This is a genomic window from Serratia sp. JKS296 (assembly GCF_900215445.1).
Taxonomy (GTDB): Bacteria; Pseudomonadota; Gammaproteobacteria; order Enterobacterales; family Enterobacteriaceae; genus Serratia; species Serratia marcescens.
In genome coordinates this window covers 57,672-98,868 of the sequence record NZ_OCMX01000002.1, presented here as the reverse complement: position 1 = coordinate 98,868, position 41,197 = coordinate 57,672, and the positions used below count along the sequence as shown (strand labels likewise).

46 protein-coding genes and 1 pseudogene are annotated in these 41,197 nt (G+C 56.5%); 44 read left to right on the top strand and 3 right to left on the bottom strand.

Annotated elements, in window-relative coordinates:
* Positions 1 to 139 precede the first annotated feature (139 nt).
* From CRO23_RS24420 to CRO23_RS25010, 9 genes and pseudogenes are all read left to right on the top strand, one after another.
* The gene (locus CRO23_RS24420; protein ID WP_097103323.1) at positions 140 to 367 is read left to right on the top strand and encodes a hypothetical protein; all 228 of its coding nucleotides are present in this window, start codon (positions 140 to 142) and stop codon (positions 365 to 367) included.
* Between the two features lie 625 nt (positions 368 to 992).
* On the top strand, positions 993 to 1,415 hold the full coding sequence (locus CRO23_RS24415) for a hypothetical protein (protein WP_097103321.1): 423 nt from the start codon (positions 993 to 995) through the stop codon (positions 1,413 to 1,415).
* A gap of 59 nt (positions 1,416 to 1,474) precedes the next feature.
* Positions 1,475 to 1,894, top strand: a complete 420-nt coding sequence (locus CRO23_RS24410; protein ID WP_097103320.1) for a protein TraE — start codon at positions 1,475 to 1,477, stop codon at positions 1,892 to 1,894.
* A gap of 36 nt (positions 1,895 to 1,930) precedes the next feature.
* Positions 1,931 to 2,278, top strand: coding sequence for a hypothetical protein (locus CRO23_RS24405; protein WP_097103318.1), 348 nt, complete (start codon positions 1,931 to 1,933; stop codon positions 2,276 to 2,278).
* Between the two features lie 88 nt (positions 2,279 to 2,366).
* Complete coding sequence (locus CRO23_RS24400) at positions 2,367 to 2,630, top strand: hypothetical protein (protein WP_097103316.1); 264 nt, start codon at positions 2,367 to 2,369, stop codon at positions 2,628 to 2,630.
* Positions 2,631 to 2,684: 54 nt separating this feature from the next.
* Complete coding sequence (locus CRO23_RS24395; protein ID WP_097103314.1) at positions 2,685 to 3,482, top strand: N-6 DNA methylase; 798 nt, start codon at positions 2,685 to 2,687, stop codon at positions 3,480 to 3,482.
* Between the two features lie 772 nt (positions 3,483 to 4,254).
* On the top strand, positions 4,255 to 4,626 hold the full coding sequence (locus tag CRO23_RS24390) for a dehydrogenase (protein WP_097103311.1): 372 nt from the start codon (positions 4,255 to 4,257) through the stop codon (positions 4,624 to 4,626).
* Between the two features lie 56 nt (positions 4,627 to 4,682).
* Positions 4,683 to 5,510: pseudogene (locus CRO23_RS24385) on the top strand (DUF932 domain-containing protein).
* Between the two features lie 101 nt (positions 5,511 to 5,611).
* Complete coding sequence (locus CRO23_RS25010) at positions 5,612 to 5,908, top strand: DUF5983 family protein (protein WP_141398638.1); 297 nt, start codon at positions 5,612 to 5,614, stop codon at positions 5,906 to 5,908.
* A 285-nt stretch (positions 5,909 to 6,193) separates the two neighbouring features.
* Here CRO23_RS25010 and CRO23_RS24380 read toward each other — a convergent pair whose 3' ends face one another.
* Entirely contained in the window at positions 6,194 to 6,664 is a 471-nt protein-coding gene (locus tag CRO23_RS24380; RefSeq protein WP_097103309.1) for a transglycosylase SLT domain-containing protein, read from the bottom strand.
* Between the two features lie 418 nt (positions 6,665 to 7,082).
* Here CRO23_RS24380 and traM point away from each other — a divergent pair, with 418 nt between their 5' ends.
* The 3 genes from traM to CRO23_RS24365 all read left to right on the top strand — a co-directional run bounded on the left by traM (position 7,083) and on the right by CRO23_RS24365 (position 8,976).
* Positions 7,083 to 7,484: a conjugal transfer relaxosome DNA-binding protein TraM gene (gene traM / locus CRO23_RS24375; RefSeq protein ID WP_097103307.1), complete on the top strand. Its 402-nt coding sequence runs from the start codon at positions 7,083 to 7,085 to the stop codon at positions 7,482 to 7,484.
* 80 nt (positions 7,485 to 7,564) lie between these two features.
* The gene (locus CRO23_RS24370) at positions 7,565 to 8,227 is read left to right on the top strand and encodes a VUT family protein (protein ID WP_097103305.1); all 663 of its coding nucleotides are present in this window, start codon (positions 7,565 to 7,567) and stop codon (positions 8,225 to 8,227) included.
* Positions 8,228 to 8,244: 17 nt separating this feature from the next.
* Positions 8,245 to 8,976 carry a metallophosphoesterase family protein gene (locus CRO23_RS24365; RefSeq protein WP_097103303.1) on the top strand — a complete coding sequence of 244 codons (732 nt, stop codon included), beginning with the start codon at positions 8,245 to 8,247 and terminating at the stop codon, positions 8,974 to 8,976.
* On the opposite strand, the gene CRO23_RS25005 is transcribed toward CRO23_RS24365, so the two are convergent.
* The gene (locus CRO23_RS25005) at positions 8,969 to 9,457 is read right to left on the bottom strand and encodes a hypothetical protein (protein ID WP_141398637.1); all 489 of its coding nucleotides are present in this window, start codon (positions 9,455 to 9,457) and stop codon (positions 8,969 to 8,971) included. The two genes, CRO23_RS24365 and CRO23_RS25005, sit on opposite strands and share 8 nt — an antisense overlap.
* Positions 9,458 to 9,460: 3 nt before the next feature.
* On the bottom strand, positions 9,461 to 10,114 hold the full coding sequence (locus CRO23_RS24360) for a helix-turn-helix domain-containing protein (protein WP_097103301.1): 654 nt from the start codon (positions 10,112 to 10,114) through the stop codon (positions 9,461 to 9,463).
* Between the two features lie 203 nt (positions 10,115 to 10,317).
* Here CRO23_RS24360 and CRO23_RS24355 point away from each other — a divergent pair, with 203 nt between their 5' ends.
* From CRO23_RS24355 to repA, 32 genes are all read left to right on the top strand, one after another.
* Complete coding sequence (locus tag CRO23_RS24355; protein ID WP_097103299.1) at positions 10,318 to 10,515, top strand: TraY domain-containing protein; 198 nt, start codon at positions 10,318 to 10,320, stop codon at positions 10,513 to 10,515.
* Between the two features lie 126 nt (positions 10,516 to 10,641).
* Entirely contained in the window at positions 10,642 to 11,007 is a 366-nt protein-coding gene (traA, locus tag CRO23_RS24350) for a type IV conjugative transfer system pilin TraA (protein WP_097103297.1), read from the top strand.
* A 9-nt stretch (positions 11,008 to 11,016) separates the two neighbouring features.
* The gene (traL, locus tag CRO23_RS24345; protein ID WP_097103295.1) at positions 11,017 to 11,322 is read left to right on the top strand and encodes a type IV conjugative transfer system protein TraL; all 306 of its coding nucleotides are present in this window, start codon (positions 11,017 to 11,019) and stop codon (positions 11,320 to 11,322) included.
* Positions 11,323 to 11,331: 9 nt separating this feature from the next.
* Complete coding sequence (traE, locus tag CRO23_RS24340) at positions 11,332 to 11,898, top strand: type IV conjugative transfer system protein TraE (RefSeq protein ID WP_097103293.1); 567 nt, start codon at positions 11,332 to 11,334, stop codon at positions 11,896 to 11,898.
* Positions 11,885 to 12,631, top strand: a complete 747-nt coding sequence (gene traK / locus CRO23_RS24335; protein ID WP_097103291.1) for a type-F conjugative transfer system secretin TraK — start codon at positions 11,885 to 11,887, stop codon at positions 12,629 to 12,631. Before traE ends, traK begins: the two co-directional genes overlap by 14 nt.
* Positions 12,618 to 14,009 carry an F-type conjugal transfer pilus assembly protein TraB gene (gene traB, locus CRO23_RS24330; protein ID WP_097103289.1) on the top strand — a complete coding sequence of 464 codons (1,392 nt, stop codon included), beginning with the start codon at positions 12,618 to 12,620 and terminating at the stop codon, positions 14,007 to 14,009. The genes traK and traB overlap by 14 nt, the downstream gene beginning before the upstream one ends.
* Entirely contained in the window at positions 14,006 to 14,599 is a 594-nt protein-coding gene (locus CRO23_RS24325) for a hypothetical protein (RefSeq protein ID WP_141398636.1), read from the top strand. The genes traB and CRO23_RS24325 overlap by 4 nt, the downstream gene beginning before the upstream one ends.
* Positions 14,596 to 14,814, top strand: a complete 219-nt coding sequence (locus tag CRO23_RS24320; RefSeq protein WP_097103285.1) for a hypothetical protein — start codon at positions 14,596 to 14,598, stop codon at positions 14,812 to 14,814. The genes CRO23_RS24325 and CRO23_RS24320 overlap by 4 nt, the downstream gene beginning before the upstream one ends.
* Positions 14,811 to 15,197: a hypothetical protein gene (locus CRO23_RS24315; RefSeq protein ID WP_097103283.1), complete on the top strand. Its 387-nt coding sequence runs from the start codon at positions 14,811 to 14,813 to the stop codon at positions 15,195 to 15,197. Before CRO23_RS24320 ends, CRO23_RS24315 begins: the two co-directional genes overlap by 4 nt.
* A gap of 9 nt (positions 15,198 to 15,206) precedes the next feature.
* Positions 15,207 to 15,761 (top strand): type IV conjugative transfer system lipoprotein TraV, encoded by a 555-nt coding sequence (gene traV / locus CRO23_RS24310; protein WP_441347590.1) that lies wholly within the window; start codon positions 15,207 to 15,209, stop codon positions 15,759 to 15,761.
* Positions 15,762 to 15,773: 12 nt separating this feature from the next.
* Positions 15,774 to 18,404 carry a type IV secretion system protein TraC gene (traC, locus tag CRO23_RS24305; RefSeq protein WP_097103281.1) on the top strand — a complete coding sequence of 877 codons (2,631 nt, stop codon included), beginning with the start codon at positions 15,774 to 15,776 and terminating at the stop codon, positions 18,402 to 18,404.
* On the top strand, positions 18,401 to 18,832 hold the full coding sequence (gene trbI / locus CRO23_RS24300) for a type-F conjugative transfer system protein TrbI (RefSeq protein WP_097103279.1): 432 nt from the start codon (positions 18,401 to 18,403) through the stop codon (positions 18,830 to 18,832). The genes traC and trbI overlap by 4 nt, the downstream gene beginning before the upstream one ends.
* Positions 18,829 to 19,683: a DsbA family protein gene (locus CRO23_RS24295; protein ID WP_080441035.1), complete on the top strand. Its 855-nt coding sequence runs from the start codon at positions 18,829 to 18,831 to the stop codon at positions 19,681 to 19,683. The genes trbI and CRO23_RS24295 overlap by 4 nt, the downstream gene beginning before the upstream one ends.
* Positions 19,676 to 20,101, top strand: coding sequence for an HNH endonuclease (locus tag CRO23_RS24290; RefSeq protein ID WP_097103278.1), 426 nt, complete (start codon positions 19,676 to 19,678; stop codon positions 20,099 to 20,101). Before CRO23_RS24295 ends, CRO23_RS24290 begins: the two co-directional genes overlap by 8 nt.
* Entirely contained in the window at positions 20,094 to 20,747 is a 654-nt protein-coding gene (gene traW, locus CRO23_RS24285; RefSeq protein WP_255253530.1) for a type-F conjugative transfer system protein TraW, read from the top strand. The genes CRO23_RS24290 and traW overlap by 8 nt, the downstream gene beginning before the upstream one ends.
* A gap of 11 nt (positions 20,748 to 20,758) precedes the next feature.
* The gene (locus CRO23_RS24280) at positions 20,759 to 21,136 is read left to right on the top strand and encodes a hypothetical protein (protein ID WP_097103274.1); all 378 of its coding nucleotides are present in this window, start codon (positions 20,759 to 20,761) and stop codon (positions 21,134 to 21,136) included.
* A complete protein-coding gene (traU, locus tag CRO23_RS24275) occupies positions 21,133 to 22,131 on the top strand; it encodes a conjugal transfer pilus assembly protein TraU (protein ID WP_097103272.1) in 999 nt (332 codons plus the stop codon). The genes CRO23_RS24280 and traU overlap by 4 nt, the downstream gene beginning before the upstream one ends.
* 10 nt (positions 22,132 to 22,141) lie before the next feature.
* Entirely contained in the window at positions 22,142 to 22,816 is a 675-nt protein-coding gene (gene trbC / locus CRO23_RS24270; protein WP_226772907.1) for a type-F conjugative transfer system pilin assembly protein TrbC, read from the top strand.
* 169 nt (positions 22,817 to 22,985) lie between these two features.
* The gene (traN, locus tag CRO23_RS24265; protein ID WP_097103270.1) at positions 22,986 to 24,890 is read left to right on the top strand and encodes a type-F conjugative transfer system mating-pair stabilization protein TraN; all 1,905 of its coding nucleotides are present in this window, start codon (positions 22,986 to 22,988) and stop codon (positions 24,888 to 24,890) included.
* A 41-nt stretch (positions 24,891 to 24,931) separates the two neighbouring features.
* Entirely contained in the window at positions 24,932 to 25,681 is a 750-nt protein-coding gene (traF, locus tag CRO23_RS24260) for a type-F conjugative transfer system pilin assembly protein TraF (RefSeq protein ID WP_141398639.1), read from the top strand.
* 10 nt (positions 25,682 to 25,691) lie between these two features.
* Positions 25,692 to 26,006, top strand: a complete 315-nt coding sequence (locus CRO23_RS24255; protein WP_097103267.1) for a hypothetical protein — start codon at positions 25,692 to 25,694, stop codon at positions 26,004 to 26,006.
* A 4-nt stretch (positions 26,007 to 26,010) separates the two neighbouring features.
* On the top strand, positions 26,011 to 26,544 hold the full coding sequence (trbB, locus tag CRO23_RS24250; RefSeq protein ID WP_097103265.1) for a type-F conjugative transfer system pilin assembly thiol-disulfide isomerase TrbB: 534 nt from the start codon (positions 26,011 to 26,013) through the stop codon (positions 26,542 to 26,544).
* Entirely contained in the window at positions 26,541 to 27,911 is a 1,371-nt protein-coding gene (traH, locus tag CRO23_RS24245) for a conjugal transfer pilus assembly protein TraH (protein ID WP_097103264.1), read from the top strand. Before trbB ends, traH begins: the two co-directional genes overlap by 4 nt.
* Positions 27,911 to 30,745 carry a conjugal transfer mating-pair stabilization protein TraG gene (gene traG / locus CRO23_RS24240; RefSeq protein WP_176519344.1) on the top strand — a complete coding sequence of 945 codons (2,835 nt, stop codon included), beginning with the start codon at positions 27,911 to 27,913 and terminating at the stop codon, positions 30,743 to 30,745. Before traH ends, traG begins: the two co-directional genes overlap by 1 nt.
* Positions 30,742 to 31,275, top strand: a complete 534-nt coding sequence (locus CRO23_RS24235) for a hypothetical protein (protein ID WP_097103260.1) — start codon at positions 30,742 to 30,744, stop codon at positions 31,273 to 31,275. Before traG ends, CRO23_RS24235 begins: the two co-directional genes overlap by 4 nt.
* Positions 31,276 to 31,277: 2 nt before the next feature.
* Positions 31,278 to 31,487: a hypothetical protein gene (locus CRO23_RS24230; protein ID WP_055313819.1), complete on the top strand. Its 210-nt coding sequence runs from the start codon at positions 31,278 to 31,280 to the stop codon at positions 31,485 to 31,487.
* Positions 31,477 to 33,678, top strand: a complete 2,202-nt coding sequence (traD, locus tag CRO23_RS24225; RefSeq protein ID WP_097103258.1) for a type IV conjugative transfer system coupling protein TraD — start codon at positions 31,477 to 31,479, stop codon at positions 33,676 to 33,678. The genes CRO23_RS24230 and traD overlap by 11 nt, the downstream gene beginning before the upstream one ends.
* Positions 33,678 to 38,957, top strand: coding sequence for a conjugative transfer relaxase/helicase TraI (gene traI, locus CRO23_RS24220; protein ID WP_097103256.1), 5,280 nt, complete (start codon positions 33,678 to 33,680; stop codon positions 38,955 to 38,957). The genes traD and traI overlap by 1 nt, the downstream gene beginning before the upstream one ends.
* A 78-nt stretch (positions 38,958 to 39,035) precedes the next feature.
* The gene (locus CRO23_RS24215; RefSeq protein ID WP_097103254.1) at positions 39,036 to 39,254 is read left to right on the top strand and encodes a hypothetical protein; all 219 of its coding nucleotides are present in this window, start codon (positions 39,036 to 39,038) and stop codon (positions 39,252 to 39,254) included.
* Complete coding sequence (locus CRO23_RS24210) at positions 39,247 to 39,801, top strand: phospholipase D family nuclease (protein ID WP_097103252.1); 555 nt, start codon at positions 39,247 to 39,249, stop codon at positions 39,799 to 39,801. The genes CRO23_RS24215 and CRO23_RS24210 overlap by 8 nt, the downstream gene beginning before the upstream one ends.
* Positions 39,802 to 39,814: 13 nt before the next feature.
* Entirely contained in the window at positions 39,815 to 40,597 is a 783-nt protein-coding gene (locus tag CRO23_RS24205) for a TraX family protein (protein WP_097103250.1), read from the top strand.
* A 158-nt stretch (positions 40,598 to 40,755) separates the two neighbouring features.
* Positions 40,756 to 41,007, top strand: coding sequence for a replication regulatory protein RepA (repA, locus tag CRO23_RS24200; protein WP_071532852.1), 252 nt, complete (start codon positions 40,756 to 40,758; stop codon positions 41,005 to 41,007).
* Positions 41,008 to 41,197: the final 190 nt, after the last annotated feature.

The following is a 41,197-nucleotide window of genomic DNA, read 5'->3' as shown; positions in this document are numbered from 1 at the left end:
TATCGCGGTGGTTGCCGTCGGCAAACGTGAGCGCGGCGATGTGTACCAGCTGGCCAGTGAACGCCTGAAATGATACAGGGCGCCGGCGGCAAACCTTCGCCAAACATCAAAATCGTTGGGATATAAAGGATTTATTGGAATGATAGTCGCAAAACCTATCTCGAGCAAAGAACCAGACCTGTTGGCAGGAAATGAACAAAAAATACTGGTAATCAATGGTTTATCCGGCGCTGTACTGGCAAGCATCAAGCCTGATAGCACTGGTTGGACGCATGACCAATTACTGGCCATTGATATCGACAGCATGGCGCCAGAAGGATGGGATGCCTATCTGGCTGACAATTGGATCGGCAGTTCAGAAATATAAATTTTCAACAAGTCGATATACGCAGCGTTTAGCTACGCTGCATCTTAAACTGGGCTCAGTCAAAGGAAGGAAATGCCGAGTGTCTTTACAGGAATGAATCGTTCAAATAAAGCCGGTGATCTGCCTATCGCCGGTGCCTATCAAAACACCTTTTTCAAACCTCCTATGAGCTTCCTCCGGTGGCCGGTCGCAAGCGCCCAGCCATCGAGCCCTACTCGACTAGTCGCTCGCGCGCGCGGTCGCCAAGTCTCGCCGAACCCGCGTAGCGGTTTCGGGCCTGCCGGCTAAGGTCTGAAAGCCAACATCAATAACACCAAGGTCAACAGCATGCGCTTGCTGCCGGCGATGCCGGCGCCGCTTTAACTGTTCGTCGCCTGGCGACGAACGCTGAGGACGCCCCGGCGTTTCGCCGTGTCGGGTGTGTTCCTGCTCATCTCACCGGTGGTTATCTCTCATCGGCCCTTACGCGGCCGCTTTTGTAGCACCGTCGCTCGGTTGCCCGCAAGGGTGAAGTGCACGCCGCAAGCGGCGCCCTTGCTGTCACCCGTTCGCCGTCGCTACGTCAGCTTTTCGCCGCGCAAGGTTCCGACGAGAGATAAATCAACCACCCAGGAAGGAAAGCAGCATGAACACACAAAACGTCAACGTCAAAACCGCCACGAAGGAACGCTCTGAAAGATATGGGTGGACGGAAGCCTATGGTTGGGGCTTGTCGCCTGCTGAACGTATTGCTGAGCAACAGGGCTATCTGAACGAGCTGCACCATTTTAACGATCAGTGGAAACCGGAAAGAGCGCAGCGGCTGATGGAGCTGCTGATGACTATCGCCGATAACGTGCTGGACTCGGTGACGAACTGGAACGACGTGGGTGCTTTTGGTGATAAGCCCCGCGTTCCTTACATGATCGTGCGTTGCTGGCTGGACGCGATAGCGTTGGCGCCAAAGATTTGCGGCGAAATGGGCAGTAACGCCGTGGCGTATGTGCTCGAAAATTTGGAGGGGAGATTTGAGTTTGAATGTGCGATGGCCCGGATGGATCGCCCATAACTTTTACCGTCCGGGCGGCGGTGCTGCTGCTCGGTCTATCACTAGAAGGAGATAACACTATGAAAATTCAGAGCATCAACACCGCCGCCAAAGGAGCGTCTGATGATTGGGATGTAAAAGCCTGCCTGTTTGTTACTCAGGAGATCGGTCGCTTTTCTGTCAAATTCTCGGCGCCATGCATCGGGGGCACGGTGAACCTGAATTGCAGCCACATCACGAACGCCTGCAATCCGTTTGATGCCGTGGCGCGATTTGTGCGCGAAACCAGCGCAGAGGGTTGCACGGTGTACGCCGTGGAACAGCTCGAGCCTGTGCACCCCGTTTGTCTGAGCACAACCGGGTATCGCTTTATGCAAAAAGGCTTCATCTGGCTGTGTCTCGATACCGGCGTTTTCGTCGATGTGTCAGAGGATGGCCGGATGCGACGCGGGGACGATGGCCGCACGTTGCCTTACTACGGCACGTTGACCCGCATTTAACTGGTGGAAAACCACCCTAACAGAGGAGAAAAAACGATGTATCAGACCGAAATCAGCACCGAAAACCGCATGGCGTGGGATGCGAGTACCGAGGCCGCGTACTGGCAACGGCGCGAGCAGCAGGCACGCAGCGACGTGGAAGAAATCACGCTGGCGGCGTTTATGGATGCCATCGCGGTGATGTACCCGAAAGACTGGGAGGGTGACGCACATAGCGAAACTTTCAAGCTGGCCGAAATGTACTGCGGGGAGGTGACCACTGTCTACGCCAAGGTCGGGGAGCGTTATTTCCGGTTCCGCGACGTGGTGACGTTACCGCACAGCGCCATTTTGGCGCGGATCAATAAGGAGGTGTTAAGCCGGGAGACGCAAGCCCGTAAATGAAAAAAGCAGCGTTTCCGCTGCTTCCTCATGCCGGTTTACCCCTAGGAAAGTTAGACCGGCGCTCTATCAAACTACATGGAGTCTCACCATGAAATCAACAGACCCAAGCATCATGACAGTAACCGACGAGTATGTAAAGCTCCTGCAGGCAGAGTGCGAGCAGGTGAAGCGCCAATGGCGGATCGCGCGCGGCGATATAGCCGCCGCCGACGTCGATCCGGATCTGCGGTCGTTCGGGCGTCATATCGCCGGGTGTGTTCGCAAGGGCAAATCGGTGCGGGTGCCGTCGATGCGAGGCAGTGAGTGGGGGCACGTTCTGCGTGCGCTGGAGTTAACGCGGGCGATGGCCTGATAACGCGAGCCGCCCCGTTTCGGGGTGGCTATTCACTGACCCGGAGGTTAATTGATGTCACAACTCTCTTTTGATGCCCTGTTTTCGGTGCCTGTCGATGCAGTGCGCCCGGCTGAAAAGAACGTCAGGGCTGATGCGTTAGAACAGCCAAAAACCGCCGACCCTGTACCGGGACGAAAACGGACAATCACCGGCGATGATCCGCGTAAGGCATTTCTGTCCACGTTCCGCGAAACGGCGCGTTATCACCATCGCTATGAAGTGTTCAGCGATTTTGTGAAGTTGGCAGCCTGCGCGTTGGAGAATGCCTGTTTAAAGTCGCCGGATATCGAGGCGGAGTATATGGCCACAATACAGCGCTATGAGAAGGCAGACGCGCAGCGCATGGCGCAGCTGCTTTCGTTGCTGGTCATCGGGCTGGATCAGGGCATGGGGGATTTTCTCGGCTCGCTGTTTATGGAACTCGAACTGGGCAGCGACAGCATCGGCCAGTTTTTCACGCCGTGCCATCTCTCCGAGCTTATGACGGGACTCGTGGCCGGTGATCGGCTAGCGGTGTTGGATAAAGAGCCGTATATCACGCTGTCCGAACCGACCTGCGGCGCGGGCGGGATGGTGATCGCGTTTGCAAAAGTGATGCTGGCGCGGGGGTATAACCCGCAAACGCAGCTGCGCGCCGACTGCGTGGACATCGATCCGGTGGCGGCGCGGATGTGTTACATCCAGCTGTCGCTGTTGGGCATTCCGGCGCGCGTGGTGATCGGCAACAGCCTGACACTGAAGTATCAGCGCGAGATGTATACGCCGTTTTGGTATCGCGTGACGTCTGCGCGCTGGCCAATGTATCGATAACAACCGAGGGAGGAGGGCAGGGCGATCCTGCCCGATAATGCATGGCAGAAAACGACACGCTGCTATTACCGGGCGAATTTACCGATCGGGGCGGGGATACTGGGCGTTTGATGACGACGCCGTGTGCTACCTGGAAACGGAGGAGGGCACGGCACCCTTTTTCCGGTGGCGGTGACGCAGGTCAGCCCCGCGCGGTAAAAGACGAACAGAACGAAAGGCCGGCGCCTTCGGCACCGGCAATTCTTTCTCTTCTCGCACGCTGTCACAAAGACCTGGTGGCGGTTTTTATACCTCTCCCTTGCCGGCTGCCGGTATTTCTGCGGTGAACCGGGTTTCCGCATGATGCCAGGGCGTGCCCTTCGGGCCCGGCTGTCGTGCTGCGCAGGGAGCCGGCACGCCGTCTCCCCCCTGACGGGCTTCCATCCGTCACGCGATGGGCACGCTTGCAGCCGGCGATGCCGGCGCCGCTTTTCACTGTTTCTCGCCCAGGCGAGGAACGCTAAGGGCGCCCCGACTTGTCGCCGTGTCGGCCGTGTTCCTCCTCGCTGAGTTTCCGGTGAGCCATCGGACGGCCGTTCCCCGGCGGAGGGCTGTTCGTAGCACCGTCGCGTCACCCCGCAAGGGGTTAAATGCACTTCACCGAAAACTTTTTCCAGGTAAAAACTTTTCGTCTCGCCCCTTGCGTGTCTCCTTACGCCGTTGCTCCGTCGCCCTTTGCCGCCAGGGAACTCACCGAACGATGGAATAACCACCAGAGAGGAGCAAGAGCAGGATGAACACGCAAAACGTCAACACCGCCACCAGAGAATCTTCCAAACGATGGGCGGGAAAATACCCCGACGCGGAAAGCATCATGATCCGTCAACTGGCATTTATGGAGGAATTACACGGCGTGTATTTGTCCCCTGACGAACTGGCGCAATCGCTGTATGAAATTTTTAACACGATGACAGATCGGGTGGTGTTTAACGGCGTCGATAACTCGCCGTCCGATAAACCGAAAATTGCGTATGCCGTCGCGCAACATTGGATTAAGGCGCAGCGTCTGGCCGGTGCGTATTTTGGCGAGACCGGCGTCGTTGCCTGGGAACATGCGCGTTATCGGCTGCACCTTCAGTTGGCTATCAATCACTCATACCATTAATTCATCGCCGGTCTAAAAAAATTGTCCGGCCTTACTCAAAGAGAAAGGAGAATATCATGCGTCTGACTTCCCGTTTTGGCCGTTATAACGCCATTCGTAAAGATCGCCCGTTAACCAACGAAGAATTAATGAACGTGGTGCCGAGCGTGTTTTCAGAAGATAAACACGATTCACGCAGTGACCGTTATACCTACATCCCCACCATTACGCTGCTGGATAAATTACGCGAGGAAGGCTTTCAGCCGTTTTATGCCTGCCAGACCCGCGTTCGTGATGAAAGCAAACGCGGGCATACCAAACACATGCTGCGGCTGCGTCGGGAAAATATGATTGTCTCCGGCAATAAGGAAGTGCCAGAAATCGTATTGTTGAATAGCCACGACGGGAGCAGCAGTTACCAAATGATCCCCGGAATGTTCCGCTATGTCTGTGCCAATGGAATGGTATTTGGCCAATCGTTCGGTGATGTTCGTGTCCCGCATAAAGGGGACGTGGTCGGGCAGGTGATTGAAGGTGCGTATGAAGTGCTCGGCATATTTGATCGCGTCGATAATGACCTCGATACCATGAAATGCATTTCACTGTCCGATCGCGATCAGGAATTATTTGCACGGGCGGCATTAAGTTATCGCTACGAGTATGAAGATAAATCCCCGATCACGCCGTCGCAAGTTTTGCGTCCGCGTCGGCGAGAAGATTACGGTAATGATTTATGGACGACATTCCAGCGCGTTCAGGAAAACATGATTAAAGGCTGATTACCCGGTAAAAGCGCGGCCGGGAAAAATACCCGTACTCGGGCGGTCAACGGTATCGATGGCGATATTAAATTGAACCGTGCGTTATGGCTGATTGCGGATGAATTCAAAAACCGAATGAAGTAACAGGGTGCCCCGGTAATGACGCCCATCAATACCGGGGCCGAACACTGCTACAGAACGTACAGTTAACACAGCGCGGACAGTATGAAATCACGGGGTGAAAGATGCAAACGGAAAATTTACGGGTATGCAGTACGGCACATTTTACATCGGAAGATAACGCGCTGTTAGCGACAATGGCAGGGCAGGCGGCTTTTCGTTCCTGGGTGGTTAACATCCAGCTCGGTTATATTCTGGTGCTGACGGATTATCGTTGGCGGCTGCGGGTATTAAAGTCGCAAGGGGCATCAAAGGCGCTGAGGCGGTTTCTAATTCACCATGTTAAATATTACCGCACAGGCTACATCCATTTTGATTGTGATGCGCCCATTCTTCCAGGCTACGACGTTTTTGAGTGGTAGCGCGCTGATAAGATGCGTCCCCATCGAGGGGGCGCATCTTATTCTCCCCGCCCGCCCAGCGGGAAATACATTTCCCGTTCCCGCTGCCCCGAAGGGACGCCCAAGTTAGTACCAAAAAACGTGACCGTTTTTCGGTGGTGTCCGTTAACTCTGCGATCCGCTTACCCACATCTACACAATCGACGTTATTTCACCTTGATCCGGTGAAATAACCGCTACCGTTCGTTTCCCATTAAGATGATGGGAAACTTCACTGGCTTTGTCTTATGTGCATATGTGGATAAACTATGGGTTCTGAACGAGGAGGGGTTGCTGCTTGTTGGCTTTTATCGCCCGGTAGGTCTTCTCGATTTTACTCGCATACTTGTAACGTCGCTGCGCCTGCTTTGGTGAATCTTTGAACCCTGCATTATAAGCTCCCACTGCCTGCCAGGTTGCTCCCCATTTCTTAAAGGCAATCGCGAGATAATAAGCACCGGTGTAGATATTCATGCACGGGTCTTGCTTCAGGTGCCGTTCTGACACCCCTATCAAAGAGAGGGAGTTAAAATGCTGGGAGTCAATTTGCATTAACCCTACACCGTACCCTGTTGTCGGGTTTGGGCCGATGGCGACGGGATTAAATCGTGACTCGTTCCATGAAATAGCACGTAGCAGATCCGGGTCGATGCGATAATCCCGACCCGCCATGTCAAAACAATCAGCCATAGCGGCCGTTGAACTGAATAGCATTAATGCTGCGATGAGGTTCTTCATGTTTTCCTTAAAATCCCTAGCCCTGGTGAAAATCTAGCCTTTTCGGGATCTCGAGTCAACAAATTCGCGCTCTTTTGGGTAACCACATCACACCCCACGCAAAATTGTATTTTGAAGAATTTTCTATTTAAAATAGTTGGTTATTAGTTTTAGATATTGTTTTGTTTTTACATGGTGAGAAATTAGAGTTGTAAAGGACTCTAACTAGAGTCGTTATTCGAGTTTATACACAACTCTATATAGAGTTATTAATAAATTTCATATATATAAACAGACTCGACCCTAGAGGCGAGTTGTGCTTTTTTGCTTTTATAGCTATCATTAGACTCGCAAATAGAGTCGGATTTGATTCGTGCATGCCAACTCAAAATACATACAGATTATCTGTCAGCTAATAATATCATGGAGTAAAAATTATATGGCAAGAATTCAAGCATATGTCAGCAAGGAGGCGGTTGAAAAGATTCACGCAATTGTTGAACAGCGCCGTCAAGAAGGGGCTGCTGAAACTGAAGTAAGTACATCTAGTGTTATTTCCATGCTTCTTGAACTCGGTCTCAGAGTCTATGAGGCACAGATGGAAAGAAAAGATGACCCTTTTAATCAGACGGAGTTTAACAAAACACTTTTAGAAAACGTATTGAAAACTCAACTTGCAATGGCAAAGGTTCTTGGTGCAAGTACTCTAGCTCCACACGTTGCAGATAAGCCAAAACTTAATAACTATCAGAAAATCATTTCTGAAATAAAAGACTCGGTTCAAGAAGATTTGCAACGGTTCTTTTTGGTTAGCGATAACTTTGAATATGGTGATGATTGAAAGTAGGTTTTTAGTGTAATTTTAAATATATCTATTATAATCAAAGTGAAAGTGACATTGAATTTATCAAAGGAGTGTGTATGCAAGGAAATCTAAAACTATATGGCTTTTTTATTGGGCTAACTGTTACCATAATGATTACATGTGATACCTTGGTTTACAAGGTTCTCGATGTGTATGGTTTCAAAATAACTGCAAGTGGTATTGTATTTTCGTTGTGTTTTTTAATCTCAACACTCCTAACAGAGGTATATGGCTATAAGTTGTCTGTAAGAGCCATTTGGATAATGGTTATATGTCAAAGCTTATATGTTTTGATTCTTAATGTAGCTGCTATTATACAACCTGAAGAGAATGCTATTGCAAGTGGTTATTATTTTTTATACCACGAGTTCTGGAGGGTTATGATTGGGACTTGGGTGTCTGTACCAGTATCATATTTTGTTAACGGATTTATTATATCGAAAATGAAAATAGTGTTTTCTGGAAAGTACTTTTTTGTGAGATATATCGTAGGTTCTATGACAACACAAGCAGCTTTATTGCTAACGGCTTATCCAATTAGTCTATCCGGTAAGTACACATTCACGGAGTTAGTAAATATTATCAGTACAACATGGTCATATAAAGTCGTTGTCTCAATAATCTTGTTACCCCTTGCTATATATTTGGTCGGTATTGTAAAAAGAATTGAAAAAACCGACCACTATGATTGGGGTACATCTTACAACCCGTTCAAGTAATAGCAGAAGGATTTGCCATGAAGATTATACAAATCACTGATACACATATTTATTCTGAAGAGAATAAGGTTGGGTTAAAACACCTTTCTAACCTGAAATATATTATTAACTTTATTGAGTCAAATCTTGATCAGATTAACGCAGATTTAATCATGGTTACTGGAGATATATCTCATGATGGTGGAGATGCGTCTTACGAGAAGTTTTTTAAAACGATGAGTCATGTTTCTTTACCTGTTTATGTTATACCTGGAAATCATGATAACAAACAGGGGTTGCATTATGTTTCCGAGAAATATGATTGTGGTTTAAATGTTAATTCATTTTGTAATCAGGATTGGCGTATACTGAGTGTCGATTCTGTTGTGGATAATGAGGATTATGGTTTTATAAAAAAGAAAGATTTGGTTGGTTTTGAAAAGGAAGTTTTAGCAAGTAAAAGTAAAAAAATTGCTTTATTCTTACATCATCATCCTATTCAAGTTGGCACCCCGATTGTAGATAATTGTATGTTGATGAACGCATCTGAATTTCTTGATGTTTGCCAGCGTTTGAATGTTTCCTTTATTGGTTCAGGACATGCTCATACACTTTTTCAACGTAAGATTGGAGATACCCTGGTGTCAGTTTCTCCAGCTGCGTGTTCTCAATGGAAGAATGGAACTAAAGAGGTTTCCTTCATTGATAATAGCGCGTTTAGTGTAGTTAACCTTGGTGAACATGTACATGTAACACCTTGGTTTATTTGATTAATGTAAGTTTTGTTTTTTTAGGATTTATTTTTAAGTTTTGATTTTTTGATTGGGCAGAGAGCTCTCTGCCTTCTTTTATTCCTGTATAAAATGCAATTTTTGTTGCATCTAATGAATCAGTTTTATCAACGATACCTCTGTTTCTCACAAACTCTATGCCTGATATTGATATTGAGTTAATCCCATTCCTTAGAGTCCAAGTACAGTTTCTTTTTTCTTCCAAAATTGTATATTTACTTGATTCTATTTTAAGCTTTGATTCGGTTTCTGCTATATGAGCTATGTCTTTCGGATTGACATGCCTTAAAAAATCTCCCTCAACTAGTTGATTCCAACTTTTTTTTACAAACGTATGTGTTCCGAACTCTTTGAACAGCCAATATCCATCCGAAGTCCTTTCAACACTGCGATCTAATGTGTATATATAACAAGGAGTAAATATCCTCTTTATAAACATAGTGATTTTGTATAATTCCATATTTTACTTCATCCTCTTTACTGTTTTTAATAACACCCCGACGATTGTGTAGTCACTATAAGACTTGGCTACGTTGTCTGATTCGAGCGATATGTTTGTAAATTGTAAGTTTCCATCTGAAACGAAAACTCTTCTCAAACATATTGGGTAATTCTTTAATTTAACTAAAACAATATCACCATCGCAATATTGTTCTTTTAAGGATATTACGCAATATGTGCCACGATCTAATTCTGGGGAGAGTGAGTTGTTTGTTATTTCAACAGCGAAAAGCGAATCATCTTCAATATCATCAACTTCTGTTGTGTATGTGCCTGTTGATCTGATCTTATTTGCTAGATATCTCTCAATATCACTATAGGTTATAAGGGGTATTGATTTTACATTTTGACTAACTTCTCCAGTAACTCTCAAGTCATTATCTGTAAGGTCACCTACTTTAACGTTGAAATAATCTCCAATGGAGGTAAGAGTCGATATCGTTGGATTACCAACTCCCTTTCTAAGATTGTTGATGGTTGCTATACCGATCCCTGTCTCGATACTTAGCCGATTGGCGTCAACACCATGCAAACGCATGAGGTAAGTAAGGTTTTCGCCTATCATTTTCAATGACATATGATTTTCTTCTGATGTTTTAATGTGTTTTTGTTGCATTATAATGTTTTCTGCCTATACTTTAATGTGTGTGGAGTGTGATCAAGTAGCGTTGGTCCACTCTCAGTGTAGTACTGACTGTTTTACTGCATCCAGTGTTTGTGACGTTCTTATGACTATTGTTGTAAGTGTAAGATGTAACAGGGATTTTTTGTCTTCTGATGGCTTTTCATCCTCGTTAACTAACATAACTTACGGTTTTTATGGAAAAATCTCAATCGGAACATGAGTACAGTTCTGTTTCTATCACCCTGCAGCTTGGTCCTGAGGTGAATGAACTGCTAACACATGCTGCAAATAGGTCTGGGAGAACAAAACGTCAGGAGGCTCTTTTGAGGCTCACAGACCATCTTCAGCAAGTCCGAGACATCGCTACCCAGGGCAAGAGTTTTAAATTTTAACAAACTAATATCTGAATTTAATAAGGAGGCTAACTACAAATATCAAATCACACTTTAAATAAACCGACCATATCTGGATATTAAAACATATCCATACGTGATTTTTATTTTATAGGAAATTTAATAATGAATGCTTTATTAAGCGCTCAGGGGCCTTCTGTTGCCCAACGTCAGGGGTTTTCACTTCGTAAGCTGTTTTCTCGGCAACGCGTCGTGAATTTCCTCAAACTCGTTCTGCCTTTTGCCGTTCTGACCGCGTTATTCCCGCAGCTGGCGTTGGCTGCCGGGGCTTCCGGTGACTTGCTTAAAACGGGTGACGATACCGTTAAGCAGACCGCCGGCAGCGGCTCCACCATGTACAAGTGGATCATCCTCGGTGAGGTCGTGACCGGGCTATGCCTCTATGTCTTCACGCACAGCTTCAAGTTCCTGTTCGGCTTCATCATCCTGTCCATCATCGGCAACGTCGGCATGAAGGTCGCCGGCTACTGAGGAGGCATTATGTCGGGAGACGATATCAATCTTTACCGTTTCCCGAAAACACTGAACAACCAGGGCCGCTGGTTTGGTTTAACCCCTGACGAATTAATTCCCATTGTGCTTTCTGCCTGCTGGTTCTTTTGGCAGGGCAAACAGATTGCGGGAATTATCGTGGCGACTCTGGTTTATCTGGCAATACGCAAGGTTAAAAAAGGGAAGGGCAGCGTCTGGTTGCGCGATTTGGCGTACTGGTATCTGCCCACCTTTATGTTGCGTGACCTTTATAAAAAAGTGCCGCCTTCGTGTTTTCGGCAATGGATTAAATAGGGTGAGGGAATGAAACATTCAGCCAGACTTAATTCCAATAGGATTATCGCCCTGAGTTTCGTGTCACTCGGTGTGCTGTTATTCCTGAGCATTGTTTCTATCGTCATTCTCTCCGTAACCAATTACAAACTGCAGGGCGATCGTCAGGTCGTCGCCGTTCCTATGCTGTTTAAGGCGCCGTTTGCGATTTCAGAGAACAGTATGGACGCCGGCTATCTCGAGCAGATGGCGCTGAGCTTTGTCTCACTGCGTCTCAACGTCTCCCCTGAGACGGTTGATGCCTCGCATCAATTTCTGCTCACGATGGTCAAACCCGCCGCACAGAAGGAACTCAAGCTGACGATGGCCAAGGAGGCCAACCAAATCAAAAAGAATGACGTTAATGCGGCGTTCTTTAAAACCGGTGTTCGCGTCTATCCCGCAGAAGGCCGGGTCGATATCCGCGGTGAACTCAAAACCTGGTTCGGCGACAGCAAGCCGGACTCGGTGCTCAAGCATTACGCCCTCTATATCGACAGAACTGACGGCGTGACCTGGCTGGCCAAATTTGTCGAGGTATCCGATGAAAACAAATAACCCCGTCCACGGATGGCTGTTTGCCTGTGCGCTGACCGCTGCCGGCACTGCACAGGCCGGCACGGTGCTGGCGCCGGTCACCATTCCTTTGCAGAACGGCAGTCAGGCGGCCGTGGCGCTCAGCAACAGCGAACCCAACCTGTTCAACGTCCCCGGGGACAGCGTGCTGGCAGTATCCGGCGTTGACGAGAACCTGGTGCGGTATGAACCGACCGCCAACGGCGGGCTGGTGCTCAGTACGCTCAACAAAAAGCCCTTCACCTTCGTCATTGAAACTGAGCGCGGGATGAATTTCTCCATTCGCGCAGTCCCACGCGCCGGCAGTGGCCGCACGTTCCAGCTGGTCAGTGGTGATCGTGGCGTGTCCGAGCCGGCCCGGATCTGGGAACAGTCACAGCCGTATGAGTCGATGCTGGTCGACCTCAACCGCTCACTGATGGAAGGGCGGTTGCCGGTAGGTTATGGCCAGGTGCCTGTGACCACCGAGCAGCTGGCAGCGCCTTACGGCCTGCGTGCCGAGGCTGCCCAGGTCTGGAAAGGCCACAACCTCAAGGTGGTGCGCTTTACAGTCAGTAATCCCGGCACGTCCGCGCGCTGGGTGAACGAGCACGATTTCTGGACGGCGGGAGTGCGTGCGGTGATGTTCGACACACCGACCCGCCAGATTGTTGCCGGCGGCCGCGCAGGTGTGTGGATCACCTTCTCCGGGGAGGCAGCCGATGGCCAACATTAATGTCATCGTCAAACGCAAACAGTTCCTGTGGGCTGGCGGCGTTGCGCTGGCGCTTGCCGCGGCCGTTGGCGTGGGCTGGTACGTCTCGCAGGACAGTGAGAGTGAACCGATGCAGGCCAGCGAACCGGCCCCTGACATGACCGGGGTGGTGGACAACACCTTCGGCGAGCGGGCGACCGAGAACGCCATCACGCAAACCCAGGTGGCGCAGGCCGAAATCAACAAGCAGTTCTCGTCACTGCGTCAGGAAATCGACATGCTGAGTAAGGCGCACCAGGAAGACCAGAAGCGCATCAGCACGCTGGAAGACGAAAACCGCAAGCTCAATAACCAGACAGGTGGCGACGGGCCCCCAACACCAGGGAGCACCACGCCCGGCGCCACCGCCATTCCCCCTCTTGCTGCCGGTGTGACGCCGGAAGGCGAGCCGATGCCGTCGGCCTTCCCTCCGGCGCCCGGCGGCCCGGTGCCGCCGCCAACCGCCTTCTATCCGGGGCGCGGCGCGGTTCCGCCGCCGGTCGTGGACTACACGCCTGTTCCGGTGCCGGGTCAGCTGTATCGCAAGGTGCTGCGCCCGAAAGAGGCCGGCAAGCCAAAGAAAAAGTACCCCTACATCCCGACCGGCAGCTTCGCTAAATCCATCCTGATTGAGGGGGCGGATGCCAACGCCTCGGTAACCGGGAATACGGCCACGGTGCCGATGCAGGTGCGGTTGACCGGACGGATCGAAATGCCGAACAGCAAGACCTACGACGCGACCGGCTGCTTTATCAGCATGGAAGCCTACGGGGACGTCTCCAGCGAACGTGCCATCGTGCGTACCCGCAAAATCAGCTGCATCCGGGGCGACGACATTATCGATCAGGACATCGATGGCCACGTTTCCTTTATGGGCAAGAACGGCGTCAAGGGCGAGGTGGTGATGCGCAACGGCAAAATCCTCGGCTTTGCCTGGGGCGCCGGGTTCCTTGATGGGTTAGGTGAAGGTGCCGGCCGGGCGGCGCAGCCGACCGTTGGCCTGGGCGCAACGGCCAGCATGGGCGCCGGCGACATTGCCAAGTCGGCCCTCGGCGGGGGCGCCAGCAAGGCGGCGTCGACCCTCAGCGATTACTACATCAAGCGCGCTGAACAGTATCACCCGGTTATTCCGATCGGCGCCGGCAATGAAGTCACGGTGGTGTTCCAGGAAGGCTTCCAGATGAAAACCATCGAGGAAGTGGCGGCGGAAAAAGAGAGCCGTCAGCAGGCGCAGACCGACGGGGGCGATCAGACCAAGTCCGGGCAGAACCTGAACGGCTTCAACACCGATCAGATGCTGAACCATCTCGGCAAGGTTGATCCGGCTCAGTTCGGTATCGGTAAAGGGAGTGGCCAGTGATGGATATTAAAGAGCAGAAGTCCACGTTGAAGGCGCTATTGCATCTGTCCGAAGTTTATTCGCGGTTTGGAAACATTCCACATTTCAGCGTCGGGGGCTGGTTGGTGATGGGGGCGGTCATCGCGGTGGTGGAGTGGTTTTGGTTTTCATTGGGTGGTGGGTTGCTCTCTGGGACGCTGATATTTGCTCTGATTTTAATTGTGCATTGGGAGCTTACCCGGCTCACCCGCTCCTCTGTCTTGCAGGAAATATCGCGGTTGTTGGCGCGTTATCCAGCCCGGCTGCAATACGAATACCAGTCGTTACTCCAGGATATTGGCGCGGGGACACCAGAACTTCCAGCGGCGATAAGCGGCTTTCACGACAGAGTCCTTATCCAAATATGGGGCTGTAAGTTAAGAAACTGGGCTTATGAGGAATATGCCCTTCTGGGACATGGATGCACGCAGAACTCACATGACGCTGTGGGGCAGTCGAATGTGGCTCATGCCGATGCCGCCAACCCGCTTCTTGAGAATACCCACCACAAGGTGGTGGCGTTCCGCAAACCCGGACCCGTTCAACAGGACGATAAGGAGACAGACCGATGAATAACAACGACAACAACGCTATCCGGCATTTCGATGACTTTCCCTTCCTGGGTGTCGCTTCTGCAGAAATCGGGAACCTCGTCGTCTGTGGCCGAACCGGCGCGGAGAAAACAACGCTGATGCAGTCCATCGTGGATAAATACAGCGCGAATGCCGTGCGGCAGGGCATTTCTATTGCACCGACACAGCCTACTGAGGATGAGGCCAAATCATGACTGAACGAAAAATGACGGGGTTATATGTCTTTTTATTGCTGGCCTGGTGGGGTGGTTGGCTTGCGCTCGATGCGTGGCGCATTGAGAACCTGCTGACCGATGCCGACAAGTGGGCCGGTTTTCGGCGTGACATCCTCTGGTGTGCGGGGGCGGCGGCGCTCTCCTTAATTTTCTTAATGACGGGTCCCAACAAAAAATCCTCTGTTTACGCACTGTCAGTATGCCTGGCACTGATAGTGCCCATCTCGGTCGCAATCGTTGCCGGGAGTTCTTTCATTCACTTGGAGTTTGATGTGCCGACGTTCTTGATGGCGCATACATGCGCCGGATGGGTAATGACTCTGGCTGTACCGTTAGTGACTTTTTTCTCTGTCAGGGTTTAAGGAGACTCAATGAAAACGCACATCATGAAATCACTGCTTTTACTCCCCGTATTATGTGGCGTGCTGCTGCTGGCCGGTTGTGCCGGCGTCAGCAGCGAGTTCGGCTGTAACGCCACCACCTCCGACAGCTGCATGACGATGGAGCAGGCCAACGAGAAAGCCAAGTCACTGGAAGAGGGCAGCGGAGCAAAGCCGGCTGCGGCCGCATTGCCTCGCCTGGCTGACGGCGACTTTGCGGCGATTGGTCGGGATACCGGCCCGGTGCCGGTTGCGGTCGGCCGTTCGTCACGCTTGCTGCCCCGTCAGGGAGCTGTATCCCCGGCGCCAGCGGTGTCTGCGTATCCGGCGATCGCTGCGCCGGCCTCTATCGTGACGACCGTCAGCACCTGCACCTTGCCGCGCTGTGCCGGTGTCGGTAGCACCCGCCCGGCCCGCCAGGCCGAGCAGACCGCGCAGTTGTGGATCGCGCCCTGGATTGACAGCCAGGACGTCTATCACCAGCCGGGCAAGGTGCTGTTCGTGGTTAAACCGGCCGTCTGGGGCAAGCCCCAGTCCGTGTATTGACAGGAGCCCTTCATGAATTTGCTCGACAAGGTCACCCATACGGCCAACAGCCTGCTGTCGGCGCTCAAAATGCCCGATGCGTCCAGTCAGGCCAACCAGCTGCTCGGCGATATGCGTTTCCCGCAGCTGAGCAGCCTGTTGCCTTATCGTGATTATGACGAAAACTCGGGGCTGTTCATCAATGACGGCTCTATCGGTTTCATGCTGGAAGTGCAGCCGCTGACCGGCGCCAGCCCGACCGAGGTGCTGGCGATTGAGAGCCTGCTGCGTACCAAACTGCCGCGCGGCGTACCGCTGTCTATCCACCTGATGTCCAGCAAGCGCGTGGGTGACCACATCGAGTCCGGCCTGCGTGATTTCTCCTGGTCCGGACGGGATGCCGACAAGTTCAATGCCATCACCCGCGCCTTTTACCTGACGGCGGCGGAAGACCGATTTGCGCTGCCCCTGGGGGTTGATATCCCGTTGACCCTGCGTAATTACCGGGTGTTCATCTCGATGTGCATCAAGGCCAGACGCAATAACAAGGCCGCCTTTTTACAGATGGAGAACCTGGTGAAGGTCCTGCGCGCGTCACTGATGGGCGCCAAGATACCGTCCAGGTCGGTTGACGCCGGCGACTTTATCAACGTGGTTGGCGAGATGATCAACCACGACCCCGATCAGTTGTATGACACGAAACGCACGCTCGACCCCTATCAGGATTTGAACTTTCAGTGCATCGACAACGGCTTCGGTATGAACGTTTACCCTGACTGCCTCAAGATAAACTTGCGCAGTGCGGGCCGTGAGAACGAGAGCGTGGCACGGGTGATGAATTTCCAGCTGGAAAAGAACCCAGACATGGCATTTTTGTGGGCCAGTGCCGACAACTACGGCAACCTGCTGAACCCCGAGTTGTCGATCGCGTGCCCGTTCATCATCACGTTGACGATGGTGGTCGAAGAGCAGGAGAAGAACCAGTTCGAGGCCAACCGCAAATACCTCGATCTGGAGAAAAAATCCCGCACATCCTATGCCAAGGTGTTCCCGAACGTGGTGGCGGAAGCCAAAGAGTGGGGGGAGCTGCGCGAGGCGCTGTCGTCCAATCAGACGGCGCTGGCCTCTTACTTCTACAACGTCACGGTATTTTGCGAAGACAACGATAACGTGGCGCTGCGTTGTGAGCAGGATGTCATCAACACCTACCGCAAAAACGGTATCGACCTGATCGCCCCGCGGTTCAAGCAGCACTGGAATTTCCTGGCCTGCCTGCCGTTCATGGCCCATCACGGTGTGCTGGATGACCTGCGCAAACACGGCGCCGTGCACCGGGCCAAGACGCTGAACGTGGTCAATCTGATGCCGGTGGTAGCCGACAACCGTCTGGCACCGTCCGGCCTGCTGGCTCCCACCTACCGCAACCAGCTGGCGTTTATCGATATCTACGCCAAGGGCATGAAAAACCCCAACTACAACATGGCCGTGTGCGGGACGTCCGGCGCCGGTAAAACCGGGCTGATTCAGCCGATGATCCGCAGCGTGATCGATGCCGGTGGCGTGGCCTGGGTGTTTGATATGGGCGCCGGCTACAAATCGCTTTGCGAGAACATGGGCGGCGTCTACATCGATGCCGAGTCGCTCAAGTTCAACCCCTTTGCCAACATCGTCAACATTAATGAAAGCGCGGAACGCCTGCGCGATCAGCTGTCGGTGATGGCCAGCCCGGACGGCAACCTGGATGAAGTCTCCGAGTCCCTGCTGTTGATGGCGGCGAAAGCGGCCTGGCTGTCCAAGGGACGTTCGGCGCGCATCGATGACGTGGTGGATTTCCTGAAAGAAGCCATGGATGCCGAGGAGTACCGCCAGTCACCGCCGATCCGCACGCGTATTCACGAGATGACCATCCTGCTCGACAAATACACCCGTGGGGGCATTCATGGCGAGTTTTTCAACTCGGACGAACCGACGCTGCATGATGACGCCCGTATGGTGGTGCTGGAAATGGGCAGTCTGGAAGACCGGCCCGATCTGCTGGTCGCCGTGATGTTCTCCCTCATCATCTTTATCGAAGGCCGGATGTATCAGACGTCGCGTAAGACCAAAAAGCTCTGCGTCATCGACGAGGGGTGGCGCCTGCTGGACTTTGAGAACAAGAAGGTCGGCAAGTTTATCGAGAAAGGCTACCGCGTGGCCCGTAAACACGGTGGCGCTTACATCACCATCACGCAGAACATCAAGGACTTTGACTCCGAAGAGGCATCGAGCGCGGCGCGGGCTGCCTGGGCCAACTCGGCGTACAAGGTCATCCTGATGCAGGAGGCGATGGCGTTCAAAAACTACAACCAGGAGTACCCGAACAATTTCAGTCCGCTGGAGCAGGACGTTATCAATCGCTTCGACGATGCGGTGGCGCAGGGCTTCAGCTCGTTCCTGTTGATGGTGAACGGGCGCAGCTCCTGGCACCGGTTGTTTGTCGACCCACTCAGCCGCGCCCTGTACTCGTCGCGCGGCGAGGACTTTGAGTTTATCCAGAGTCGGCGCGCGCAGGGAATGTCGGTGCACGATGCCGTTTACGCGCTGGCCTGTCAGGAGTTTGGTGACGAGATGGCCCGACTGGAACAGTGGGTCGAGCGTCAGGCTAACCGGAGGATGGCGGCATGACAGGCACTGAATTGCAGGTGATTGAGCGGGGGAGCGCGGGTGGACAGCGGTCAGACCGCCGGCTGGCGCTGTGGGGCTGCGGCGCGGTGGTACTGGCCGTGCTGCTGAGCAGCCTGGTGGCGCTGTGGCTGGTGCAGCGCCAGCCGGTGATTGTCACGTTCAACATGAAGCAGACCATGGAAGCGTTCTATGAGAGCGCCGGGAAAAAAGCGCTGCCCTCGGAGCAAAGCAAACAACTGGCAGAACGGTTTACCGGTGCGCTGGAGGCCAGTATCACGCACTACCAGCAGCGCAACAACGTGATCATTCTGGTCTCGCCGGCGGTGGTGGGCGGGGCAAAAGACGTGACGCGCGAGTTGCAGCGGGATATTGCTGCCCGCATGCAGCGGGGCAATATCGCCCGTGTAGGTAAGGAGGCAAACCTATGAATAGTTCAGCAATCAGTTTTATGGCGGGCTTTATTCTTTGTTTAATAGTCATGTTCGCTTCGAACCGGTTGATGGAACAAGCGCCAGCCACCATTACGGCGGCTCCAGTGGTGTTTACCCCGGCTCAGCAGGATGCTATCGGGCCACTTGCCCGCGATTATCTGCTGGCACACCCGGACATCCTGCTACAGATGAGCGAGAAACTGGACGCGCAGCAGCAGACCGCGGCCAATCGCACGGTACAAGCCGCGTTGACCACGCAGCCGGAACTGCAGGCAGCGTTATTGCACGATCCGGCGACGCCGGCTGTGCATCCTGACGGGGCTGTGACCGTGGTGCAGTTCTTCGACTATCAGTGCATCTGGTGCGCGCGTATGGCGCCGGTGGTGGCTGAGTTTGTACGGGACAATCCCGATGTGCGTTTCGTGTTCAAGGAATTCCCCATTTTCGGCAGCCGCTGGCCGATGTCGGTGCAGGCGGCGCGTACCGGCCTGACGCTGTGGCAGCTTAAGGGCGGTGACGCCTATCTGGCCTACCACAATGCAGTGTTTGCCTCCGGTGAGAACGAAGGGCGCTTGTCCCAACCCACGCTTAATGCGGCACTCCGGGCTGCCGGCGCGGCATCGATGACCGTGCTGCCCGAGACGGAGAAAACGCTGTTGTCCACGCGCGAGCTGGCCCAGCAGTTGAACATCAGCGGCACCCCCGCCTTTATCGTCATGCCGACCCGTGATGCGCGGGCGGATCAGGTGACGCCGCTGTACGGCGCCGTCGATGTGAAGGCGCTGCAGGCCGCTGTTGCGCAGGCAAAACAAGCGGATATTCCCTCACAGGCGGTGCCGCATGGCTAAATTGACCAAAGCACAACGCGCGGTATTGCGCGAGAAGTTTGGCGGCCGATGCGCCTACTGCGGTTGTGAACTGCCGGAGAAAGGCTGGCATGCCGATCACCTCGAACCGGTGATGCGAGAATCCGAGCAGGACATGGCCGCCGCCGAAAAGGGTCTGTTCAAACTGAAAGCGACCGGCAAGGTTTTGCATGAAAGCCGCGATGCCATCGAGAACCTCAACCCGGCGTGCGCCCCGTGCAACCTGTTCAAAACGACTTTTAGCCTCGAGACGTTCCGCGAGCAGATAGCGGCGCAAGCTGAGCGAGCGCGGGCTTACAGCGTCAATTTCCGCACTGCAGAGCGCTTCGGGTTGATTGAAGTCAAACCCGCGCCCGTCGTGTTTTGGTTCGAACGGTATCGGGAGGCAAAGCGTGGCTAAGCCTTTACGTAAAAGCCTGCTGATAGCGGTGTTCGGACTTTCTCAGCTTACGAGCATGGCGACGGCCAAAGACTTCGGCACCTGGGGCGACCTGTACCCGGTGGCCGAGCCTGACATGCTGCAGACCATTCACGAACGTCTGACCGCGCTGCAGCGCAGCGGCCGTTGGGAGCAGGAGATGACGGCGTTCAAAGCGCGCACCGTGAAGCACAGCCAGCGGCCTGAGCCGGTCGCCGGCATCGGAAAAACCGAGCGCTATGCCGAACGCTTCTTCGACCCGAGCGTGCAGCTCTCTTCTGATCTGAAAGACGACAAGGGGCGCGTGTTTGCTCGCAAGGGCGACGTTATCAACCCGCTGGCCACCGTGCCGTTCGCCCAGACGCTGTATTTCATCGACGGCGACGATCCGCAGCAGGTTGCCTGGATGAAGGCGCAGCAGCCGGAGACCCTGATGGTGAAGATCATTTTGGTCAACGGCGACGTTCCCAAAACCTCTGCCGCGCTCGATAGCCGTATCTACTTCGATCAGGGCGGGGCGCTGTCGCGCCGGTTCGGGCTGACGACGGTGCCGGCGCGCATCACGGCGGCGCCGAGCGGCCTGCGGCTGCGTATCGAATCCATTCCTGCCGCCGGCCACGCGAACTGAAGGGGATAAGCATGTTTGTGACACGTAAACGTTTTATTGCGACCGAGAATCAGCTGCAGAGCTGTCGCCAATTGCTGGCCGCGCGCCACGGCGAGTTGATGGCCATCCGCCAGGCGGCGTCGGCAAAGGGGGGGATCTACAAATGCATTCTTGAGTGCCGTGAGGTCGCCCACGAGCTGCGTGAACAGCTGCCTGCCGAACAGGACGGTCATGGCTCTTATCTGTTCGACAAGCTGGCGCTTATCGATAGCTTGCTGAGCACCCTGGCTGCGTTATTACCGCCACAGGATGAGGCACGTCCCACCGCCCGGATGGTTGCCGCCGGTGATGTGCAAGAGATTTACCGGGGAACGCAGTGGGCGACGCATTGCCAGGAGCGTCGCGTATGACCCGGTGCTGGCTCTCGGCGTTGCTGGTCGTGGCAGGCCTGTTTTCGGCGCCGTCTCAGGCAGCGGATGCGGCCTGTCAGGGGCGCTTTGTCAACCCGATCACCGATATCTGCTGGCGCTGCATCTTCCCGCTCTCGATTGGGAGCATTCCGGTCGGCAAGGGGGATTTGCCGGATACCGGCAATCCGGGCAGCCCTATTCAGTTTTGCCCGGCACCGCCGCCGATTTTTCAGCGTATCGGGATGGCAATGGGGTACTGGGAGCCGATGGCCATGACTGACGTAACCCGCTCGCCGGGCTGCATGGTCAACCTGGGGGGCTTTAGCATCAACCTCGGCAAGATTGGCACCGGCACCGGCAGCAGCAGTGGCAAGGGGGACGTGACCACCGCGTTCTATCACGTCCACTGGTACAAGTACCCGCTGACCTACTGGCTGAACATCATCACTTCCGCGGGCTGCCTGCAGGGCGGGGACATGGACATCGCCTACCTGTCGGAAATCGACCCGACCTGGGTCGACAGCAGCCTGACCACCATTCTCAATCCGGAGGCTGTGGTCTTTGCCAACCCGCTGGCGCAGGGCGCCTGCGCGGCCGACGCCATTGCCAGCGGCTTCCATCTGCCGATCGACGCATTGTTCTGGTGCGCCGGCAGTCAGGGTTCGATGTACCCGTTCAACGGCTGGGTGGCCAAGGAAATCAGCCCGCTGCAGTCGTCGGTGCTGGTCTCGGAAAAGATGGCGTTCAAACTGCACCGCCAGGGGCAAATCATGGAATCCATCGGCAAAGACCGGGCGGTCTGCTTCGAATACCCGTCGCCGATCATGCCGAAAGAGCGCTGGCGTTATCAGATGGTGAACATGTACCCGGACAGCGCCCGCTGTCACCCGATGGGGCGCAGCGTGATGCGCTGGGAGGTGGGCCACAACTCGCCGGCCAGCAAGAAGAACTTCGGCTACGTCATGTGGCGCAAGCGCAACTGCGTCTTTTTATAAGGAGAAAGTCATGACGACATACAGCAAGGCGACAGGGCTGCTGACAGTGCTCCTGATGGGGGCAACCGTACCGATGATCGCTGTCGGGCAAACGGCGGCAGATCCTGTTGCTACCGCACAGCAGCAGGCGACCGTCCAGGTGGACAGCAACCGGGCATGGCTGCGCGAGCAGGAAAAGCGCTCGGCTGACCTGCACCAAAACACCCCGGTGCCGGAGTTCCTGCGTAATCAGCCGCCGCGTTCACTGGCGCAGGACGACCAGTCCTTTATTGACCAGCTGGCAGCGAAACAGCGTCAGGACGCCACCGAACAACCGGCCGAGGGGGCGCTGTACTTCGTGTCCTTCGCTATTCCCGAGGAGGGTATGCGCCGCATGCTGCAGGAGGCGCGTCGCTTCGGCATTCCGGCCACGTTGCGCGGCATGGTGAATGGCGACATGCGCGAAACGGTGCAGCGGGTGCAAAAACTGGTGGAAGCCGGCGGCATCGACGGCGTGCAAATCGACCCGCAGCCCTACACACAGTACGGCGTGACCGCCGTGCCGGCGTTGGTCGTGCGCTGCGCGGCCGGCTTCGATGTGGTGCGCGGCAACCTGCTGATGGCGCAGGCGCTGAAGAAGGTTGCCAAAGACGGCGACTGCGCCGCCGCGGCTCAGGCATTACTGGATAAGGCAGGTGTGAAATGAGCGGCAACGTGAATATGGACATGTTTGGCACGCCCCTACAGAAGTTGTTTTCACTGATGCAACTGACCCTGGTTATCGCGGGGCTCATGGGGCTCGTACTGCTGTTATGGCTGCTATTCAGGGCGTTAATGCCGAAAAAAGGGCAAACAAGACGCGGGAGGAAAGGCAAATGACCCATCTGGTGAAGTCTCTGCCCGGTCTGCTGGCGACACATGCCCTGGTGCTGGGGACGTTTATCTTCGCCACCGGCGATTGCCGGGCGGAAGGTGATGACGTGTTCCAGACCGGCAGCGAGTTTGCCAAACAAGTCGCCGGTCAGGGTACAGGGACGCTGCAGAACACCAACCCGGCGAACGTGTTGCCGAACTACACCGACAACCCGAAAGAAAAAGGCTATTACGGCGGCGTGACGGCCGGGGATGCCAACAATCTCAAGACCGACGGCGGCACCGCATGGGGCCAGACCGAGGTCGGGCAGGCGGTGACCGATTCGGTGCTCAAGAACCCCAAGGAGCCGATTTCTCACGATGCGCCCTTTATTCAGGCTGGCAAGGAGATTGAAGGCAAGGCCGAGAGCATCGTCGGCAAGACCGGCCCGGACTGCAAGGCCGAACAGGTAACCCGCAGTGAGTTCACCCGGCATGTGTGCGAGCGTGATACGGCGGTGATGCGTACCTGCGAACGTGCCACCGACATCGGTGGCCACTATGAGACCCGTTATGAAGACCGTAACGCGCACATCGACAAATCGATGACCCGTTGGTGGAAAGAGGGCAACCGCATTCACGGCACCTTTACGGCGCCGTTTACCGGCAAGCTCACTACGGGTTCGATATACCTCGAGCTGCAGGACGATCTGCACAGCTATGGCGTGCCGCTGGCCTTTTCACTGCTGGGGAATGAGGTGCGCTATGGCCGTCAGGACTGGGGCAGTCGGCTGCTGAACGTCGGTAACGTCACGCTCACGCAGGGTCAGCAGGTCGATATATTCCTCACGATGGACCCCGGTGGCCACTTGGATACCTTTCTGGATGCGATGGTCAGGCAGCTGAGCGGCGGCGGGGGCGGCTCGCCGATGGTGTTCTACGTGAAGTTCGACGGCAGTTCGTCGGTGCAGGTTTGGGTGCCGACCACGTCGACGCCGGCAGACTGTCCACTGGCACAGGAAGCCGGGGCGGTGAAGGTCAATACCGTCTGCAGTGAGCCGGGCGGCGAGCGAACCGTTACGGTCAACGGCCAGACCTATCCGGTGTGGGCCAGCTGCTGGCGCTTTACCGATACCTATCGGTTGCAGGAGGCCGGCCAGGGCAGCTGCGACGCCTATGCCAACAATCCGGCCTGTACCCTCGCCACGCACGGCTGCGCCTTCTCTGATGAGTATGGCCAGTGCCTGCACGAGAACGTGACCTACTCCTGCGAAACCCGCACCACCGGTAACGTGATGCTGTGCGGTGGCCAGATGTACTGCCTCGACGGGGAGTGCGACAAAGCGCAGAAGGGCACCCAGGGCAACGACTTTGCGCACGCCGTTTCCGAGCTGGCCGCGGTGGCGGCCGCCGGCAAGGACGTTGCGGTGCTGAACGGTATCGATGTGCGCGCCTTCACCGGTAAGGGGCAGTCCTGCCGCAAGGCATTTGCCGGTTTCAGCGACTGCTGCAAGGACTCCGGGTGGGGTAACAGCGTCGGGTTGGCGCACTGCGACAGCGAAGAGAAGGCGCTGGGCAAGGCGAAAGAAAACAAATTGACCGTCAGCGTCGGCGAATATTGCAGCAAGAAAGTGCTGGGCGTCTGCCTGCAGAAGAAGCGCAGCTACTGCCAGTTTGACAGCAAGCTGGCACAGATTGTTCAACAGCAGGGGCGCGCGTGGCAGCTGGGTATCGGTTTTGGCGGCGCCAAATCACCGGACTGCCGGGGCATTACCGTAGACGAACTGCAGCGCATCAACTTCGACCAGTTGGACTTTGCCAATTTCTATGAAGACCTGATGAAGAACCAGAAAGTGCCGGAAGACGCGGCACTGCTGGAAAAGGTTAAGCAGCAAATCGCACAACGTATGCAGGAGGCAGCCAAGTGAAAACGCGCGGGACTTCAAATGTCAATTTGGCGGCACGCGGGTTGGCCAACCGCAGGGCGGCAGCGCTGTTGGGCCTGAGCCTGCTGGGCGCGGCGTTCACCGCGCAGGCCGGCGGCTGGCAGTGGTATGAGCGGGAGGCCAAACCTGCTGCTGACGACATGCCACCGCCGCAGACGGTATCGGTCGCACCGGCCGGCGCACTGGAAAAGCTGCAGCTGCTGCAGCAATCGCTCAAGGAGAAGCTGGCGGACGCGATCCTGTACCCCAGCACAGAGAACTTTGTGAAGTTCTTCCAGATGCAGAACTACTTTACCCAGCAAGCGGGGCTGTTCGAGCGCTCCGCGCAGCGGGCGTTTCTGGCGCACCCGGAGCTGGACTACAACCTGAAGCACAGCCACTACAACGGCACGGTGAAAAGCCAGCTGGCGGCCGACTTTGCCGCGCAGCGCGAGGCCATCGGCCAGTTGGCGCAGCGTTATGGCGTGATGCTGTTTTATCGCGGCGCCGAGCCGATCGACGGCCAACTGGTCAGTGTGGTGAAGGGCTTTCGTGACAGCTACGGGCTGTCGGTGGTGCCGGTGACCGTCGACGGGGTGGTTAACCCTGCGATGCCGGAGAGCCGGCGTGATGCGGGGCAGGCGCAGCGGTTGGGTGTCAGTCACTTCCCGGCACTGATGCTGGTTGATCCGCGCAGCGGGGCGGTCAAGCCGCTGGCCTACGGCTTTATCAGTCAGGACGACCTGGCGCGGCAATTCCGCGATGTGTTAACCGATTTCAAACCGAACTATTAAAGGAACGTGAATGCGTAAATTCAAATTTCCCCAGGTTGACGTTGCCGGCATGTGGATGGTCGGGCTGGGTTTGTGGTGCAACATGATAGCGGGCTGCGTCTGGTCTTTGCCTGATTTTGCCTGGGGGCTGGCCAAGCTGTTAGCCGTCAGCCTGATAGTTATCGGCGGCTATCGCATTCTGGATGCTATTGCGACCCGCGTGGCGGATGAAAGGCTGGCACCTGAGAAGGCGGCCTATCGTGCGCAGCATGGTGATACTGAAAGCACCGATGCGTGGCGGGCGGATGAACCTGTTCACGAGAAGCCCCATGCGCCAACGCACTGAGCGAATGATGATGACATTACTGGCGCTGCTCGGCCTGGGCATGTCGACGGCCAACGCGAGCACGCGCGATGAGATTGCTCAGCTGCAGCATTCAGCGCAGCAGCGGGCACAGGCGGGAACGGCGACCGATAGCCGCGCCGCCGCCCCTCAACCGGCACGGTGGCTGACACTCAGCAACGGGGCGCGCGTCAACCTCAATGACTGGACGGTGGTGCTGTTCATGCAGGGACACTGCGGTTATTGCCAGAAGTTCGATCCGCTTATCAAGGCAATGTCTGCACAGCACGGCTTCCCGCTGTTTGTCTACACCTTCGACGGCCAGGGCGACCAGACGTTTCCCGAAGCCATTCCGGCGCCGCCGGACGTGATGCGCACCTTCTTCCCCGGCCTGCCGGTGGCCTCGCCGACGACGTTTTTGGTGAATGTGCATACGCTGGCGACGTACCCCCTTATCCAGGGGGCGGCGGATGAAGCCGGCTTTATGGCGCGGCTCGATACGGTGTTGCAAGACGCAACGATGCGGGGAGGTGCACGATGACACGCAGGCTGACACAGTTGTGCTGTGGCGTGGTGATCGGGTTGTTTGTCGGCGCCGCCTCGGCCGACATGAACAGCGACATGAACCACTTTTTCGACAAGCTGGGGTTTGAATCCAACACTACCATGCCGGGCGTCTGGCAGGGGCAGGCCGCCGGTTATGCCTCCGGCGGCTCCATCTATGCGCGCACCGGGGTGCGCCAGGTACAGCTGGTGTCGATGACGTTGCCGGATATCAATGCCGGCTGCGGCGGTATCGATGCCTACCTGGGATCGTTCAGCTTTATCAATGGCGAACAGCTGCAGCGCTTTACCAAACAGATCATGTCGAACGCCGCCGGCTACTTCTTTGACCTTGCGCTGCAGACTACGGTGCCGGAGCTGAAGGATGCCAAGGACTTCATCCAGAAGATGGCCAGCGACATCAACAGCATGAACATGAGCAGCTGTCAGGCCGCTCAGGGTATTGTCGGCGGGCTGTTCCCGCGCACCCAGGTCTCGCAGCAGAAGGTCTGTCAGGATATCGCCGGGCAGTCGAACATCTTCGCCGACTGGGCGGCATCCCGTCAGGGTTGTACGGTGGGCGGGCAGGGCGAATCGGTGCGCGACCGTGCCGGGGAGAAGGACAAGGAACGCGTCTCCAAAAACATCAACATCATGTGGGATGCGCTTTCCAAAAATCAGATGTTCAGCGGCAACAAGGAGCTGAAAGAGTTTGTGATGACGCTGACCGGCTCACTGGTTTTTGGCGCCAACGGCGAAATTACCCCACTGGCGCCGAAAACCACCGACCAGAGCATTATCCGGGCGCTGATGGAAGGCGGCACGGCGCGCATCTATCACTGCAATGACAGCGACAAGTGCTTGAAAGTGGTGGCCGACAGCAGCGTCACCATTAGCCCGGAACGGGCACTTAAGGGTCAAATTCTCGACATGCTGACCAGCATCAAGAGCAAGGCGCGGGACGATGTGCCGCTGACCGAAAAGGAAAAGGGGCTGATTTCCGGCACGCATGTGCCGTTGCTGACCTACCTGGTCGACCCGCAGATGCTGGGTGTCGATAACTCGCTGGTCTACAGTCTGGCGGATTACGTCGGCTACGACATCATGCTGCAGTACCTGCAAGAGCTGATGAGCGGCGCCCGCGCCATGCTGGCGGTGGGCAACTACCCGGAGGCGACGATGGAGCAAATCAACAGCAACTTCACTCAGGCCAACCAGCTGCTGGCCTCGCTGCAGTCCCGGGTGCAGGTGCAGACCGATGCGCTGCTGGTTGTTGACCAGCAGATGCGTTACATGCGCCAGCAGGTGTCGGCACGCATGCTGACGCGTTATCAGGACAATTATCGCTTCGGGGGAGGTCAATAATGGCAGCAGAAATCTACGTTATCGGCGGCGGTGACTGGATGCGCGAGACCCTCAATGCGGTTGCGGCGTTCCTGCATTCCGACAGCTGGTACTACATACGTCATGTGGGCACACTGGCCGGCCTCTATGTCCTGATGGTGCAGTGGATACGCACGCACGACATCATGCATATCCTGACCTGGATTTTTGTGTTGATAGGCGTTGCCATAGTAGTGAGCAGTGGACCGCGGGTGCAGGTCGTCGATATCACCAACCCGCGGGACGTCTATGTCGTCGATAATGTGCCGCTGGGCATCACCCTGCCGGCATCGCTGTTTACCCAGTTCGGCATGCTAATGGTGCGAGGCTATGAGGTGGTATTCAGTCAGCCGGATGTGGCGACCTACAGTCAAACCGGCATGCTGTTCGGCTCTTCTTTAATGGCGCGCAGCACCGACTTTACCGCGCAAAACCCGGAGCTGACCGACCTGTTTGCCGATTATGTGCAGAACTGCGTGATTGGCGACATCCTGCTAAACCGCAAATACAGCCTGAACGAGCTGATGAACTCGGCTGATCCGTACACGCTCATCTTCAGTAAACCGAGCCCGCTGCGCGGCCTGTTCGGCAAGGGCGGCAAGTTCATGACCTGCGAGCAGGCGGCTGCGCCGCTCAAGAACATGCTGGGTCTGGAAGGGCAGACCGGCAGCCCGACCTGGCATTACTATGCCCGTCAGCTGTTCGGCGGAAAACCGGATGCCGACCTGCTGTTCGGCCAACTGCTCGGCAACAGCTACCAATATTTTTACCAGAACAAGAACTCGGCCTCCGACATCATCAAGCAAAATGTGGTGATGAACGGCCTGCGCAGCGGAATACTCAGCTACGCCTCGCGCAGTAACGACACCGCCGGCATGCTCAATATCGCTACCACCTCGGCGCTGGAGAAACAGCGGCTGTCGCAGGCCACCATGGGCCAGGTGGCGATGCGCATGTTGCCGACCCTGCATGTGGTGATGATGGGGATCATGATGGGCGTATTCCCAATGATCATCCTTGTGGGGCTGGTTAATCAGGGCTGGCAGGTATTCAAGGGCTACGTGTTCGCTTGGCTGTGGCTGATGAGTTGGCCGCTGCTGTACGCCATCCTCAACAGTGCCATGACCTTCTACGCCCGCAAGATGGGCAGCCCGGTGGTGCTGGCCAACCTGTCGGTGGTACAGCTGAACTACTCAGACATCGCCACCACGGCGGGGTATATCTCGATGTTTATCCCGTTCATCTCCTGGTATATCGCCATTGGTCTGGGCAACGCACTGAACAGCATCGGCCACTCGTTCAACAACGCGGCGGCCGGCGCCAGCAGTGCGGCAGCGAGCACCACGACGGACGCCAACTACAGCTTCAACAACATGCAGTCGGATAACGTCACCGGCAGCACCTGGGATACCAACAGCGTGGTGCGCACCGGGCAGATGACCAAACAGCTGGGCACCGGCGGCAGCCAGACCCGGACCGCCGATGGCAGCCAGGTGTTCGATGCTACCGGCTCGACGTCGCGCATTCCGGTAGATATTGGCGTGACGCGCCAAATCTCGACGGCGCAGCAGCAGATGGCGCGTGAAGCGGAGAGCCAGGCAGAAACGGCGATGCACGGCTTTAACAGTAATATCAGCAGCGCCTGGACGCAGCTGTCGCAGTTCACTGGCCAACGTGGCAGTAGCGATACGATGACCAGCGGTGCCGATACGGCGCAGAACAGCCAGTCCAGCATCGCCGCGCACAAGATGGCCAGCGCGGTGGACAGCTATGCCAAAGCCAACAATATCAGCCATGAACAGGCGACGCAGGAATTGGCTGCCAAATCTGTCGATGCTACTGCAGGTTTTGAATCAAGGATTGGCACTCGAGGTTCTGCCGGCGTGAGAGTCTTTGGTAATGGTGCAACGATAGAAGGTTATGCTGGATTAAACGCAGGTATCAGGGGTTCTGACACCGATTCACATTCAGCCAGTAGCGGCACGCGTGGCAGCCAGGATGCACGTCACGATCAGAGCGCTCAGGCTGCTGCTGACTTTAAGGAGGGGATGGATTATCTGACCAGTCAGCGCACCAGCCAGTCCGGGGGCCATACCGACAACAACGCGGACTCGCGTGTCGATCAGCTGTCGGCATCATTGTCCGGGGCCAAGAGCAGTTACGAGCAGTACAGCAGCGCGCACACCCGCAGCCATGAACTGTCCGAGCAAGCTTCCCGTACTGAAAGTCTCAGCGCCGATATGCGTGAGAACCTGAGTCAGCAGTTTGCGCAGTATGTGATGCAGCGGTCACCTGATGAGGCCGGAAATATTTTGACTGGGCATTCATCTGAGGCAGTGTCTGCGCGTCAGCAACTGGCCCGCGAGTTTGTACGTGACCAGGTGGCGCCGCAGGTGGACGCACAATATCAGGTCAATCGCGAGGGGCTGGGGGCGACGATGGGTTCTACAGGGGGCGGTGGTAGTGCCGGCGACATCACCAGCGACCATCAACGCCATCAAAGTGCGGTAGACGAGCGAACCGCAGCGGCTGGGATCAAAAGTGATGTAGGCGATCAGGTTAAGGGGATGATTGAAAATAATCATACCCAGCAGCGGGAGACGCAAGGCCAGATCACGTCGCAACAGCAGCAGATCAGTAATCAAAGGGGGGCGCTTGAGACAAATCATACTTCTGCTCGTGATACACAGAACAAAGCATATGCAGATGAGAAACAACTCCAAGGTGCTGCGCCTGGGGCTAAATCGCAAGATGAATTAACGAAGCGCGCAATCGATATGCAAGAAAAATTTAATAAAGAACGGGGTGGAAAATGACTATTACACACAAAACAGTGAAAGAAGAAACTGAGATTTTGAAATCAATTGTAGACAGCGGTGATATAAGAATCCCCGATTTTTGGGCCTGTGCTTGGCCAGGATTCGCTTTTGTACTGTGGTTAGCTGTTTGGCCGGCGTTCACTTTTGGCTTTTTCACTACACCAAGTGAAGGTACTTTAATAGCAATGGGGTTTGGGGTATTTTTTGGATTTATTATCAGTATCGCTATTTTTAATGTTCGCAGCCTTTATTTGTCGTTGCCAGAGTCATTTCGAAAAAGTTCGAAGATAGTTGCAATGATCAACAATAAAATTGTGATATATCTTTCTGTTTTTATTGTAATAAATGTGCTGGCCGGACTGGTGTCAGAAAATAGCAAGGCGGGTGCTTTGCAATACCTTTTTCCCACGGTTTTTTCTTTTTGTATATTGGCTTTTATCTTTTCTGCCGACATCGGCCGCTACCGTCTATCCGCCTTTACTTCGGTGCTGGAACTCCTTAAATCCCGTAAGCAGGGAGGGGAGTAACGGTGGCTAAAGCGCACAACAAGAACCATGCCACCACCCTGCGGCTGGATGACGGCGCATTGGGGCGTCTGCAGCGCATGGTGGCTGAGAATCCCTTCTACAACCCCTCGCATGTGATGCGTGGCGCCCTGCTGGCACTCAGTCGGTTGACCTACAGCGAGCGGGAAGCCTGCATTCTGGACGCGGCGAAGGGAGGCGTTGATGAGCTTTAACGCTAAGGACATGACGCAGGGCGGGCAGATCGCCTTTATGCGTCTGCGGATGTTTGCCCAGATTGGTAACCTGATCTTCTACGGCCTGTTTATCGCCTTTCTTATCGTGGCGGTCAACGTCCTACTGTGGCGCATTTCGATGCAGAACCTCACCAACGGCCTGATTTACTGGTGGGTACGAATGCTCGACAGCTGGCCCAGCATTACGCCTTCCGAGTCGGTTTATCACCTCGACTACTACGGCAAGCAGCTGGTCTACACCGCCAGTCAGGTCTTGGCCGACCGCTATGTCGTCTATTGCGGGCAACTGGTCTGGCGTGAGGCCGTGTTTGCCGCCGGCGTGGGCGTGGCGGCTTGTGTGGTGGGCGGTATCGTCACCATTTGGGTGTTGGGACGCCAGGGTAAGCAGCAAAGCCAGGACGAAGTCACCGGGGGCCGCACGCTGACCGACAAGCCTGCCGACGTCGCCAAAATGCTCCGGCGCGACAACCGGGCGTCGGATATCCACATCGACGCGTTACCGTTGGTCAAAGACTCAGAAATCAAGAACATCCTGCTGCAGGGCAGCGTGGGGACAGGTAAATCGGTCACCATGCGCAAGCTGATGGACTATGCGCGGGCGCGCGGCGACATGGTGGTGGTGTACGACAAATCCTGTGACTTCATCAAGGACTACTATGATCCCAAAATCGACAAGGTGCTCAACCCGCTCGATGGTCGCTGCGTGTCCTGGGATCTGTGGTCGGAGTGCCTGACGCTGCAGGACTTTGAGAACGTAGCCGATATTCTTATTCCGATGAGCGGCAGCGAAGATCCGTTCTGGCAGGGGTCGGCACGCACTATCTTTGCGGAAGCGGCCAACCGCATGCGTAACGATCCGGATCGCAGCTACGCCAAGCTGCTCAATACGCTGCTGTCTATCGACCTGCCGCGACTGCGCGCCTATCTGGAAGGCACGCCGGCATCGAACCTGGTGGATGGCAAAATCGAGAAGACCGCCATCTCCATCCGTTCGGTGCTGACCAACTATGCCAAATCGATCCGCTACCTGCAGGGCATCGAGTCGCTGGGCGACACGTTCACTATCCGCGACTGGATGCGCGGCGTGCAGGACGGCGGCAAAAACGGCTGGCTGTTCCTGACCTCCAACGATGACAGCCACAAATCCCTCAAGCCGCTGATCTCCATGTGGCTGTCGGTGGCGTCGCACAGTTTGCTCTCGATGGGCGTCAACCTTAATCGCCGGGTGTGGATTTTTGCCGACGAACTGCCGACGCTGCACAAGCTGCCGGATCTGGTCTCTCTTATCCCGGTGACACGCAAGTTCGGCGGGTGTTTCGTGCTGGGTATCCAGTCGTATGCCCAGCTGCAGGACATTTATGGCGTCAAGTCGGCCGCTTCCCTGATTCAGGTTCTCAACACCCGATTCTTCTTCCGCTCTCCCGATAAGGAAACCGCAGAGTTCGCCGCCGGTGAAATCGGCGAGAAGGAGCAGAAAAAAGCCTCCGAACAATACTCCTACGGCGCTGACCCGGTCAGAGACGGGGTGTCGTTGGGTAAGGACAAAGAGCGCGAAGGGTTGGTGAGCTACAGCGATATTCAGTCATTGCCCGATCTGTGTTGTTACATCACGCTGCCGGGACCTTATCCGGCGATAAAAATGAAGCTCAAGTTCCAAAAGCGCAACCAGAAGGCCCCACCATTTATCGAGCGTAAGCTCGACCTAGAGGCAGATAACCGTCTGGAGACAGCGCTGGATGGACGTGAACTGGTGCTCGGCAATGTTAGTGCACTCTTCGCGCCGCTGGAAGAGAGCCATCAGATCGTGACAGCACCGGAGACCGCCAGGATAACGGACAAAGGCGATAAGAAGCCTGTAACCGGGCAAGCTGACAGCGACAAACCGGCGATATCGACTGCGGCCAACACGACGGGTGCCGCCACTTCAGGCGGCGGTACAGAACAGGAACTCAAGCCCAGGGTGGAAGAGGCCGAGCAGTTGCCGCCGGGGATCAGTGGCGACGGCGAAGTGGTGGACATCGCACAGTATGAAGCCTGGCAGGCGCAGCAGCAGGCCATGGGGCAGCAAGCCATGCAGCGCCGGGAAGAGACCAATATCAATATCGACAGGCACCGCCGCGAGCTGGCTGAAGTTCATCATGGGGACAGCGAACCGGGAGATGAATTCTGATGATGAGCATTGGCCAGGTCGGCCCCGCCGGTAAAGCCGGCGACTACTACACCCATCAGGACAACTACTACGTGCTGGGCAGCATGGACGAACGCTGGGTGGGCCAGGGCGCGGAAGCCCTGGGCCTGTCTGGCAAGGTGGACGTTAAAGATTTCGTAGCCGTGCTGGAAGGCAAGTTGCCGGACGGCAGCGACCTGACCCGCATGGTCGGTGGCGAGAATAAACACCGCCCCGGCTATGATCTGACGTTCTCGGCGCCCAAAAGCGTTTCCATCATGGCGATGTTGGGCGGCGATAAACGCCTTATTGCCGCGCATAACCACGCGGTAGAAGTCGCGGTGCGGGAGGTCGAGAAACTGGCCTCAACCCGCAGCATGACCGAGGGTGTCTCCGAGACCAGGCTGACCGGCAACCTGGTGGTGGCGCTGTTTAACCACGATACCTCACGCGACCTTGACCCACAGATGCACACCCATGCAGTGGTGGCCAACGTCACGCAGCATGACGGGAAATGGCAGACGCTGTCCTCCGATACGGTCGGCAAGACCGGGTTTATCGAGAGCGTGTATGCCAATCAGGTGGCTTTCGGGCAGATATACCGCCATGTGCTGCGTCAGGATACGGAAGCCATGGGGTATCAAACCGAGAACGTCGGCCCGCACGGCATGTGGGAGTTTAAAGGTATGGAGAACGTGATTGACGTGTTTTCCAAACGCAACCACGCCATCGACGCCGCCGCCGGCCCTGATGCTTCGCTCAAGTCACGGGATATGGCAACCCTCGATACCCGCAAGGCCAAGGTCGCCAGCGACCCGGCCGCCTTGGCGGTCGAATGGCTTCAGGAAATGAAGTCCGCCGGCTTTGATGCCAAAGCCTATCTGGCCGAGGCGCAGTCTCGCACGATGATGACGCCGTCCCCGACGCCGCTGGAAGCGGGGGGGGACGCGCTTGTCGACCAGGCGGTGGGACAAGCCATCTCGGCGCTGTCTGACCGGCAGGTCAACTTCACGCACAACCAGGTGGCCAACAAGGCCATCAGCTATCTCTCCGGGGAGCCGGGCATGCTGGACGCGGTACGCGACGGCATCGACCGCGCCATCGAGCGCGAGCAGCTTATTCCGCTCGACAAGGAGAAAGGCGTATTTACCTCCGATATTCATCTGCTCGATGAGCTGAGCGTGGCGCAGCTCAGCCGCACGCACCTTGACGAGAGTGCGGTGGTGATAGGCGCGCCAAAGTCTGACCCGCGCACCGGCAGCATGCCAACCTACAGCGATGCCGTGCAGCAGCTGGCGCAGCATGCGCCGGCGATGGCGGTGTTGTCAGGCATTGGGGGCGTATCGGTAAATCGTTCCCGCGTGGCGGAAGTGGTGGAGCTGGCACGCGAGCAGGGCCGCGACGCCACCGTGTTGACCGTTGACCGGCAGTCACAGCAGTATCTGCAGCAAAGCGTCCATCTTGATGAAGGCCGCGTGGTGACGCGCGCCGCGCTCGGCAGCGAGGCGCTGTTTGCGCCGAACAGCACGCTGGTCGTTGATCAGGCGGAAAAACTGACGCTCAAGGAGACCGTGGCGCTGCTGGATGGCGCGGTGCGTAACAACGTCCAGCTGGTGCTGATGGATACCGAAAAGCGCAAGGGGACGGGCAATGCCCTTGCCGTCATGAAAGAGGCCGGTGTACCGCGCTATCAGTTCAGTGGCCGTCAGGCGGTGCCGGCGGAGGTGGTGAGCGAGCCGGACAAGGCGCAACGCTTCGGCCAGCTGGCCAAAGGCGTGGCGCAGGCATTGGTTGAAGACCGGCCGGCGGTCGCGCAGGTAAACGGCCCGGCCGACCAGCGGATGTTGACGGCCATGATACGCGACGAGCTGAAAGATACCGGGCTGCTGGGACGGGAAGAGACCACCGTGACGACGCTGACACCGGTATGGCTGGACAGCAAAAATCGGGGCGCCATCGATACCTACCGGGAAGGCATGGTGATGGAACGCTGGGATGCGGAGAGCCGGAAGCGCGAGCGGTTCGTTATCGACCGGGTCGGTTCGCAAACGCGCAACCTGGTGTTGCGTAACGCCGAGGGTGAAAAACAGCGGCTTGCCGTCAAAGAGGTGGACAAGGACTGGTCGTTGTTCCGGGCCGGTACGATGGGTGTTGCCGCCGGCGAACGCCTGCGGGTGCTGGGTCAGGAAGGACGGGGCAAGGATGCGCTGAAGGCAGGCACGGCGCTGACGGTTGTTCGTGCCGGCGCCAGCGAGCTGCAGGTGCGCGTGGCCGGCGAGCCGGATGCGACGCAGAAGCCGGCGGACCGAGCGCTTGCGGTCGGCAGCGATGTTTTCAGCGCCGTCAAGGTGGCGCCGGCGTATGTGGAAAGCCTCGGCGCCTCGGTGAGCAGTACGGCGGCGGTCTATGCCGCAGTGAAGAAAAACGAGCTCAACAGCGCCACGCTGGGTGGCATTGCGCGCAGCGGCGGGCACATCACCCTGTATTCAGCGCTCGATGCGCGCAAGACGCAGGAGAAAGTCGCTCAGCACCCGGCGTACCGTCTGGCGGGCGAACAGGTCAAACAACTGGCCGGTGAGGAGGGGCTTGATGCCGCGATCTCCGGGCAAAAATCGGGGCTGTTTACTCCGGCGCAGCAGGCCATTCATCTGGCCATTCCGACGCTGGAAGGGGATAGCGTCGCGTTTGGTCAGGCCAAACTGCTCGCCGGCAGTCTCGATTTTGCGGCCAAAGGCGTGTCGATGGAGGCCATCCAGACGGAAATCGAGGCGCAGGTTAAACGTGGGGAGCTGCTGAAAGTGGATGTCGCGCCCGGCGTCGGGGCGGATTTGCTGGTCTCGCGAGCCAGCTTCGAGGCGGAGAAAAGCATTATTCGTCTGATCGCTGACGGCAAAGACAGTATGCCGGCGCTGATGAGTGGAACGGCGAGAAATCAACTGGCATCAATTCAAAGCTCGCTTACACAGGGGCAGAAAGAGAGTGTTGACCTCATTCTCGGTACGACCGACCGGTTTGTGGCCATCCAGGGCTATTCCGGTGTGGGGAAAACCACTCAGTTCAAGGCGGTGCTCGCCGGGATAGAGCAGCTGCCTGAAAGCGAGCGGCCCCGCGTGGTCGGGCTGGCGCCGACGCACCGCGCAGTGGGTGAAATGCAGGCGGCCGGCGTCGATGCCCAAACCCTGGCATCGTTCCTGCACGATGAGGGGCTGAAGGTTGCTAGCGGAGAGAAACCGGACTACCGAAACACGCTGTTTGTGGTGGATGAGAGTTCGATGGTGGGCAACAGCGACATGGCGCGCGCCTACGCGTTGATTGCCGAGAGCAACGGCCGTGCGGTGATGAGCGGTGACGAAGCCCAGTTGGAAGCGATTGCGCCGGGCGCGCCGTTCCGGCTGGCGCAGGGGCGCAGCGCCATCGATATGGCGGTCATGAAAGAGATTGTGCGCCAGACCCCCGAGCTGAAGCCGGCGGTGTACAAGATGATTGAAAACGATGTGCCTGGTGCGTTGGACGTGGTGCGCACGGTGGCGCCGGCCAACGTCCCTCGACAAGCCAATGCCTGGGTGCCGGCAAAGTCGGTGATGGAACTTGCAGTAGATATTCCAGATATTCATGACGCGATTGTCAGCGATTACCTGGGGCGTACCGAGGCAGCCCGGCAGGATACGTTGATTATCACGCATCTCAATGCCGATCGGCACATCATCAATGCCGGCATTCACGGCGAGCGTAAGGCGGCCGGAGAGCTGAAGGGCGAGTCCGTCAGTCTACCTGTCCTGGAAACCGCCAATATTCGCGACGGCGAGCTGCGCAAGCTGGACACCTGGGCGCGTCACCGGGACGCCGTCGTCCTGCTGGATAACACCTACTACCGCATGGCTGACATCGACAGTCAGTCCCGTACCGTCAGCCTGCAGGACAGCGAGGGCAATACCCGGCAGTTTTCCCCGGCCAGTGCGGTGCGTGAAGGCGTCACGCTGTACAACCCGCGCACCATCGAGGTGAACGTGGGCGACCGCATGCGCTTCTCCAAGTCGGACGTCGAGCGCGGGCATGTGGCCAACAGCGTCTGGACGGTAGAGGCGATAAAAGGTGACATGGTCACGCTCTCCGATGGACAACAGACCCGTACCGTCAATCCCCGCGAGCAGCAACAAGACCGGCACGTCGATTTGGCCTATGCCATCACCGCCCACGGTGCCCAGGGGGCCAGCGAACGTTTTGCCATCACGCTCGAGGGGGTGGAAGGCGGGCGTGAGCCGCTGGTCAACCGGGCGTCGGCCTATGTGGCGCTCTCGCGCGCCAAGGAGCACGTGCAGGTGTATACCGACAACGAAGCCGGGTGGCTGAATGCTATCGGCAAGGCGAAGGTGCGCACCACGGCCCATGATGCAGTGCTGGGGATGGCGCCGGGCAGCCAGAAAGCGGCCGTCGACCTCTACGGCAAGGCCGAACCTTTGGCAGGTAACGCGCTGGGACGCGCGGTGCTGCGCGGTAGCCAACTTGCCGGCGACACGCTGGCGCACTATGTGTCTCCGGGTAAGAAGTATCCGCAGCCCCACGCCATGCTGCCGATGTATGACGCCAACGGCAAACCGGCCGGCGCTTGGCTGGCGCCTCTAGCGGACACTCAGGGGAAAAGCGTCGGGGGACTGCCGACGCAGGGGCGAGTGTTCGGCAGTGACAGCGCGCAGTTCGTGGCGCTGCAGGGGAGCCGCAACAACGAGACCAGGCTGGCCGGGACGATGCAGGATGGTATCCGGCTGGCGGCACGCTATCCCGACAGTGGCGTGGTGGTACGCCTGCAGGGTGACGACGTGCCGTTCAACCCCCAGGCGATGACCGGTGGCAGGGTGTGGGTGAATGACGAGACGCTCAAGGCCACTGCACGGGAGAGCGGCGCGTCCGACAATGTCATTAAATTGCCGGAGAGCCCGGAAGAACGCCAGCAGCGTGAACTGCAGACGCAGGCCGACAAACTGGGCCGTGAACCGAACGCCCCTGACCCGCAACGGCTGGCCGGGCTTAACGATGAGCAGCTGCGTGCGTTGCTTGCGCGCGGCGAACTGCGCGCTGAGGACGTGAAAGACCGTCTGCCGGAGGCGGTCATGCGGGAGGTGATGGGGCAGGATGTGGCACAGCGGGTTGATGCCGCTGTCCGCCAGGTGGCGCGCGAGCCGGTATCGACTCGCAGCCGGCTGCAGCAGGATGAACAGAACCTGGTGCGGGATACCCATGCGGAGCGGGAACTGAACAAAGAGAAAACCCTGGGCGGCGACTGACGCGCTGCGCTTGCCCAACGCCGCGCGGGACAGGTGACGAGCCCCTGCCCCGCACGGCATTACCAAAAGGAAGAACGGATGAACACAACCCAAAACGTATCAACGACGCAGGGCGTCTTGTTAAACGCAGCGGTCTTGCTGTCCGGGGCCGCGGCGCTCTGGGGATATGTGCAGTGGGACGTGCTGAGCGATCAGCCGCTGTATTGGCGCAATGCGCTCGTCCCGTTGCCGCTGTTGGTCTACATGGGCATGAAGCACCTGCAGGCGCGGCTTAACAGGGCGGACGAGCATGAATAAGACGCGGCGACTCCCTGCCCGCGTGTTTGGCGTTGCCGCCCTGGTGCTCAGCGGCTGGCTGCCGGCATCGCCCCTGTTGGCGACGCCGGCGGTACAGGTGGGGTTTTCGCCGGAAGGGACGGCGCAGCAGCTGGTACTGAGCGTTATCGGCGAAGCGCGGCGCGATATTCGCCTGATGGGGTACGCCTTTACTTCGCCGGAAGTGGCGCGGGCGCTGATTGCGGCGCACCGGCGTGGGGTGGCCGTCGGGGTGGTGGTCGATGCGAAGGCCAACCAGAACGGCGCCGGCCGGGCGGCACTGAACCTACTGGCTAACGCCGGCGTGAACGTCAGGACGGTGAACAGCTATAAAATTTTGCACGACAAGGTGATCGTCGTGGATGGCGTGACGACAGAAACGGGAAGCTTTAATTTCAGCCGATCGGCACATCGCGCCAACTCAGAAAATGTGGTGGTGCTGCGCGACATGCCGGAAGTGGCCAAACAGTACCTGGCTCACTGGCAATCCCGTTGGGCGCAGGGCCAGGACTGGCCGTCGACTTACTAAGAAAGGAAATCGGATGGCAATGTTCGATCCGCACAGCGGAAAACTACAGCAGGTACGCGAGGTAGTGCGCTTCACCCCCCTGCAGCAGGACGTACTGAAATTTTTGGCATTGGTGTTGATGGTTGTCGATCACGCCAACCGCGCGCTGGGGCTAAATGAGCCGGTTCTGCTGCTGCTGGGGCGGGGAGCATTTCCGCTGTTCGCCTTGCTGTGGGGGTACAACCTGGCGTCGCGGCCTGTCCGGCAGACGCAGGCGACTCGGCTGTGGATATGGGCTGTGGTTGCGCAGCCGGGCTATTGGCTGGTGATGCGTCATGACGGGCTGGCATTTACCGATCCGAATATTTTGTTCCTGTTCGCTGCCGTGACACAGGCGCTGGCCGTGGCGTCGTTGCCGATGCGCAAGGGCGCACCTAACCCGGTATTGGCCGGCGGCGTTTTGCTGGCGCTGTGGTGGGCGTATGGCGCCACAGACGGCAGTTACGGTACTGCCGGCGTTCTGTTGCTGTTGGCCAGTTATGGGCTGTGCGTTTCCCTGCCGGGGTACGTGACGGCCGTCTGGCCGGTGCGCGGGCTGGCGATCGTGGCCTGGCCGCTCTTGGTGCTGATGCTCAATGCCGAGCTGGGCGGCACGATGATGCTGGCCGGCCTGCTGCTGCCGGCAGTGCTCATCCTGGGGACGCTGCCTCTGGCGACGCCGTTCAATCAACGGCGACTGTTGCAGCGGGGGTTTTTCTTGTACGGCTATGTAGGGCACTTGTTGTTGCTGGCGTTGCTCGCCTGGTTGGTTCGTTAAGACGGTAAAAAAATCGATGATGCAGATCTCAGTATGTAGGGCAATATCCGCCAATATCATATGTTCTGGACAGAAAAGATCGCTTTGCAGCTGCTAAGCCAAGGTTTTTGTAGTAGTCTCTGCTAAATGATCCTTTTTAGATCCTTGGGGAGGCTGAAATGACACAAGCCGCAAGCGTAGTAACTTCCTCATCGAGAACGAAACGTTCCTATCGTAAGGGGAGTCCGTTGAGCGCCGCTGAACGGCAGCAAATCTCTCTGGAACGGAAGAAAAGCACACACAAAGAAGTCCGTGTTTTTGTTAGAGACTCACTCAAGCATCAACTTCAAAGTATGTGTGAACGAGAAGGTATTACACAGGCCGAAATGATTGAGCGATTGATTGAAATGGAGTCGACAAGACACATTTGAAATGCAACGACATCACATTCTTGATCGTTGTAGCCGTGAGTGCTAGATTACTGATCGTTTAGCAGAATTTTTGGTTGGCCACGCCGCAAGGTGGCAGGGAAGTGGGTCTGGAGGTTGTTACCAGAACACTGAAAAGCAAAAACCCCGATAATCTTCTCTATCTTGGCGGACGGGAAAGATTAACGGGGCT

What these genes read in the sequence shown, in the direction of transcription:
- trbC (WP_226772907.1), top strand. Translation starts at nt 22,142, where the DNA reads ATGACGACATACAGCAAGGCGACAGGGCTGCTGACAGTGCTCCTGATG.
- trbI (WP_097103279.1), top strand. Translation starts at nt 18,401, where the DNA reads ATGACAGGCACTGAATTGCAGGTGATTGAGCGGGGGAGCGCGGGTGGA.
- CRO23_RS24255 (WP_097103267.1), top strand. Translation starts at nt 25,692, where the DNA reads ATGCGTAAATTCAAATTTCCCCAGGTTGACGTTGCCGGCATGTGGATG.
- CRO23_RS24370 (WP_097103305.1), top strand. Translation starts at nt 7,565, where the DNA reads ATGCAAGGAAATCTAAAACTATATGGCTTTTTTATTGGGCTAACTGTT.
- CRO23_RS24215 (WP_097103254.1), top strand. Translation starts at nt 39,036, where the DNA reads ATGAACACAACCCAAAACGTATCAACGACGCAGGGCGTCTTGTTAAAC.
- CRO23_RS24400 (WP_097103316.1), top strand. Translation starts at nt 2,367, where the DNA reads ATGAAATCAACAGACCCAAGCATCATGACAGTAACCGACGAGTATGTA.
- traA (WP_097103297.1), top strand. Translation starts at nt 10,642, where the DNA reads ATGAATGCTTTATTAAGCGCTCAGGGGCCTTCTGTTGCCCAACGTCAG.
- CRO23_RS24360 (WP_097103301.1), bottom strand. Translation starts at nt 10,114, where the DNA reads ATGCAACAAAAACACATTAAAACATCAGAAGAAAATCATATGTCATTG.
- repA (WP_071532852.1), top strand. Translation starts at nt 40,756, where the DNA reads ATGACACAAGCCGCAAGCGTAGTAACTTCCTCATCGAGAACGAAACGT.
- traL (WP_097103295.1), top strand. Translation starts at nt 11,017, where the DNA reads ATGTCGGGAGACGATATCAATCTTTACCGTTTCCCGAAAACACTGAAC.
- traU (WP_097103272.1), top strand. Translation starts at nt 21,133, where the DNA reads ATGACCCGGTGCTGGCTCTCGGCGTTGCTGGTCGTGGCAGGCCTGTTT.
- CRO23_RS24205 (WP_097103250.1), top strand. Translation starts at nt 39,815, where the DNA reads ATGGCAATGTTCGATCCGCACAGCGGAAAACTACAGCAGGTACGCGAG.
- CRO23_RS25010 (WP_141398638.1), top strand. Translation starts at nt 5,612, where the DNA reads ATGCAAACGGAAAATTTACGGGTATGCAGTACGGCACATTTTACATCG.
- CRO23_RS24355 (WP_097103299.1), top strand. Translation starts at nt 10,318, where the DNA reads ATGGAAAAATCTCAATCGGAACATGAGTACAGTTCTGTTTCTATCACC.
- traN (WP_097103270.1), top strand. Translation starts at nt 22,986, where the DNA reads ATGACCCATCTGGTGAAGTCTCTGCCCGGTCTGCTGGCGACACATGCC.
- traB (WP_097103289.1), top strand. Translation starts at nt 12,618, where the DNA reads ATGGCCAACATTAATGTCATCGTCAAACGCAAACAGTTCCTGTGGGCT.
- traI (WP_097103256.1), top strand. Translation starts at nt 33,678, where the DNA reads ATGATGAGCATTGGCCAGGTCGGCCCCGCCGGTAAAGCCGGCGACTAC.
- traD (WP_097103258.1), top strand. Translation starts at nt 31,477, where the DNA reads ATGAGCTTTAACGCTAAGGACATGACGCAGGGCGGGCAGATCGCCTTT.
- CRO23_RS24390 (WP_097103311.1), top strand. Translation starts at nt 4,255, where the DNA reads ATGAACACGCAAAACGTCAACACCGCCACCAGAGAATCTTCCAAACGA.
- CRO23_RS24410 (WP_097103320.1), top strand. Translation starts at nt 1,475, where the DNA reads ATGAAAATTCAGAGCATCAACACCGCCGCCAAAGGAGCGTCTGATGAT.
- traE (WP_097103293.1), top strand. Translation starts at nt 11,332, where the DNA reads ATGAAACATTCAGCCAGACTTAATTCCAATAGGATTATCGCCCTGAGT.
- CRO23_RS24280 (WP_097103274.1), top strand. Translation starts at nt 20,759, where the DNA reads ATGTTTGTGACACGTAAACGTTTTATTGCGACCGAGAATCAGCTGCAG.
- CRO23_RS24420 (WP_097103323.1), top strand. Translation starts at nt 140, where the DNA reads ATGATAGTCGCAAAACCTATCTCGAGCAAAGAACCAGACCTGTTGGCA.
- CRO23_RS24415 (WP_097103321.1), top strand. Translation starts at nt 993, where the DNA reads ATGAACACACAAAACGTCAACGTCAAAACCGCCACGAAGGAACGCTCT.
- traM (WP_097103307.1), top strand. Translation starts at nt 7,083, where the DNA reads ATGGCAAGAATTCAAGCATATGTCAGCAAGGAGGCGGTTGAAAAGATT.
- traK (WP_097103291.1), top strand. Translation starts at nt 11,885, where the DNA reads ATGAAAACAAATAACCCCGTCCACGGATGGCTGTTTGCCTGTGCGCTG.
- CRO23_RS24320 (WP_097103285.1), top strand. Translation starts at nt 14,596, where the DNA reads ATGAATAACAACGACAACAACGCTATCCGGCATTTCGATGACTTTCCC.
- CRO23_RS24235 (WP_097103260.1), top strand. Translation starts at nt 30,742, where the DNA reads ATGACTATTACACACAAAACAGTGAAAGAAGAAACTGAGATTTTGAAA.
- traH (WP_097103264.1), top strand. Translation starts at nt 26,541, where the DNA reads ATGACACGCAGGCTGACACAGTTGTGCTGTGGCGTGGTGATCGGGTTG.
- trbB (WP_097103265.1), top strand. Translation starts at nt 26,011, where the DNA reads ATGATGATGACATTACTGGCGCTGCTCGGCCTGGGCATGTCGACGGCC.
- CRO23_RS24365 (WP_097103303.1), top strand. Translation starts at nt 8,245, where the DNA reads ATGAAGATTATACAAATCACTGATACACATATTTATTCTGAAGAGAAT.
- CRO23_RS25005 (WP_141398637.1), bottom strand. Translation starts at nt 9,457, where the DNA reads ATGGAATTATACAAAATCACTATGTTTATAAAGAGGATATTTACTCCT.
- CRO23_RS24405 (WP_097103318.1), top strand. Translation starts at nt 1,931, where the DNA reads ATGTATCAGACCGAAATCAGCACCGAAAACCGCATGGCGTGGGATGCG.
- traV (WP_441347590.1), top strand. Translation starts at nt 15,207, where the DNA reads ATGAAAACGCACATCATGAAATCACTGCTTTTACTCCCCGTATTATGT.
- traG (WP_176519344.1), top strand. Translation starts at nt 27,911, where the DNA reads ATGGCAGCAGAAATCTACGTTATCGGCGGCGGTGACTGGATGCGCGAG.
- CRO23_RS24290 (WP_097103278.1), top strand. Translation starts at nt 19,676, where the DNA reads ATGGCTAAATTGACCAAAGCACAACGCGCGGTATTGCGCGAGAAGTTT.
- CRO23_RS24395 (WP_097103314.1), top strand. Translation starts at nt 2,685, where the DNA reads ATGTCACAACTCTCTTTTGATGCCCTGTTTTCGGTGCCTGTCGATGCA.
- traC (WP_097103281.1), top strand. Translation starts at nt 15,774, where the DNA reads ATGAATTTGCTCGACAAGGTCACCCATACGGCCAACAGCCTGCTGTCG.
- CRO23_RS24380 (WP_097103309.1), bottom strand. Translation starts at nt 6,664, where the DNA reads ATGAAGAACCTCATCGCAGCATTAATGCTATTCAGTTCAACGGCCGCT.
- CRO23_RS24315 (WP_097103283.1), top strand. Translation starts at nt 14,811, where the DNA reads ATGACTGAACGAAAAATGACGGGGTTATATGTCTTTTTATTGCTGGCC.
- CRO23_RS24210 (WP_097103252.1), top strand. Translation starts at nt 39,247, where the DNA reads ATGAATAAGACGCGGCGACTCCCTGCCCGCGTGTTTGGCGTTGCCGCC.
- CRO23_RS24295 (WP_080441035.1), top strand. Translation starts at nt 18,829, where the DNA reads ATGAATAGTTCAGCAATCAGTTTTATGGCGGGCTTTATTCTTTGTTTA.